At 45.0% G+C, this 57,542-nt stretch carries 57 protein-coding genes (1 of these 57 running past the window's edge); 46 read left to right on the top strand and 11 right to left on the bottom strand.

The genetic code is table 11. The features are described from left to right. The 22 genes from EIZ48_RS19295 to EIZ48_RS19185 all read left to right on the top strand — a co-directional run. On the top strand, window positions 1-909 hold the final stretch of the coding sequence (locus EIZ48_RS19295) for a terminase gpA endonuclease subunit (RefSeq protein WP_160654915.1). 1,008 nt of this gene lie to the left of the window's left edge; the window shows 909 of its 1,917 coding nt (coding positions 1,009-1,917); its start codon lies off the left edge, out of view; the stop codon is at window positions 907-909. Then, complete coding sequence (gene gpW / locus EIZ48_RS19290; protein ID WP_240153029.1) at window positions 909-1,142, top strand: gpW family head-tail joining protein; 234 nt, start codon at window positions 909-911, stop codon at window positions 1,140-1,142. Before EIZ48_RS19295 ends, gpW begins: the two co-directional genes overlap by 1 nt. Continuing rightward, complete coding sequence (locus EIZ48_RS19285) at window positions 1,139-2,503, top strand: phage portal protein (protein WP_160654909.1); 1,365 nt, start codon at window positions 1,139-1,141, stop codon at window positions 2,501-2,503. The genes gpW and EIZ48_RS19285 overlap by 4 nt, the downstream gene beginning before the upstream one ends. After that, on the top strand, window positions 2,451-3,560 hold the full coding sequence (locus EIZ48_RS19280) for a S49 family peptidase (protein ID WP_160654906.1): 1,110 nt from the start codon (window positions 2,451-2,453) through the stop codon (window positions 3,558-3,560). The genes EIZ48_RS19285 and EIZ48_RS19280 overlap by 53 nt, the downstream gene beginning before the upstream one ends. Next, window positions 3,560-3,892: a hypothetical protein gene (locus tag EIZ48_RS19275; RefSeq protein ID WP_160654903.1), complete on the top strand. Its 333-nt coding sequence runs from the start codon at window positions 3,560-3,562 to the stop codon at window positions 3,890-3,892. The genes EIZ48_RS19280 and EIZ48_RS19275 overlap by 1 nt, the downstream gene beginning before the upstream one ends. Window positions 3,893-3,899: 7 nt before the next feature. Then, the gene (locus tag EIZ48_RS19270) at window positions 3,900-4,886 is read left to right on the top strand and encodes a major capsid protein (protein WP_160654900.1); all 987 of its coding nucleotides are present in this window, start codon (window positions 3,900-3,902) and stop codon (window positions 4,884-4,886) included. Window positions 4,887-4,966: 80 nt separating this feature from the next. Beyond that, a complete protein-coding gene (locus EIZ48_RS19265; RefSeq protein WP_160654897.1) occupies window positions 4,967-5,335 on the top strand; it encodes a head-tail joining protein in 369 nt (122 codons plus the stop codon). Continuing rightward, entirely contained in the window at window positions 5,283-5,921 is a 639-nt protein-coding gene (locus EIZ48_RS19260; RefSeq protein ID WP_160654894.1) for a phage tail protein, read from the top strand. The genes EIZ48_RS19265 and EIZ48_RS19260 overlap by 53 nt, the downstream gene beginning before the upstream one ends. Before the next feature lie 9 nt (window positions 5,922-5,930). Continuing rightward, a complete protein-coding gene (locus EIZ48_RS19255; protein WP_160654891.1) occupies window positions 5,931-6,461 on the top strand; it encodes a hypothetical protein in 531 nt (176 codons plus the stop codon). Next, a complete protein-coding gene (locus EIZ48_RS19250) occupies window positions 6,454-7,113 on the top strand; it encodes a phage baseplate assembly protein V (protein ID WP_160654888.1) in 660 nt (219 codons plus the stop codon). The genes EIZ48_RS19255 and EIZ48_RS19250 overlap by 8 nt, the downstream gene beginning before the upstream one ends. An 8-nt stretch (window positions 7,114-7,121) precedes the next feature. Next, entirely contained in the window at window positions 7,122-7,460 is a 339-nt protein-coding gene (locus EIZ48_RS19245) for a GPW/gp25 family protein (RefSeq protein WP_160654885.1), read from the top strand. After that, complete coding sequence (locus EIZ48_RS19240; RefSeq protein ID WP_160654882.1) at window positions 7,460-8,353, top strand: baseplate assembly protein; 894 nt, start codon at window positions 7,460-7,462, stop codon at window positions 8,351-8,353. The genes EIZ48_RS19245 and EIZ48_RS19240 overlap by 1 nt, the downstream gene beginning before the upstream one ends. Beyond that, window positions 8,350-8,982, top strand: a complete 633-nt coding sequence (locus EIZ48_RS19235) for a phage tail protein I (protein WP_160654879.1) — start codon at window positions 8,350-8,352, stop codon at window positions 8,980-8,982. The genes EIZ48_RS19240 and EIZ48_RS19235 overlap by 4 nt, the downstream gene beginning before the upstream one ends. A gap of 4 nt (window positions 8,983-8,986) precedes the next feature. Then, complete coding sequence (locus tag EIZ48_RS19230) at window positions 8,987-11,131, top strand: phage tail-collar fiber domain-containing protein (protein ID WP_160654877.1); 2,145 nt, start codon at window positions 8,987-8,989, stop codon at window positions 11,129-11,131. Further along, complete coding sequence (locus EIZ48_RS19225; RefSeq protein ID WP_160654874.1) at window positions 11,128-11,355, top strand: hypothetical protein; 228 nt, start codon at window positions 11,128-11,130, stop codon at window positions 11,353-11,355. Before EIZ48_RS19230 ends, EIZ48_RS19225 begins: the two co-directional genes overlap by 4 nt. A gap of 112 nt (window positions 11,356-11,467) precedes the next feature. Beyond that, window positions 11,468-12,934, top strand: coding sequence for a phage tail sheath C-terminal domain-containing protein (locus tag EIZ48_RS19220; RefSeq protein ID WP_160654871.1), 1,467 nt, complete (start codon window positions 11,468-11,470; stop codon window positions 12,932-12,934). Beyond that, window positions 12,934-13,449, top strand: coding sequence for a phage major tail tube protein (locus EIZ48_RS19215; protein ID WP_160654868.1), 516 nt, complete (start codon window positions 12,934-12,936; stop codon window positions 13,447-13,449). Before EIZ48_RS19220 ends, EIZ48_RS19215 begins: the two co-directional genes overlap by 1 nt. Before the next feature lie 71 nt (window positions 13,450-13,520). After that, complete coding sequence (locus EIZ48_RS19210) at window positions 13,521-13,811, top strand: phage tail assembly protein (RefSeq protein WP_160654865.1); 291 nt, start codon at window positions 13,521-13,523, stop codon at window positions 13,809-13,811. Between the two features lie 105 nt (window positions 13,812-13,916). Next, a complete protein-coding gene (locus EIZ48_RS19200) occupies window positions 13,917-16,121 on the top strand; it encodes a phage tail tape measure protein (RefSeq protein ID WP_192928645.1) in 2,205 nt (734 codons plus the stop codon). Then, window positions 16,121-16,525, top strand: a complete 405-nt coding sequence (locus EIZ48_RS19195; protein WP_160654862.1) for a phage tail protein — start codon at window positions 16,121-16,123, stop codon at window positions 16,523-16,525. Before EIZ48_RS19200 ends, EIZ48_RS19195 begins: the two co-directional genes overlap by 1 nt. Beyond that, window positions 16,500-16,706 (top strand): tail protein X, encoded by a 207-nt coding sequence (locus tag EIZ48_RS19190; protein WP_160654859.1) that lies wholly within the window; start codon window positions 16,500-16,502, stop codon window positions 16,704-16,706. The genes EIZ48_RS19195 and EIZ48_RS19190 overlap by 26 nt, the downstream gene beginning before the upstream one ends. After that, window positions 16,697-17,707: a contractile injection system protein, VgrG/Pvc8 family gene (locus tag EIZ48_RS19185; protein WP_160654856.1), complete on the top strand. Its 1,011-nt coding sequence runs from the start codon at window positions 16,697-16,699 to the stop codon at window positions 17,705-17,707. Before EIZ48_RS19190 ends, EIZ48_RS19185 begins: the two co-directional genes overlap by 10 nt. Window positions 17,708-17,996: 289 nt before the next feature. Here EIZ48_RS19185 and EIZ48_RS19180 read toward each other — a convergent pair whose 3' ends face one another. After that, window positions 17,997-19,229, bottom strand: coding sequence for a hypothetical protein (locus tag EIZ48_RS19180; RefSeq protein WP_160654853.1), 1,233 nt, complete (start codon window positions 19,227-19,229; stop codon window positions 17,997-17,999). A gap of 527 nt (window positions 19,230-19,756) precedes the next feature. Further along, window positions 19,757-20,350 (bottom strand): phage antirepressor N-terminal domain-containing protein, encoded by a 594-nt coding sequence (locus tag EIZ48_RS19175; RefSeq protein ID WP_160654850.1) that lies wholly within the window; start codon window positions 20,348-20,350, stop codon window positions 19,757-19,759. A gap of 555 nt (window positions 20,351-20,905) precedes the next feature. Between EIZ48_RS19175 and EIZ48_RS19170 the strand changes: the two genes are divergently transcribed. The 6 genes from EIZ48_RS19170 to drt3b all read left to right on the top strand — a co-directional run bounded on the left by EIZ48_RS19170 (window position 20,906) and on the right by drt3b (window position 28,436). Then, window positions 20,906-21,712, top strand: coding sequence for a restriction endonuclease (locus tag EIZ48_RS19170; protein WP_160654847.1), 807 nt, complete (start codon window positions 20,906-20,908; stop codon window positions 21,710-21,712). A gap of 143 nt (window positions 21,713-21,855) precedes the next feature. After that, window positions 21,856-22,611 carry an HNH endonuclease gene (locus tag EIZ48_RS19165; protein ID WP_160654845.1) on the top strand — a complete coding sequence of 252 codons (756 nt, stop codon included), beginning with the start codon at window positions 21,856-21,858 and terminating at the stop codon, window positions 22,609-22,611. A gap of 509 nt (window positions 22,612-23,120) precedes the next feature. After that, window positions 23,121-24,134, top strand: a complete 1,014-nt coding sequence (locus tag EIZ48_RS19160) for a PD-(D/E)XK nuclease family protein (RefSeq protein ID WP_160654842.1) — start codon at window positions 23,121-23,123, stop codon at window positions 24,132-24,134. An 885-nt stretch (window positions 24,135-25,019) separates the two neighbouring features. After that, window positions 25,020-25,169, top strand: coding sequence for a hypothetical protein (locus EIZ48_RS30105; protein WP_240153027.1), 150 nt, complete (start codon window positions 25,020-25,022; stop codon window positions 25,167-25,169). A gap of 59 nt (window positions 25,170-25,228) precedes the next feature. Continuing rightward, entirely contained in the window at window positions 25,229-26,479 is a 1,251-nt protein-coding gene (gene drt3a, locus EIZ48_RS19150; protein WP_160654839.1) for an antiviral reverse transcriptase Drt3a, read from the top strand. Next, window positions 26,472-28,436, top strand: a complete 1,965-nt coding sequence (drt3b, locus tag EIZ48_RS19145) for an antiviral reverse transcriptase Drt3b (protein ID WP_160654836.1) — start codon at window positions 26,472-26,474, stop codon at window positions 28,434-28,436. Before drt3a ends, drt3b begins: the two co-directional genes overlap by 8 nt. 306 nt (window positions 28,437-28,742) lie before the next feature. Here drt3b and EIZ48_RS19140 read toward each other — a convergent pair whose 3' ends face one another. After that, complete coding sequence (locus EIZ48_RS19140; RefSeq protein WP_160654833.1) at window positions 28,743-29,072, bottom strand: helix-turn-helix transcriptional regulator; 330 nt, start codon at window positions 29,070-29,072, stop codon at window positions 28,743-28,745. 285 nt (window positions 29,073-29,357) lie between these two features. Here EIZ48_RS19140 and EIZ48_RS19135 point away from each other — a divergent pair, with 285 nt between their 5' ends. From EIZ48_RS19135 to EIZ48_RS19125, 3 genes are all read left to right on the top strand, one after another. Next, window positions 29,358-30,140: a hypothetical protein gene (locus EIZ48_RS19135; protein ID WP_160654830.1), complete on the top strand. Its 783-nt coding sequence runs from the start codon at window positions 29,358-29,360 to the stop codon at window positions 30,138-30,140. A 69-nt stretch (window positions 30,141-30,209) separates the two neighbouring features. Further along, window positions 30,210-30,545 (top strand): zinc ribbon domain-containing protein YjdM, encoded by a 336-nt coding sequence (locus tag EIZ48_RS19130; protein WP_160654827.1) that lies wholly within the window; start codon window positions 30,210-30,212, stop codon window positions 30,543-30,545. A 550-nt stretch (window positions 30,546-31,095) separates the two neighbouring features. Next, window positions 31,096-31,992 carry a hypothetical protein gene (locus tag EIZ48_RS19125; protein WP_160654824.1) on the top strand — a complete coding sequence of 299 codons (897 nt, stop codon included), beginning with the start codon at window positions 31,096-31,098 and terminating at the stop codon, window positions 31,990-31,992. Between the two features lie 53 nt (window positions 31,993-32,045). Here the strand turns inward: EIZ48_RS19125 and EIZ48_RS19120 are convergent, their stop codons facing one another. Then, window positions 32,046-33,239, bottom strand: coding sequence for an alpha/beta hydrolase (locus tag EIZ48_RS19120; protein WP_160654821.1), 1,194 nt, complete (start codon window positions 33,237-33,239; stop codon window positions 32,046-32,048). 213 nt (window positions 33,240-33,452) lie between these two features. On the opposite strand from EIZ48_RS19120, the gene EIZ48_RS19115 reads away from it, so the two are divergent. Further along, the gene (locus EIZ48_RS19115; RefSeq protein WP_192928644.1) at window positions 33,453-33,923 is read left to right on the top strand and encodes a hypothetical protein; all 471 of its coding nucleotides are present in this window, start codon (window positions 33,453-33,455) and stop codon (window positions 33,921-33,923) included. Window positions 33,924-34,249: 326 nt separating this feature from the next. Beyond that, complete coding sequence (locus EIZ48_RS19110; protein WP_160654818.1) at window positions 34,250-35,794, top strand: methyl-accepting chemotaxis protein; 1,545 nt, start codon at window positions 34,250-34,252, stop codon at window positions 35,792-35,794. 41 nt (window positions 35,795-35,835) lie between these two features. Here the strand turns inward: EIZ48_RS19110 and EIZ48_RS19105 are convergent, their stop codons facing one another. Next, window positions 35,836-37,401 carry an arylsulfatase gene (locus EIZ48_RS19105; RefSeq protein WP_160654815.1) on the bottom strand — a complete coding sequence of 522 codons (1,566 nt, stop codon included), beginning with the start codon at window positions 37,399-37,401 and terminating at the stop codon, window positions 35,836-35,838. Window positions 37,402-37,586: 185 nt separating this feature from the next. Between EIZ48_RS19105 and EIZ48_RS19100 the strand changes: the two genes are divergently transcribed. From EIZ48_RS19100 to EIZ48_RS19070, 7 genes are all read left to right on the top strand, one after another. Beyond that, complete coding sequence (locus EIZ48_RS19100; protein WP_160654811.1) at window positions 37,587-38,582, top strand: AAA family ATPase; 996 nt, start codon at window positions 37,587-37,589, stop codon at window positions 38,580-38,582. Between the two features lie 29 nt (window positions 38,583-38,611). Then, a complete protein-coding gene (locus tag EIZ48_RS19095) occupies window positions 38,612-39,592 on the top strand; it encodes a DUF58 domain-containing protein (protein ID WP_160655096.1) in 981 nt (326 codons plus the stop codon). Further along, complete coding sequence (locus EIZ48_RS19090; protein WP_160654808.1) at window positions 39,592-40,128, top strand: DUF4381 domain-containing protein; 537 nt, start codon at window positions 39,592-39,594, stop codon at window positions 40,126-40,128. The genes EIZ48_RS19095 and EIZ48_RS19090 overlap by 1 nt, the downstream gene beginning before the upstream one ends. After that, window positions 40,121-41,173, top strand: a complete 1,053-nt coding sequence (locus tag EIZ48_RS19085; protein ID WP_160654805.1) for a vWA domain-containing protein — start codon at window positions 40,121-40,123, stop codon at window positions 41,171-41,173. The genes EIZ48_RS19090 and EIZ48_RS19085 overlap by 8 nt, the downstream gene beginning before the upstream one ends. Beyond that, window positions 41,166-42,884, top strand: coding sequence for a vWA domain-containing protein (locus tag EIZ48_RS19080; RefSeq protein ID WP_160654802.1), 1,719 nt, complete (start codon window positions 41,166-41,168; stop codon window positions 42,882-42,884). The genes EIZ48_RS19085 and EIZ48_RS19080 overlap by 8 nt, the downstream gene beginning before the upstream one ends. Then, window positions 42,881-44,284 carry a BatD family protein gene (locus EIZ48_RS19075; RefSeq protein ID WP_160654799.1) on the top strand — a complete coding sequence of 468 codons (1,404 nt, stop codon included), beginning with the start codon at window positions 42,881-42,883 and terminating at the stop codon, window positions 44,282-44,284. Before EIZ48_RS19080 ends, EIZ48_RS19075 begins: the two co-directional genes overlap by 4 nt. Before the next feature lie 88 nt (window positions 44,285-44,372). Further along, window positions 44,373-45,278, top strand: a complete 906-nt coding sequence (locus tag EIZ48_RS19070; RefSeq protein WP_160654796.1) for a LysR family transcriptional regulator — start codon at window positions 44,373-44,375, stop codon at window positions 45,276-45,278. A 79-nt stretch (window positions 45,279-45,357) separates the two neighbouring features. Here the strand turns inward: EIZ48_RS19070 and EIZ48_RS19065 are convergent, their stop codons facing one another. Next, a complete protein-coding gene (locus EIZ48_RS19065; RefSeq protein ID WP_240153028.1) occupies window positions 45,358-47,010 on the bottom strand; it encodes an alkaline phosphatase family protein in 1,653 nt (550 codons plus the stop codon). 148 nt (window positions 47,011-47,158) lie between these two features. Further along, window positions 47,159-47,983: a formylglycine-generating enzyme family protein gene (locus tag EIZ48_RS19060; RefSeq protein ID WP_500690610.1), complete on the bottom strand. Its 825-nt coding sequence runs from the start codon at window positions 47,981-47,983 to the stop codon at window positions 47,159-47,161. 141 nt (window positions 47,984-48,124) lie between these two features. Between EIZ48_RS19060 and EIZ48_RS19055 the strand changes: the two genes are divergently transcribed. The 5 genes from EIZ48_RS19055 (at window position 48,125) to EIZ48_RS19035 (ending at window position 53,890) form a co-directional block, all read left to right on the top strand. Continuing rightward, the gene (locus EIZ48_RS19055) at window positions 48,125-49,444 is read left to right on the top strand and encodes an anaerobic sulfatase maturase (protein WP_160654790.1); all 1,320 of its coding nucleotides are present in this window, start codon (window positions 48,125-48,127) and stop codon (window positions 49,442-49,444) included. Window positions 49,445-49,459: 15 nt separating this feature from the next. Then, on the top strand, window positions 49,460-50,539 hold the full coding sequence (locus tag EIZ48_RS19050) for a tetratricopeptide repeat protein (protein WP_160654787.1): 1,080 nt from the start codon (window positions 49,460-49,462) through the stop codon (window positions 50,537-50,539). A 48-nt stretch (window positions 50,540-50,587) separates the two neighbouring features. Then, the gene (locus tag EIZ48_RS19045) at window positions 50,588-51,751 is read left to right on the top strand and encodes an OmpP1/FadL family transporter (protein ID WP_160654784.1); all 1,164 of its coding nucleotides are present in this window, start codon (window positions 50,588-50,590) and stop codon (window positions 51,749-51,751) included. A gap of 184 nt (window positions 51,752-51,935) precedes the next feature. Continuing rightward, window positions 51,936-52,727, top strand: a complete 792-nt coding sequence (locus tag EIZ48_RS19040) for a protein-tyrosine phosphatase family protein (RefSeq protein ID WP_160654781.1) — start codon at window positions 51,936-51,938, stop codon at window positions 52,725-52,727. Between the two features lie 131 nt (window positions 52,728-52,858). Beyond that, window positions 52,859-53,890, top strand: a complete 1,032-nt coding sequence (locus tag EIZ48_RS19035) for a lipase family protein (protein ID WP_160654778.1) — start codon at window positions 52,859-52,861, stop codon at window positions 53,888-53,890. Window positions 53,891-54,138: 248 nt separating this feature from the next. On the opposite strand, the gene EIZ48_RS19030 is transcribed toward EIZ48_RS19035, so the two are convergent. The 3 genes from EIZ48_RS19030 to cspE (EIZ48_RS19020) all read right to left on the bottom strand — a co-directional run bounded on the left by EIZ48_RS19030 (window position 54,139) and on the right by cspE (EIZ48_RS19020) (window position 56,023). Next, window positions 54,139-54,873, bottom strand: coding sequence for a DNA/RNA non-specific endonuclease (locus EIZ48_RS19030; RefSeq protein WP_160654775.1), 735 nt, complete (start codon window positions 54,871-54,873; stop codon window positions 54,139-54,141). A 319-nt stretch (window positions 54,874-55,192) separates the two neighbouring features. Next, window positions 55,193-55,402: a transcription antiterminator/RNA stability regulator CspE gene (gene cspE / locus EIZ48_RS19025; protein WP_036830632.1), complete on the bottom strand. Its 210-nt coding sequence runs from the start codon at window positions 55,400-55,402 to the stop codon at window positions 55,193-55,195. A gap of 411 nt (window positions 55,403-55,813) precedes the next feature. Beyond that, window positions 55,814-56,023, bottom strand: a complete 210-nt coding sequence (gene cspE, locus EIZ48_RS19020) for a transcription antiterminator/RNA stability regulator CspE (RefSeq protein ID WP_047874816.1) — start codon at window positions 56,021-56,023, stop codon at window positions 55,814-55,816. 480 nt (window positions 56,024-56,503) lie between these two features. Here cspE (EIZ48_RS19020) and EIZ48_RS19015 point away from each other — a divergent pair, with 480 nt between their 5' ends. Continuing rightward, on the top strand, window positions 56,504-56,812 hold the full coding sequence (locus tag EIZ48_RS19015) for a DUF496 family protein (protein ID WP_075767944.1): 309 nt from the start codon (window positions 56,504-56,506) through the stop codon (window positions 56,810-56,812). A gap of 310 nt (window positions 56,813-57,122) precedes the next feature. Here EIZ48_RS19015 and EIZ48_RS19010 read toward each other — a convergent pair. Continuing rightward, a partial coding sequence (locus EIZ48_RS19010) for a hypothetical protein (protein ID WP_205298602.1) occupies window positions 57,123-57,542 on the bottom strand: 420 nt, incomplete at its 5' end.

Genomic DNA, 57,542 nt, shown 5'->3' with positions numbered 1-57,542 from the left:
TACGAAAAGGCGAAGAAAGAGCCTCAGAAAATGCAAACCTTCATGAATACGAAGGTGGGTGTTGAGTACTCAGACGTAAGAAGTACCCATAAGCTCAGTAGCTTTGAAACGATATATACACGCCGTGATCATTATTCTCCGCTGGACTACTTGCCTGAGGAAACGCTTTGCGTTTTGGCTTCGGTGGATACTCAAACTTATCGCTTGGAATATCACTTCTGGGCCGTAGGTGCTCAGGGGGAGATTTGGGCCATTGATTATGGAACGGTGCAAGGTGATCCAGAAGATGAGCTGACTCAGAAGACACTGGTCGAACGGTTGAGTCGGCCGTTTATGTTGAAAGATGGTCGCCAGATATCGAGTCTGGCTGTGGTGATGGACTGTAATGGCCATGCGTGGAAATCGATGTTGGAGTTTTGCGCACCCTACAAGGGGTGGATTTACGCGATACGAGGTGAGGTAAACAGTAAGTCGAAATTCAAACCCGAACTGACACTCACATTTAAAGTTCACCCCGAGGTGAAATGTGAGTATCGAAGCCTGAATGTTCACCAGTTAAAGAACCGCGCTGCAGAACGATTGAATATCGAAAAGCCCGGGAAGAACTATATCCATTTCCCCGTTAGTGATGTCTTTGATTTGACCTACTTCCAAATGCTCACCTCTGAGCAGCTCGTTGGCAGTGGTGTTAAAGCAGCGTGGAAAAAGAAACCTGGTCAAAAGCGAAATGAGCCATGGGATCTATTGGTGTATGTCCTTTGGCTGTATGACTTCCTGCGCCCGGTGATTAGGGAAGCGACTCAAAACACTCCCCTTGGATTACTGGAAGGCAGCACTCAGACCATGAGTGCTGAAGACGAACAGGCTTATTCCGATTGTTATGAATTATCAGATTATGAGGCTTATTGATGCAGATTTACGCCAACGCGGAGAACTTGCAAATAGTCCAGAACGCTATTACCGAGTTAGTTCAGGGGAAAAGGCAGGTAAAGGCGGAGTACGTTACGGCAGATGGTTACAAGAATAGTGTTGAGTATACCAGCGTTAGTTTAAACGAACTCCGGCAGTTAGAAGCCGATCTGCAGCAGCAATTGCAGCCTGCTGTGATCATGGAATCGATTGATGTGGAGATAGAGTTTTGAGTTATTCAGCAGTAGCCAAGTCGGCGCTGTTCTCTGATGCTCAACTGCACGATAACGAAAAGAGTGAACAGGCGCTCAACAATGAGATAAAAGCCAGTCACCACCTGATGCGAAACAATCCCATTGTTCGTATTGGGGCCACTCGATTTCGCGCTAGCTGCATTGGTGGCGGAGCAAAGCCGGTCTTTTCACCCGATATATTTAGCCCCGAGTTTCTTACCCGTTTTGATCACTGGATGCATTACTGCGATTTCAGCGGGCATTCCAACTTTGCAGGTGTGCAGGCCTTGGCGGTGATGACGGCCATTATCGAAGGGCGGGCATTCATTGTCAGGCGTCGAACGCTTGATTTCATTCCGCTGCAGTTGGAGGTTGTCTCTCCGCTTAGCCTGGCTTCGGAGCTAGATAGGCCGGGAAGGGGTAGCTACATACGCGGCGGAATTCTTTATTCGAAGAACGGTAAACCCAAAAAGTACGCTTTCTACAAGCTACCCAGAGACCATCCTGAATTTAACGAAGAGTCGGTGAACTGGTTACCCGCCAGTGATGTTATCGATATTCGGGATGTTGTTCATCCGGGCCAGTCCAGTGCTCAGCCGTGGATTTCGGCAGGTGCCGACTTCGCCAAGCAGTACAAAGATAACCAGACGGTTGAGATTAAGTCGCGCATGAAGCGACAAGGCCAGCAAGTGTTTGCCTTGAAAGAAGGCGATGTGAGTCAGACCGGACAAGCGCCCAAAGCCGGGCAAACCAATCAGCCTCAAAAACTGGTTCATCGTGTTGGTGGGCTGACGGTTCTGCATGGCATCAAAGATATCAAAACCGCATCACCGCCTGAAATCGCCGGGAACTACCAGGAACATAACAACCAGGTGCTGCGAATGGTCGCAGGCCTGTTTGGTATTACCTACGAGATGCTGACTGGGGATTTAACGCAGGTTAACTACTCATCGATCAGGGCGGGGATGATCAATCACCGTCGTTTCATCAGCCAGCTTCGGGGCATTTACTTAGAACCCAGTTTTAACCGCATTATTGGTTGGTTCTGCGATGCCTACCACCTAACCGATGGACCTGATCTGCCGGACTATTTTGTTAACCCTTACGCGTACATCGCTCCGGTTTGGATTTGGCCAGAGTGGGAAGAGATTGACCCACTGAAAGCTGCCAAAGCGCTGGTGTTGGAATTGCAAGAAGACATCACCTCACTAGAAAAAATCGCCAATCAGCGAGGCAATACGCTCGATCAGCATCTCGACAGTGTGAAGCGAAGTAAAGATGCCGCTGAACAAAGAGGAATCGTAACCAATGAGACATCTGCTCCAGTTGATGACCAGCAAACCGATGATGATGACGATTGATGCCCATCAAACGTATCACAACGCGCTAATCGATTTTTACAAGAACCCCAAATTATATGCCGGCGGAAACGAACGTTCAGAGCGTTCTGATACGACTTGCCACCTGTCTGTATTCGGACCGACGACTCATCGTTTTAGTGGCCTCGACAGTAACTGCGAGCGTGTTCTGAGTTACCGCGATATTCGAAGCCAGATGGCAGGCCTGCGTAATGATGCTGATGTAGCGAAAATCTATATCGAGTTTGATGGCCCGGGTGGTGAAGCCGCAGGCTGCTTTGATTTGGCCGATTACATTGCGGAGATTGCCCAGGTTAAGCCAGTTATTGGTTTCATCAATGGTGCTTCGTATTCAGCCAACTATGCGCTGGCCAGTGCCTGCTCAGAACTCTATGCCAGTCCACATAGTATGGGCGGTTCAATCGGTGTTATCCGCGGGCGCCTGGAGGTGGAAAACGACAAGCGGAAGATGACGTATTTCACTTCGGGTGAGGCTAAAGCAGATGGAGCTCCGGAAACCAAGCTTGATGATGCTGAGTCGGAAAGGCACCAGGCCATGGTCGATGAGTTAGCCGGTAATTTCTTTGAGTTGGTTGGCAAGAACCGCCAGCTCCAACCCGATCACGTTGAGTCGCTAGAAGCCAATATATTCACCGCTCAAAAGCTGTTGGATCTGGGGCTTATCGACGGGATTAAAACAGAAGAGGAAATCAAATCCATGATGACCAATGCAACGCATCAGCGAATTGTTGATGAGCTGAACCTGAAACACGCTGAAGAAACGGCATCGCTGACTGCTCAGCTTGAGAAGCTGCAGGCTGATGCAAAAAGCAATGGCGAGAAGCACACAGAGCTGCTGGTTCAGGTTGATAAGTTGGCGAAGTCGGCTGGGGTGGGTGACATTGCTGCTCAGCTTGTTGCTGAAGGCGAAGATCTTGAAGGCGCCAAAGCCAAAATCAAGGCGGAAGCCGCAAAGCGTGATGAAGAAATTTCACTTGTCGGCAGCCTTGATGGTGATGACGACAGCTATGACATGTTGAAACTGATTGAGGAAGCGTAATGATTTCAACAATCACTAAACCAGTGTCTCAGGCACTGATCCTACTGTGGACTCATCCTTGCGGCGAGATGAGTAATAAAACCATTCCTAATGCCGTTACCGCGTCACTCTATTCTGTTGTCGATAAGGATGGCAACGAGATTGACCCAACCGCTCAGGGGTTTGATGGGACCACGGCCTACGGCGTTCATGTGGGGAACGGCCAAGTCTATTGGGCTCACTCTGTGTTCAACGATCTCTATATCAAATGGCCTGCGGGCATCACTGAAGCTCAAAAAGCCAAGGTGATTGAGCAGTTGGAAACAACTTTCCTAATCATTAAACAGGACTAACACCACGATGGATAAAATTTTTGACCATGAAGCGTTTTCCTTGGTGGCGCTTACAACCGGCTATAACTCATCAACGCCGATTGAGTCTGATGTGCTCAATATGTTCAAGGTTGAGAACGTTGAAAACCGCCAGGTGATGATTGTTAAATCAGGTAACGAGCTGCAAGTCTTGATGCCGGGTGAAATCGGCCAGCATCCAAACATCGACAAGCACGATCCTGAATCAGCGGTACCTGTTAGCCTGATCCGTTATCCGTTCGATAGCCAGATCGTTGCAAGCGAGCTAAACCGCATTTCGTCGTTGCGCGATAAAAAGTTGCAGGCCCAGGAGTTAGCCGGTTTAGTTAAAACCAAGATGGGTAAGCACCGCGATAACCACCGTTATACATCAGCCTTTACTGCGTACTCGGCCCTAAAAGGGCGGGTTAAGAACCGTAAAGGTGTTGTGATGGTTGATTTGTTCCAGGTGTTGGGGGTTGAAGAGCGTAGAATTGACCTTAAGCTGGGGACCGAAGGGACTGATGTGCCTAAGCTGCTGAAGTCTATATCGAAAGAAACCAAGAAGATTGCCAAAGAGCATGGCCACATGATGATTAAAGGTGTGGCAATCCGTGTCGGTCAGGATCTGATTGAACGGATTATTAGCCATAAGAGCATCAAAGAGTTTTATGGCCCGGAAGCACATCCCAAGCTGCAGGTTAAGTTTGCCGATGATCCAAGTGGGATCAGTCTTTGTGGTTTGACGTTTATCACCGATGAAGCGGATGAAGTAGCTGAAGACGGTGCATCATACCCACTGGGTGTGAATGGCGTATTTGGCATGCTGCGTGCGCCAGCCGATGTGCTTAGTTCCAGCAGCGCATCGAAGCGTGAGTGCCACATTACTACTGAACCGATGCCGCACGATGAAGGCTTGGAAATTCGCTCGCGTTCTATCTACCTGCCAATCACTCGAGACCCGGCACTGTTGTGTGCGGTTCATTCATCAAACTAATCTGCTTTTAAACAGGCAGGGAACAGCGGCCCGGTTCAATAGGACTGGGCTTTGTTTTAATGAGTGGAAGGCGGTGCTAGATGTCAGTTGATAATGTTGCCCGGCAGGCCAATGAAGCAATCATTGATGCATTCAGCAATGTGGATGTTATCGCTGATGGTCATGAGCCTGTGCGGGGCATTTTTACCAGTCCCAGTGAAATCGCAAAGCTGGATGGTGGCGGTTTTGTCGATGCGCAGCGGGGCACTTTGATTGTGAAGTCTGCCGAAGCTGGGCATTTAGAGCGGCGAACGGCCATTACTCTGCAGTTTGAAAACGGAACACGTCAGAGTCATTTGGTTGTGCTGCCGGAGAACGATGGCTCAGGCCGTTTGAAGTTAGCGCTAGGGCAGGAAAATGTCGGAGATACTTCTTCCAACCAACCTGAATCGTCTTCCATTTCATATTGATGTTGAAGAACTGGAAGCGCTGAAAGACATTCATGGCGCCACTGAAATGCAGATGAGGGCGGCATACAACCGAGCGTTGGGGCGAACAGCAATAACCCTTCGATCACTCACTAATAAAAAACTGCGTGATGAAATGGGGATTAAATCGCTAAAGGCGATCAGGAAACGGTTTCAGCATTTCAGGCTAAGAAGTCCCAGCAAACAGAAGAAGTTTGATGAGCTGAAATTGTGGTACGGGATGAACGATGTCTCGGTGGGGTATTTGAAAGGAAGCATACGTCGAAGAGGAACTAAAAAGTCACCAAACGGCGCTGTGTTTAAGCCCAGGGGCAAGATGCCTAATCAGACTTATGACGATGGTTTTATTACTCGGTTGTATAACCGGCGCTCTATCTTTACCCGCAAAACAGCTAATCGATTTCCGGTTGTAGAAGCCCGGGTTCCTGTTGCTGATGAGCTTAACGCCATGATTGAAGATGACATCTATGAACGTTTGCCGGAGATCTTCCTCAAGCACTTTGAAACTGACTTAAAAGGTCGGGTGAAAATGGGTTTGCACAAGAATAGCTGGAAGAAATATGGCTAAGGAGCTGACGTGAGTGATGGTATCCATTTAACGACGTACCATAATGCGGTAAAGACTTGGTTGGATGAGCAGCTGCCTTGGTTGAAGGTGGTTGATTGCTATCCGGAAGTGAAAAAGACACTTCAGACACCATGTGCTTTCTTTGCGGTATCGGATTGGGACCGTGCTGACAGCCAGCCGATGAACGGACAGTTATGCGTAACGCTGAATTGTGAAATTCTGGCTGTTCTCGGCATGGCCGATGCGCAGTATCAGCTTGAAGTACGTAATGCCGCAATGGCTATCGGGCTGAAAATTGAAGGTTCTCGTTTTGGCATGCCAATCAAGCCAGCAGTGTTTGTTAGCGCCGAGCCTGATGCATTTCAGCCTGAGCTGGATGAGTATGCCGTGTGGTCTATTCGCTTCAATCAAGACATTGAAGTGGGCGAAGATGCCTTTAAGCCGGAGGGCTTAACGCCGACTCAGGTTGTTGTGGGGTATTCGCCCGATATCGGCAAACAGAACCACGACAAGTATGAACAGGTGATCCCGGATGTCTGATAATCCAGAGATGAACTACATCGTCCGTGATATGCAGCGCCGCATGGCAAATATGATCAAACGCGGGCGTGTTCATAGCGTGGATTTCAAGCAGAAGCCGCCCCGGGTGAGAGTGGAATACGCCAAAGGGGCGGTAACCGGCTGGTTGCCTTGGGTATCTGGTAGGGCATCGAGCAAGCACCGAGTTGACTGGGAGCCGCTGGCAGTTGGCGAACAGGTGATCATTTTGTCGGAGTCCGGAGAGCTCTCGGCAGGCGTGGTTATTCCTGCTTTGTCCGATGCAAAAAGTCCCGTTCCCAGCACCTCAACTGATGAGCATGTCAGTCGCTATGAAGACGGTACCGAGATCAGCTATAACCGCGCCAGTCACAAGCTCACCATTACGATTGGTAGTGGCGGGGATGCCGAGTTGACCTGCAAAACCTTCCATATCAATGCCGATATCGAACATTCCGGAAACCAGAATACCTCTGGTGATATGACGGTGAAGAAGAGTGTCACCGTTACCGAGAATGTGTCTGCAGGTATGGCCGTGAGTGGTAAATCTGTTGCCGATTCAGTTCGAACGATGTCGGCAGACAGGGAGATCTTCAACGGTCATGATCATCAGCATGGTGATCCGAAAACCAGCCAGCCAAATCAGCAACAGTAAGGCACGTTATGAAGGGAATGAATGCATCCACAGGTAAGCCGCTGGAGGGGATTGCGCACCTGAAACAATCAGTGCGGGATATCCTCACCACGCCTGTTGGCTCCCGCGTTATGCGCCGCGAATACGGTAGCCGGTTGTTTGAGTTGATTGATAACCCGACGAACCCTGAAAGCATCGCCGATATTGTGGCTGAAACGGCTCAGGCTTTGAAAAAGTGGGAAAAGCGGCTTGGTGTTACCCGGGTGTTTGTTGCTTCCGCTAAACCAGGGGCAGTGATGTTAACGATAGAAGGGCGATACAAGCCCAACGGCCAGCCAATCACCCTGGAAGGGATTGAGGTGAAGTGATGGCAAATGTGAATGTAGACATGAGCCAGCTGCCGAAACCTGCAGTGATAGAAGAGCTGGACTACGAGCAAATCCTGCAGGAATGGGTGGCTCGATATAAAGAGCTGGATCCGGATTATCAGGATGTGAATGAGTCGGATCCGGTTTACAAGCTGATGGAAGTGGCAGCATTCCGCGAGATGGTCCTTCGCCAGCGGGTGAATGATGGCGCCCATGCCACAATGCTGGCTTACGCGATTGATGATGACTTGGATGTGCTCGGGGCCAATTTCGATGTTAAGCGCCTGGTGATTGATGAAGGGGATCCGGATGCGGTGCCGCCAAGGCCTCGTGTCATGGAATCAAACGAGGCATACCGTTATCGGATCCAGCTGTCTAACCGGGCCAAGAATACGGCAGGTAGCGAAGATGATTATGAGTTCTTCGCGCTGTCTGCTGACGGTCGGGTGAAGAGCGTTAGGAGCTTTTCTCCCAAGGGGACGCTGACGGTGATTGTGTCGGTGCTTTCCCATGAGGGAAACGGCACGGCCAGTGTTGAGCTTCTGAAGATCGTTGAGAGTAACCTGAGCCCGAAAGGTACCAGACCGCTGAGTGATGAAGTGGTGGTGCAGGGCGCCACGATTAACGAGTTTGCCGTAGTGGCAGAGCTTGAGTTATTCCCCGGACCCGATGAAGCCGAGGTGCTTAAAGCTTCACGCAGGCAGTTAGATAAATGGTTGGCTGACTCGCACCGGCAAGGATTGGATTTAACCCTTGATGGTTTCTATGCCGCTTTACGCGTTCCCGGTGTTTATAAGGCGCATTTAACCTCTCCAGCGGCTGACATTATCAATGATCAGTTCAGTGCCGGTTATGCCTCAAGCATCACGCTGACGGCGAGGGTGACGACATGACAAAGCAATCACTGCTGCCACCCAATGCCAGCAAACATGAACGAGACGTAGAGGCGGTGATTTTACCGCCTCTCTCGTTTCCAAACCGCGACATTTGGAACCCGGATAAATGCCCGGAGCACTTATTGCCGCACTTGGCGTGGGCGCTGTCGGTCGATAACTGGGATTCAAATTGGCCTGTCGAACGAAGGCGGCAGGTGATCAAAGACAGCATCTACATTCACCGCAAGAAGGGAACCCGAGACGCTGTCGAGCGGGTAGTCAGCGCTATCCGAGGTGACGGTACCAAGGTTACCGAATGGTTTGAGGATAAAACCAACCTGCAACCGGGTGATTTTCGGGTGGACTATGTCTCTACAGGCACCCCGGTTGATGGCGCCGAACTGGGCAAGCTTGTCCCTGTCATCAATTCTGCCAAGAACGTCCGCAGTTCGTTAAAAGAAATCACCATAACCAGCCGGGTGGAAGCGCCCGAAAAGCACATCGCTATGAGCCGACAGGCGATAGCCATGAAAGCTGGGCCATGGATTATCACTTCAATGGTCAGTTCATCAAATAACGGGATGGCTTGCATTTCACGTCAGGCTATCCAAGTGCGCTCAGGGCCACTGCCTTTAGTGTTGGAGTAAATCAATGACATTACCTGTACCAGAGAGCCAGCAGCAATATGGCTCTGTCCTCACCGTGCTTGGCGAAAATGCCGAGCAGAACGGTAAGTTGCTAAACAAGCAACTGGAAATCACCCATATGGCGATTGGGGATGCCAACGACCTGTATGTGCAGCCAGATCGCAAGCAAACAGCGCTGGTGAATGAATTAGCTCGTATTGAGGTGAATTCGGTGGATGTTCTTCAGCCCACGCCAGATAGCGTTCCCATGCTGAAGGTAGAAGCGATTCTGCCGGATGAAGTAAACGACATCGTTATCCGTGAATTTGCCGCTGTAGCCACATTCAATGGCCAGACATATTTCCACGCTATCGGTAACTGTGCCCGGGTTTATGTGCCGCCGCCAGTGAATAACGGTAATGTGAATACGCCAGTTACCTTGGAAATGATCTTCGTCATTACCAGCGCCGAGCCGATTGTCGAGATTGACCCGCATGTGGTGACGGCAAGTCGGGAGTGGGTAAATAAAAATATAGAATTTGCATCATCTGATTTGCTTGGTGGGAACATATGGCCCACGAATAGCAAGTATTCAATTAAGGTGAATGACGTAGTAGATGACGATTGTGATTACTTCAGAATTTCAGGTAAAACTTGTCATCTTGTTCCATCACCGAGTATTGGTAATGTTGTAAAAGAAATAAACCCTGATAAACAAGAAGTTGTGTTCACAAACCCAGATTTGGTATCTATTTATTATCCAGTATCAGCAGAGAATACTGTCAAGCTGTCATCATTTGGGGCGGTTAAGTCACAAACACCTGATTTACTTATCAAATCAATTAATGAAGCTGCACTAAAGAAAGCCGTAGAAGCATTAAAGATATATCGCGGTGATATTGTGGAGGCTGCTGGAGAAATTATTCTTGATGGGATTTACTCCATCAGGCAATTCTCCACAGATGTGACGTTGCGGAACGTTAAGTTGAGAGGACGTTCTGAGTGGTTGGATGGATTGATATTGGATGATGACTCACAGGGAATAGATGCACTGTTTAATTTTGAGAGTTGTTTTATCTTCTCAGATTCAGCTTACAAGAGCTTTTTTGTGAAGGGTGTTATACCTGCAGCAGGTGAAACTGGTCAGGCGCTCTTCATGGCGGGTACTCAGGACTGGAAGAACATTAACGTATGCGGTTTTAATGAAAATATAAAGGCGTACAAAGGCACCGGGCAATTACTGAATTCATCATTTAAGAAAATCCGAACATGGTGTTCTAAAACATCGTGTATTGACTTTACTAGTACAGGGAAACATACGACCTGTACGTTTGAAGATTGGTATATAACCAATTGTAGTGGTCAAGGGCATATTATCAGCGATATAAGTCATTCGAAGTGGAACAATATCATTCATGAGTTATGCGGGGTCGCTCTTCGCGTAAGGGGGAATGATATTGGCAATGTCTATGAGCGTTTTTATTTTGAACGAAATGTAAACCCATACGAGTTAACACAATGTTTCGGTCAGCGCATTAGTTGGACAACCATAAATAACACTAACTCAGGTTCTGAAACGATAAATAAGCAGGTTTTTGGTTATTTAAATCGGCCTATTGTTTTCGGGCAAGACCAAAGCATTCGTGCTGAGTCGTTTAAAATTCCGTATCTAAATCCAGACGACCCGGATATAGCAAAAGGCGTGGAGTCGATAGATATTGTAAAAACAATGTCCGTGTCACAACCGCAAGGGTTAGCAGTTAAAGGTATTCCAAAAACAAAAGGGTTAACAAGTGAGGCTGGGCTCATTCTTTCAAATGAGCAAAAAATAATGCACACCTTCAGTGTTGCTTTTCTCGAAGATGGAACGGCTGCTGCACCTGATAGTGTAATTAGTGTCTCAAAGGTTGATGTGGGTAGCTATAAATTGACGGCTTCGACAGGGCTTCAAATCGCCGATATTCGGCCTTCTGCGATACAACCACCGAATGGTGTCCCGGTACATTGCCAACTGGTTGGTGAAAATGCGGCGGCAATTAATGCGTTAGTAAGTTTTGGTGGCGTCACCACGTTCAGAATATACACGTACAACATCTTGACGGGAGAGAGAGTTGATACCTCAGTAATGCTGAATATCATGGGCCGACTAAATGGAGAAGTAGCACAATGAATAATGAATACTTGTTTATAACTCAGCCTCAGAAACTTGTTATTAATGAAGTTAATTTTGATACTGCAAAATCTCAAGTTGATTCTGATGCAGTTCTTAAGTCAGTAAATGGAGTAGGAGTTGTTGGCATTTGTGCTAAGTCAGGAGAGCCCATAACCGTGGATGATGATTACTTACAGTCAATGTCAGGCACAATGTACTTGTCAAAATACTTAAATATCTAAACGCAGTTTAAGTAAGCTAAAGTAATTCCTTGTATCTGCGGTTTATTTTCAAAATCTACCATCCTCCAGCCTTAGTGCTGGTTTTTTTATACCCGACAAACAGGAATTCGCTATGACGCAATTTCTCCATGGCGTGGAAGTCATCGAAATTGATGACGGCTCGCGCCCGATCCAAACCGTTAAATCCGCCGTTATCGGCCTGGTTGGGACGGCGCCTGGTGCCGCTTCCGCTATTGCCGCGACGCTTACGCTCGGCAGTGCCATATTAAATGATGGCCTGGTGTTCATCGCCAAACAGGCGGGTACCGAGGGCAATGCCATCAGCGTTGAAATTATCTATCTGCCATCGGCCAGTGTGGAACTCGCGGTTGATGTCGATGGCAACAAGATAGAAATCTTGTTGGCCACTGATGCCCAGTCTGAAGTCACATCAACCTCAACAGATATCAAAGCAGCCGTTGAAGCTAAACCAGAAGCGGCAGCTTTGGTAAGTACGGCAGTACTTGGTGACGGCAGTGGTGATGTGGCGCCAGCTCCCCGAACTTACCTTGCAGGCGGTGAGAACGAGCCGTTCCCATTGAATAAGCCGGTTGCCGTAGCTGGCAGCCGCAAGCGTGCGAAAGGTTTGGGAACAGGCGGTACTCTGCCTGCGGCGATTGACGACATCTTTGACCAGACTGGTGCTTTGGTCATCGTCGTCAGAACTGAAAAAGGTGCGGATGATGCCACAACTCAGGCAAATATCATCAAGGCCATGCAGGGGTGGCTCGATAGCCAGACGGAAACAGGTTACACCCCGCGTATTCTGATCGCGCCGGAATTTAGTCAGGTGGATGCCGTTGCTTCAGAAATGGAAGCCAAAGCAGCCCGTTTACGGGCGATCACCTATGCAGACTGTAAACGTACTGCCAGCTACACTGATGCGATCAAGCGAGCGCGTCAGTTTGGGATGCGTGTTGAAATGCAGTGGCCTTGGGTACGAGTGTTCGACACCGAACAGGCCAAAGAAATCGACCGGCCTTCCTCTGCTCGAGCTGCAGGCCTTCGTGCCCGTATTGATGCCGAGAAAGGGTTCTGGTGGTCAAAATCCAATAACCAAATCTACGGCATTGTGGGTACCTCCCAGCCAGTGGACTGGGCGCTGGGCGATCCGAACACCACAGCCAATATGCTGAACGAAAACAAGGTCAGCACCATCATCCGCGAGGGTGGGTTTCGGCACTGGGGTAATCGTACCTGCAGTGTTGATCCCAAGTGGACATTCGAGCAAACCCGCCGGACGGCAGACATCATCAACGACAGCGTGCAGCGTTCCCATATGTGGGCGGTTGACCGCAACATCACCAAAACGTATGTCGATGATGTCGTCGGAGGTGTGAATGCCTACCTGCGTGAATTAAAAGCCCTCGGCGCGATTCTGGGCGGCGAATGCTGGGCAGATCCGGAACTGAACTCCCCGGCAACCATTCAGAAAGGCCTGGTGTATTTTGACTTTGACTTCTGCCCACCGTATCCGGCTGAACACATCGTGTTCCGCTCCCGCATTAACAATGATTATCTTGAAGAGGTATTTGGCTAATGGCAGCAGACAATATCCTGAAGCGCTGGTCCATCTGGGTAGATGGAATCGGCAAGGCTGGTAACGCCAAGGAATACACACCACCGGCACTCGAAGTGATCACCAAGGATTTTCAGGCGGGTGATATGGATATGCCAATCCCAATCGATGTTGGCATGGCTGGAATGGAAACCAGTTACTCGATTTATGGTGTCGATGTCACCGTTCTGCCTCTGTTTGGCTTGCGTCAGGGTAGCCGGACAGCGGTATCAGTGCGTTCGACGTATCAGGATCTGAAAGGTAACAGTTACGACCTGGTTGAAGAGCTGGGCGGCATGATCACCAAAATTGAGCGTGATACGCAGGACGGCGGTGATCAGAGTGATAAAGCAATGAAAGTCACCCAAAAGCTGGACTATTACAAAGTGGTTCGCTCCGGTGTTGAGCTGATTGAAATCGACCCGGTTAACCATGTTCGTAAGTTGGGTGGTATCGATGCGCTTGAAGGTATCCGGGCATTGATGCAACTGAGCTAATGAGAGCGGCCAAGGTCGCAATGAATGTGTTAACAGGCCGCTGATGCGGCCTTTTTTATAGGTAATTGTTTATGCCATACCCCAATGAAACAAAATCGGTAACGCTGGATTTCCCGTTTGAATATAAGGGACAAAAAGTTGAAACGCTGGACATCCGTCGGCCAAAGGTTCGCGATCAGTTGATCGCCGATAAGCAGAATAAAGAGTCTGCAGATAAAGAAGTTCACCTGATGTCATTGCTTGCAGGTGTTGAGCCTGAGCTCATTCAGGAGCTTGATTTTAATGACTATGAGCAGGTGCAAGAAGTCATCGTGGGTTTTCGGAAGAAGCACTCAGAGAACGAGACATCCAGCGAGGATTAATTGTATTGGCCAGCCACACAGGCTGGTCGCTCTCTGAGTTGTTGGAGCTGCCGTTTAAAGCGTTTATCGATTTTTTAGAACTGTTGCCGAAGGAGGCTGAAGGCAGTGGTAAATCAAAATCTTAAAACTGTCGTCACTTTAGGCGGCACAGTAGACAGTAGCTTCACCAAAATTGGTTCAGTGTTTAAAGAGTCGATGGGCTTAGCCACTAAATCTGTCAAGGAGCTGGAGCGTGAACAGAAGTCGCTTGTTAAGACTATCAACCTGTCGAAGAAGGCGGCGAATGATTTGTCGCTTGTCGAGAAAAACCAGAGTGAGTCTGTTCAGGCTTTGGCTGAATTGGAAGAAAGCAGGAGAGGCGTTAATCGAGAGATACAAAAACAGCGTCGATTGCTTAAACAGCTTGATGAAGAACGTGAATCACAAACCGATGGCGAGAGTGCCGCATTAAATGCGATTAATCGCAAGTATGCTCAGCTTGAATCATCAATCAATGATCAGGTTGCGATTCGTGACAAGCTGACGGATGAAATTAGGAAAAATACGAAGGAACAAGCGAAGTTAAACAAAAAATCTAGCCAAATCCGAAAGAGTATCAAGGATGTAAATGAACTTGAGCAGAGTTATGACCGGCTGGAGGTTGGTATTCGAAAGGCGGCTAATGAAGCAGAAGGATTTCAGAAAGCATCCAATATAGGGCAAAGTTTTCGAGGTATAGCTTCTGCCGGAACGGTTGCCGTTGGCTCTATCTGGGCAACCACCACTGCCATGACAGGCCTGATGACAGTTACCAACCAGCAAACAGCCACTATGGTTGGTCTGGCCCAATCTTACGATATGAGTATCGAGCGCTTTAAGGCATGGAACGGCGTGGCCAATCAGGCTGGGCTGGACGGTGAACACATCGGGGACTTGATTGAAGAACTGAGTAATAAATTTGGTGAGTTCAAGGCACTTGGTGCCCAGTCTTCAGTTTCGGATGTCTTTGGTGCTCTCGGCATTGATGCCGCCATGATGGAAGGTATGGCAGCCGCCGACCAGTTTGAATTTATCATGAAACGGCTTGAGAAGGTGAGCGACAAGCAGCAGGCCGCATCGTTGGCAGACATGCTGTTTGGTGGTGAAGGCAACAAGGTTATCACCTATATCCGCAATACAGGCAAATCTCTCAACGAGTTGCTGGATACGCAGCGCAAGTTCAATATGCTGACCGAGCAGGGGGCCAATGGCGCGAAGGCTTATGGCAGCTCGTTCAAAAGCCTGACTAGTGTAGCTACTTCTGCATGGCAGGAAATCTCTGGGATCGTCGGTGGAGAAATGGCTGGTGATATTCAACGCTTGGGCGTTACTGTCAGCAGTTTTGTTCGGAACAACAAGCAAGAGATCGTCAGTACCGTAAAAAGCCTGGTGTATGGTGTGAAAGACTTCACTGTCACCCTGTGGAATGCCGGGGCTATGGTGAACCGGGTGGTGCAGTTTTTCGGTGGCTGGAAAACCGTCGGAATAGCAGTGGCGTCCTTGCTTACCGGGAAGCTGCTTGTTGGCTTGGGGGGAATGATTTTTACCGGAGCTCAGGCGGTTAAGACACTGGGAATGATGAAAGTCGGTATGGCGGGGTTTAATGCGGTTTTGGCTGCGAATCCCATCGGGTTAGCTGTTGCAGCAGTCAGCGGTCTCGTTTTTGCTGGGATCCAGTTATACCGGAATTGGGATAGTGTTACCGCTTGGTTCAGCGAGAAACTCACTTGGTTTAAGACCGAATTTCCGGCCACCTTCAACGTCATTAAAAAAGTCTTTGATTGGTCTCCACTTGGTTTGATCGTGAACCATTGGCAGCCGGTTCTGAAATTCTTTTCTGGGATGTGGGATTTGATTACCGGGGATTTTGATGCCGGTATTGCCAAGCTGTCCAGTGTCTGGGAAGGATTCTCGTCATCGTTTAAGGCGCTGAAGTTCTGGGATAGTGACGATGAGCCGAAACAGACACAATCAGCTCGGCCCACGCTTTCCAACACGTTCTTTCAGCGCAACCAGGTAGCTAGAGAGCGACAGCAGAAGCCCCCGCAATATGGCCGCTACCCATCAAGCTACGCGGCTGCCGCTCAGCAGGTTGCCAAGCCCAGCAGAGCGAAGTCTGCCATTTATGGCAGTTATCCAGCCCACAGAGGTAATACCGTTCATCAAAAGGTGGGCGAGATAAAGGTTTATGCGGCGCCCGGCCAATCACCGGCTGAAGTTTCCAAAGCGGTACACACCAAGCTTGGAGGCTATCAAAGTAGTGCGCTTTATGATTTACCGGAGGCCGGGTAATGGCTCAAGTTATGCTCTCCCTTGGCGGTTTCAAGTTCAACATTGATTCCGCCGCATATAGTGAACTGGTCAGAACGTGGCAGTGGCGGTGGAATTCGCAGTCTCGAATTGGTCAGTCCGATCTACTTCAATACACAGGTAAAGCGCCTGTCAAAATCTCATTGAACGGTGAGGTGGCGACGACTTTCCGCAATGCTGGAGTTCACCAAATAGAGAAGCTGGCAGATATTGGAAATGAGTACAAACCTCAGATGCTTGTGAGTGGGCTTGGCGATGTGATGGGTTACTGGGTGATGACCGATTTGGCTGAAACCAATACCAAATTCATCAGAGGCGGCTTGCCGCGACTTCAATCTTTTACCTTGGAGCTCTCTTTCTATGGCGACGACTTACAGAACCCGTGAGGGGGATATGATTGATGCAATCTGTTGGCGTCACTATGGTCGCGAGAGTGCGGTAATTGAAGTGTTGAAAGCCAATCCGGGCTTGGCTGATCGTGGTGCTGTATTGCCAAGCGGGATTCAAATCACCTTGCCAGATTTGCCTGCACCCGTCGTTAGGGAGTCAGCCAGTTTATGGGATTAGATTACCGGCCCGACTTTTCATTATCTGCTGATGGAAAGGATATTACGGCAGTTATGCAGCGTAACCTTATCAGCCTGACGTTAACGGATAACGCAGGCAGTGAATCAGACAGGCTGGCAATTTCTGTGAGCCTGCCTGATACCGTACCAACACCGAAGAAAGGTGCATTGTTGCGCCTCGGTTTGGGGTTCAATGGCGAGCTGACAGACAAGGGCCTGTATGTAGTTGATGAAGTAACATCGAGCGGCCCACCGCGAGTCGTGCAAATTGTAGCGAATGCCGCGCCGATGGATAATCGCAAACAGCCCGGAAGCCTGCAGACCCAGAAAACCCGAAGTTGGGATAACGTGACACTGGGTGACATCGTCAAAACAGTCGCCTCTGAACATGGCCTGGTACCTCGTATCAGCAGTGAACTGGATAGCACTCAGCTATCGCATGTTGATCAGGTCAGCGAAAGTGATATGAACCTGCTGACCCGCTTGGCTAAATGCTATGGCGCGGTGAGCAAGCCAGCCAATGGTTATTGGTTGTTTTTGAAAGAAGGCGAGGGGAAGTCGGCTTCTGGCAAACCGCTGACTAATATCACTATCGAGCCACATCAAGTCACTACCTGGCAGTGCCGTTTTAGCAGCCGTAATGATGTTCGCCGTGTGGTGGCTACCTATCACGATGTTGAATCCGGTGACATCAAAGAGGTATCAACAGGCACCGGAGAGCCAGAGTTTAAGATCGTCTTTAAATATCCGAACTATGAAGAAGCAAAGGCCGCTGTCGTCGCTCGAGCAAAAAGCGTGAAGTCGGGGAGTGATACGCTGGATATTACGATGCCGGCTCGATCATCTTTGATAACTTTGGTTGCCGAGGGGCATCTTAACCTGGAAGGTTTCGGTGATGTGGAAGATGGCAAGTGGCGCCTGAAAACGGTGGAATGGTCACTCAGCGAGTCAGGCTTGCAGCTGCGACTGTCTGGTGACCATGGGGTGGTTACAACAGGTTAAATTGTTGTCGAAACTGGCTATTACCTGTTTCGATTTCTAAGGCAATCAGTCACTAAGGCTTGTCACAAGTGGATCCCTAGGTGCTCTGATCCTTAACTCGACTTGGAATATGCTAATTGCGGTATTATTCCGATTTAAGGCTCCCTTGTACTTCTACCTAGCTTTGCATACAAAAAGAAACAAGTATAACTGTATCACTAAAGTCCCGAGATATTGTGACTGACACCTTCAGGTGGACCTAGCATGGAGCCAGATCTTTCTTACTGAACGTATATTTTCCTTAGCTATACTAATTATTTTTTTTGCAATGTTTCGTACTTTCATTGTTTGATATTTTTTCACAGTAGCACCTAAAATTACTTTTACAAGTATAATTCAAGTTGGATAAAATAAAATGCGCAAGATAAATATCCAATGTTTTTGTATCATCTATCAATTGACTTAATGCATTTGTATATTGTTCCGGTGAATTGTAGCTAATAAAGTATGGCCTAGGCATGTATTTTTGTGCAACCACTTGATTATAAGATTTAAAGATTTTGCTAGGTTCATGAAATTCATACGGAATGTAATCATGACCATCATCAATTAAAAATTTAACTTTTGTTATCTTTTCCCCGTAGTTATTTTCCTCACAGTTAAAGTGTTTGGTGATTCTTATATCTCTTTCGATATTAGTTTTAGTGTCTTTTATCGTGGCAACTCTAAATAAGTAAGAGCTATTTGTCGTATCAACTGTGATTTCTAAAGACTTGGTGCTATTTTTGTTTGTCTCGTATGATCCACTTAAACCCAACGAGAGCTTGATTATCTCGAAAAACTTTCCAATTCCATCTGGTGTTTTTATTGATGCCTCTCCATCTATACCAAGTTTATAACTTTCCTTTATCTCTTTGACGGATATTTCTTTTGCTCCACAAGGTAAAATTAATGGTTTGGTTTTATAAAAAATTGTGAATCTAGGAATTTCTTTATTTAATATTGTTATATGACCACTATCTTCCAATGATTCCAATTTTTTGAATTTAATATCAAACTTAACTTGTTTTATGGTTAACCCAAGCGATTTAAGTTCGTCAGAAGTTTTTAAGTCGAGATTTAAATATAATTCGCGCCATTTGTCTCCCTTATCACTTTCTCTGAATTGATATACCCAACCTTTACCAATAGGTCTTTTATTCACCCCGTCATCTTCACATTCAACACTACCAATTGCTAAAAAGTTTTCTTGCCAAGGGCAAAATATCGGTAAATTCATTATGATATAATTCGATGGCGGTTTTAAAATGATATTATCAAACTTCGTATATATTAAGTTCCCACCTTTATCGCGTTCTTTAATTAATACTTTGTATCCGTATTGAGTCTCAATGCTTATATATCCGTATCTTTTCAATTTTTCAGGAGCTTCCCCTTTAGAGAATATTACTGTTCCATAAGGCAGGTATGTAATAACGGGATACTGGTTTATAAATGGATCTGGTTCAGGACTGAGCCCCCATGCTCCTGTATTGTTTAACATATACAGTTCATTAGCTTTAACGGAATGAAGCACGGTCAATAAGGCAATGATAGTTAAAACATAATAGCGAGTGTTCAGGAATACCATGTAAACCTCTACGATGTCATAGGATGATCGTATGCATAAATATGTACAACATTGTAGAGCAAGATAGGCATTGCTTTGTTTCATTTTTAAGAACCAACTCCTAAATATAGGTAGTGCTAAACAAGATAAATAGCTTATGAATGAGTAAAAAAGCTCTAACAAACTTACGGGTAAGAACGAGTTAGAGTAATCTGTCTGACCTGGTCGAGCTATAGTAGAGCAAAGTGCCAGGTTGTATCTAACCTAATCCAGATTAGATAAAACAACGTAAGGTTCTTCTGAGAGCCTAAATCCTGCAAACGAGGGCAACCCTCGCGCAAAAAAATTTTCCGGCCACCTAAGTCACCACCACCATTTATTTGGTACCGCCGTTGCTTGGCGGCACCTTCTTGAATGCGTTATGCGTAACGCTTCTATGATTCTCACCTACCACTAAGAATTCAACGATGCCCGATAGCCTGAATATTGCTTTGTGCTGCTTCGGTTATTTTGGCCATGGCTAAGTCAGCAATGCGCTTTAGATCTTGGATTGAGAAAAAGCCTGGCTCTTTGATGAGTTCTGGAATTTCTGAGCGACCGAATACCATGCAGTCGTTAGGAACAACTTGCGTGCTAACTACCTGGCCTTGTTCCATGACCATTAATAAGCGCATACTTTTGGGCGGCATAACTTGGGGTGTGGGCTTCGAATGTTGTTGGTTCCAGTATTGCCAGAGAACGTCGTCACATTCGTTTTGGTATTGGATTACGAGGTTGCGGATTTCAGGTTTAACTTTGTTGGGGGAGAGGGTTTGAAGCCAGCCAAATAGCTTACGGAGGGGGAGGCAAATCATTGCATTGTGTTTGTCTATTGAGGGTATCAAGATTTCCTTTATACCCCATCTCTGAGGGTTATTTTTTAGCTTTTGATGTTGTCCCTGCCAAGAGACGCCCATGCCTTCGACAATAGGCTTCATAGGAGTAAATGGCTGACTTTCGTGCTCAACTATGACGAGATTTGAACCGTGGAAAGGAACGGTGATTTGATTAGACATAATCGTCTCCTGTGCAATGAGATGTTATCACCACGCAAAGGGACCAATCTTTGGGTGGTGAACTGACCGGGGTTGGTCCTACCGTTGCACAGGGAACGGCCAGCCGAAGCTGCCCCGATCAGCCCACCATAATAGGGGTGTGCTGATTCGCACGCATAAAAAAACCAGCAGGAAGCTGGCGTCTATGCGCCTGTACATTAAAACGGGGGACCAATCCCGCCATTGGATTTTGCCAATGAATCTTCATCATATTACTTCTTATAAAACAATTCAAATTTTCTAACGGGTTAGCAGGGTTGGCGATCAATCCAGGACTATGCGGCAAAGTTGACAGGATTGTTAGGCAGTGATGACGGATAAGTTGTTTACACCTTAAGTTTCATATGGTTATATGGTTAACCATTCGGTAGATGGATGTGTGTCGAGCTAGGCGGTGGCTGGTGAGTTATGCGAATTTTGTGCGTTAATCTTCTTCGTATATCGCGGATATCTGGAAGATATATGAACTGAGTTCGTGGAATATGAAGTTAGTTTTAAAATGAGGTTAATCAAAATATGTGGATTTTTGATGGGATAATTGATGCTTCTTGTGATGAATGTGATTCAGTTTACAAGATTCCTGTTAAAGATTTTGAAGTCGATTGCTACGACAGCAGTTATAGTGAAAATGGCATGGGGCAGAAAAATGAGTATCAATTGTTGTATCAGTTTGATTGTACTAGGTGCGGTAACGATATTTCATTGAATTTTGATGTTACGGAGTACCCTGTTGATGTCCTTAATTCTGTAATCAACAATTCTAGCGGCGCTAGCTGTAACAGTAAACCATATTTTACATATCTAGACGACTCACCGATTTACACTTTACCGCAGCCAAAAATCTGGTTGCCAGGTGATGATAGAATCATCACTGATATAAATTTAATTCGTTCTAATATCCCGAACCTTACCAGATTCTTGAGAGACAATCCTCAGCACCTTCATCAAATCGAGCCACGAGAATTTGAACAAGTTATTGCCGAAATCTTTAAAAATAGTGGCTTTGAAGTAACTCTCACAAAAAGCACGAGAGACGGTGGAAAGGACATCATTGCGATACAGAGACATGCGTTGGGTATTGACACAAAGTACTTTATTGAATGTAAAAGGTATGCACCAGACAATAAAGTCGGTGTAGAGGTTGTTCGAGCTCTTCATGGTGTAAAAAATACAATTGGGGGACCCAATAAAGTAATACTGGTTACTACTTCTGCTTTCACCCAAGGTGCGATTGACTTTGCTCAAAGCCAAGCGAGCAGTTGCTGGGATATATCTCTCAAAGATTATCAAGACATTCTAAGTTGGCTTAACGCATATCGCTAATTTAAAACTAACAAACTGTTTAAGAGTGATTCGCAACGCGTGGCATTTTTGCTATGCGTTGTGATTGGTGTTTAAATGGTGTGCGGGAGCTTAAGCATAGCGTTGCTCACACCTTAACAGGGCGTTAGATGATAGAGGTATTCATGGTTACATTTTCAGAACTGAATAGTCGGATTGTACATGATTATGTTGCTAAAATTAAAAACGAAATTTATGAAGAGGAATATTACAACCCTTTTTCAGAAACATTTTACCTTGATGAAAAACGCTTCTTACTGGCTCTTAAGCCACAGAAGTGGACATTACTTCATGAGTGTATTGAGGATAGTATCTTAGATGGTTTGAATTACGCACTGAAGAAGAATGGTTATGACTTTTATGAGAGGATCTACAGGGACTTTGACATCTATGGTGTAAAATATGTACAAGTTGTTGATGAGTTACGTGGAACAAGCCACTGCGATTATTTAATCTCAAAATATAAAGAAGAAGTTTGTCCTCGATTAGTACCCAGTATATTCAACATACTATTTAGCGATAGAAGTACAATGAGGCAGTTTAACCGGATAGTTGCTGATCATATATCGAAGTTATCAGAAAAGGAATATCCTGAATATTTGAAGAAAGATGGGGTTATGAAGCGCAACAATTATTGGCCAAAATGGCTTCGTGAGGCTCTAAATAGGAGGGAGCAAGGACATTGTGCTGCACCAGGTTGCCAAAAAAACCTTACAGGAATGTTAGCTAATGGGAACGAGCAAGCTATTGATCATATCGTGCCTTTGAACCAAGGTGGTGTGAATGATCCAACCAACCTTCAAATGTTGTGCACTGATTGTAACCAGGATAAAGGGGGAAATAATGATTATACATCGGATATGTACTCCCTCTACTGGTAATCATCTAACAAAACATTTATGAGTGATTCCCAACGCTTGGTATTCACAGTTCAAGGTTGGGTTTCGTGTTTAAGGTACAATGGTTTAGCTTTGGTGGCAACATTGACCATATTTTGATGCGGTGTTATCAATTACTGAAGATGCTCTAATTCCGAAGGTCTTTATATGAGAACTGTAGTGGCTGTAATAGTTAGGAATGGTGGGTCTGTTGATCATGAGTAGAGTTGGTTTTTAAATTCAGAAGGGGAAAAGTTCACCTCAAGGTAACGTTTCAACAGGTAGCAAAGGAAGGTTCAGTCTTCATTTTTTAGGTTCTTCTGATGGTAGAGAGTCTAAATAGGATGTCACATTACGTAGAAAATTTTCGGGTTCCTTAGTCGTCACCACTAGAGGATGAAATTTCACAAGAACAAGTCCGTTTATTGATTTATGTTTGTGCGAAAAGTCGCAATTTAATGTTACAACTTCTTGCATAATAGATAGTTATTTTCTTAATGGACTTAAAGATAATGAATAATATTTTTGCGATAGCAACAAAAGAGTTGGTGACAGATGCCTTTTTTGCTTGGTTATTTGAAGAGTTTAAAACTGATAATGAACTCAGAAAGTATCAGAAAGAGTTTCTTTCAAGATTAAAAATAAATGGCGTAACTGATGAGGTTTGTGTTGAGAGGGCTGAGAAGCAAAATAAAAAAACAGATCTTATTGTAACCTTGAAAGATGGAGAAGAGTATAAAAAAATATTATTTGAAAATAAAGTTCATAGTACAATTCATTCAAAGCAACTAAAAAGATATAAGGAAGCATTTCCTGATTGCCATAAATACATCTATATGAAGTTGGGCTTCATATATCATTCTGAGCGCAAAGAAGCTATGAAGTTTGGATATGATATTGTGAGTGCTCGAGATATAGAATCTGCTCTGCACTCGTTCAAAAATTATAATCAAATAATATCCCAGTATTATCAATATATTAAGTGCTGTCATATTGATAGATGTGATTACTTGTTCGAAAGAATGAAAGTCAATGATTCGAGCGCCTATTCTGATATATACTCGCAGAGGAAATTTCTAAGTGATTTGCATGAAAGTATTTATAATTTAGTTGAATATACGAGTTTTAAGTCTAAGGCTAATAATGGTGGTACTCCATGGACTCATTTATGTGTTGCTAAAAAAGAAGCAAAGTATGGGGACAAAAGTGAGTACATATTTTGGCGAATTGATAAAAAGTCTGGCCGATACTACCTCAGACTTAATCAATATTCTTATATTGGCAAGTCTTTTAAAAATAAGAAAATGGCGGAGTTGGCAGTTTTACGTGAATTGTTTAATAAGCTCGTTAAAGGCACTAATTTAGTTACTTCATCTCCTTCAAACCAAGGCTTGAAAGAGAGTGAAATTGGTTTGCTATACTTTGATGAAAACTCATATTCTGAGCTTGTAGATAATATCGAACAGATAACTTTGGATTTTGTTAAGTCATATGAAAAAATGAGTGAAGTATGTTCGTCTGTTTAGACTGATTCAATTGCTATTGAATGGTGGCACTGCTTTAGAGTTACAAGCTATCTACATTATGTGGTTATTGTGTGTCCACCTTGTGTCCTCCCACTTGAGATGACAAGACTTAATTGTTTTAAATCAATGGTTTATTTTCTTGCTTTCATAATCTAGCCAAAACAAAGTTGGCTCATTTGTATTGTTCATAGTGTTTTCCAGAAACCATTGCATTCGTATTAAGTGCTTGTTCTAACAATGGCTTTTCAATGCTTGCTCTGTGCAGAACAACAATCGGCTAATTCAATCGTTACTGTTGTCGTTTTAGTGCAAAGAGTCTCAAAATTCATGTTGTTAAGTATCCCGCAATTAGCCGCAAAGAGGCAAGGCTCAAACATAGAATCATGATGGAATTGAAGGAATGAGGCCGAAATCCCGAAATTGCCAATGGGGTTGGTGGTAGTTGTGAGCAAGATTTCGTCACTTTAGACGACTGTGTGAACTACTGGCTGAAACACTTTGTCTCCACCTTAAAGAAGGGGACACAAGCGCCTTACCGTTGCTTCACCAACAACTACTTCCTTGGCACCTGCCCCCGACAGAAACCTCGAAACCATCTCCAGTCGAGAATAGATGCCACATTCCTCCCTGGTCTGAATTAGCGCAAATCTGGCTAGCAATAGAACGCAGCCGAGCCAGTACCGCCAACAAACCCCTTCACCAACTCACCACCCTAAAACACGTTACGACGACGTGTTATTCCCAGGGCAAGACCTTAACACCCCAATCAGCATTGCAGCAGCAAACCGTTATATACGCCGCATACGCGAGAGCCTGCCGCTAGAGCACTGGTGAACACACGATTTTAGGCGCTCGCTGTCTACAGGCGCCTCTGAGTTGGGTGTGATGCCGCATGTAGTAGAGAAGATGCTGGGGCATGAGCTAGGTGGCGTACTGGCCGTGTACAACAAGCATGATTGGTTAGACGACCAACTCAAGGCTTATGAGTTATATGCTGATAAGTTGACAGCATTTCTAGACAAGGATGACGGATAAACTGTTTACTCCATCAATTCCATATGGTTACATACAACGTATCTGTTTAAGGAATGTTTATGTACGATCAGTCTTTTAATCGTGTGAGTTTATTACGTTGTCTTTTAAAAAAGGACTTCAAAAACAATGCTCTCTTATATAATGATGCTTACAAATTAGAGCAGATTGATAAGGCATTAGACTTGGTAAAATATGGTTTTTTTCATGAAGACAATATTGAAATCAAGAAAATAAAGAAGAAACCTGTATATGCCTTTAAAAATCTACATGACAATCTTGTATTAAGAAAAGCGAATAAAAATCTTAAGAAGGCATATAGAGTCAAACAAAATAACAGGGACTCAATTGTTAAATGTTTGAAAGTAATACTTAGTGAAGGTATAAATTACAAATTATTCAAACTGGATATTAACCAGTTTTATGAATCAATTTCACATGACGAAGTTATTGGGTTAATTGATGATAATTTAAGAATAAATCATGATACTAAAAGAGTGGTTAAGTTAATGCTTAGCGCATTTCATCAATGTGGAGGCAAGGGCTTACCCAGAGGTATATCACTTAGTGCAACTTTATCTGAAATAATGATGATGGAATTTGATGCATACGTGAATTCAAAGGACTATGTTTACCATTATTTTCGATATGTAGATGATATAATAATTATCACTAATCAGAGAGATCCATCTAATTTTTTGTCGGATATTGCTAATAAATTACCTGAAAATCTTTTTTTTAGTAAGAAAAAGAAAAAGAAGCTAACATTAAATACAATTAAACCAGCAAAAGCTAATTCTGATAGAAGGTCAGAAGAGTTAAACTATCTTGGCTACAACTATAAAATTTATGCTCCTTTCAAAAATGGTGAACAGCCAAACAGTTTATTTCGAGATGTATATCTTGATATCGCCCCAAATAAAGTAAAAAAAATCAAAACAAAGATCATTAGAAGTTTTAGCTCATATGTAAAAAGTGGAGACTTCAAACTTCTTGATGATAGAATTAAACTATTAACATCTAACTTCAGTATTTTAGATACATCAAAAGATATAAGCATTATGTCAGGTATTTATTATAATTATAAGAGAGTTGATTATGAAACTTCAGTAGCTTTGAATGAACTAGACCGATTTCTAAGATTTGCCATACTATCTAAGAAAGGTAGGGTTTTCTCCTCCATAAGTTTAAAAGAAAGGGATAAAAGGATTTTACTAAGATACTCATTTAGACGTGGTTTTAGTAGACATACATTTGTTAAATTTTCTCCGACAAGACAATCTGAAATTCAAAGGGCGTGGATTAATGCGTAAAAGAACATCAAAAATACACGCGGATAATTACCTTAGAGCTTTAGTTACTGATACTGTCCCGTTTGAAACTCCGTTAATTTTTTCGAATGATGGTTTGTACTTAAATAGCCTGAAGTTTGAACAATCATGTATTAATGAACTATACTCATATCTAATATTAAATAATAAGAAACCCACGTTGCCTTTTAATTATATGATTAGAAGGAATAATGAATCTCTTCGGAAGTTGTCACTTGTTCATCCAAGTTCTCAGCACCGAATGGCATTATTTTATAAGAACTTTTCAGATGTGATATGTTATTTTACGAATCAAAGTCATCAAACAATTAGAGCTCCTAAAAAAGTATCAAGTACATATTATAAAGAAAATAGTAACTTTGACTTTAATAAGTTTAAGAAAAATACAGTTGAGTCTTTAAAAACTGACTTTTCAGACAAGCATAATATATCTTACTACTCTTATCGGGGATATGATAGGATTTATAAATTTTATAATTCCTCTGAATTTTTACGTTTGGAAAAGAGATATAGTACGCTTTGGATGTTAGATATATCAAAATGTTTTGATAGTATTTATACTCACTCTATTGCTTGGGCAACTAAAGAGAAAATTCATGTAAAAGAAAATGTGAGTATTAAATCAACATTTGGACAGCAGTTTGATATGTTGATGCAACAAGCTAACGACAATCAAACAAATGGTATTGTCATTGGGCCTGAAATAAGTCGAATCTTTGCAGAGATAATTTTTCAGAGAATTGATCTTAATGTTGAAAGTAAAATCTATAAAAAATATGGTTATAAAAGTTCGATTGATTACAAAATAAGGCGATATGTTGATGATTCATTTATCTTTGCTAATAATGATTCGGTAGCTAGTGTGGTTTTTGATACATATAGTGATGAATTGAGAAAATATAATTTACACGTAAATGAAAGTAAAAGAGAAAAGTTTCATCATCCATTTCTAACAAAGAAATCAATAGTAATTAATGAAGTTAATGACGAGATAAACAAACTAACAAGCACTTTATATCAAAAACTATATAAATCAGATAGCAAGAAGCTAGTGTTTAGCAAGATTAATAGGCCTGATAAGCTTTATTTGAATTTCGTGTCAAAGATTAAGTCTATATGTTCTAAGAATAACTCGGGTTATGATGAAGTATCATCGTATATTATTTCTTCCTTAGATAGTAGAATACAAAAAATAATAAGGTTAACACCTGAAGCGATTAGTGATAAGGAATCGCAAGTTAATTGTAAGAATGTATTTGGTGTGTTTATAGATGTAATGTTCTATTTTTATACAGTTTCACCGTCTATAAGTGCGTCCTATAAATTGTGTCAAGGGAGTATACTTTCTTATAGGTTTTTTGAAGAATATAATGATGTTTTTCTTGATAGTGTTAAGGATAAGATTTTTAGAAACATCATAGATGTTGTAGAGAATAATAACACTTGTGTTGATTCACTTAGGGAGCATTTGATAAATTTAGAAGTGATTAATATTGTTTTACTTACCGCAGATATGGGTAATAATTATTTGTTACCACCTAGTGTGATTGAAAAGGTTTTCGATATTAAGAATGCTGATCTTACATATCATGAAATTATTAGTTGTCTGTTTTATTTTAAAAAACATAAAGGGTTTTCACATCTTAAATCTGACATTTTCAAAGTGGTGGATAAGTTATTTTCTAATATTTATAAGATTGAAAAATCTTCAGAATTAGCTCACTTGTTTCTTGATTGTTTATCATGTCCATATATAGAAAGAAAAGAAAAGAAAAAATGGCTTAGATCTTTTTATAAGTTAAAAACACAGCAATCTTTTGATGATGTTACTCTAAATAATCAAATTGACTATATGGAGAACAATTATTGGTTCGTAAACTGGAAAGAAATTAACCTTTTAAATCTTTTAGAGAAAAAAGAGTTGAAAACAGCTTACTAATAATGTATTTTTCACTTGTTTCTGAGGGCCCATCCATGCTCATAGTATAATTTAGCGTGCTTCTTTATACGGAGCATTAGGGTAAGGCTTACACATGATCGTACACCTTGTGTAGGACGAACCTTATACTTTAATTTATTCTCTGGATGCATCGCGTAAGCTGATAGAGACATATCTTAGAGAGCAGTTTATTTTGACTGCACACACTAGGCGGTTAAGGAAACACTGCTGAAAGAGTGATTATCTCACTCTTTCAGCAAACCATATTGTATGGCCGTCATTTCCCTGAGCCTTGTGGTAATTTTTTTATTTCCCACAGCCCCCAATACCTTCTTTCCATTCTTCAACTGCAGAACGTAACCAACGCAAAGGCATCAGCGTTACCGGATCTGGGAAGCCGCGGTTTTGGCGCCACTTGTAGATAGTGGCTTTGCTGGAGATTTGGAACATCTCCAACACTTCTTTATGGCTGATAAGTTGCGGTGATGACTGTTCATCTAAGATTGTAACTGGTTGAGATGACTCGGGTAATGAGCTTTCATTATCTCCAGAATTTAACTGTGACGGTGTCACGTTAATGTCTGATTTAACACTATAAGAGACATCAACGTTAGGGTAGTTAGTGTAATTGTACATTTTGCTGCTCCTCATCGGCTTCGAACCAGGCATCTACGCCGTCTGTTTCAATTTCACCTGTGGCGCATAGTGTTTAAGTAAGTTGCATTAGTCGAATTGCCAGAGCAAATTTGAAAGAAAGCTTATTGATATGAGCTAAGTAGAACTAGTGAGGTGATGAGAAAATTCTGTCAGTTTAGACAACCGCGTAAACTGCCTGTTAACGCAAGTATATTAGGATTAGAAATTCATTATATTAGCTAGTTACGCTATTATAGCCGCAAATAACAACATAGATTGGCAAACATGGAAATTCTGAAAGCGCATACTTTTCATAACGACAGTGTAATAGAAACTCATCAATTTAGAGCCTATTTTAACCAGGAGGTGAATCAAAACGAGCTCTTCAAGCTCCCTAACGGTGGTAGTTTCAATTACACCTGGGAAGTAAGTGCCGATTCTATCGGCAGTGCGATGCAGCAGTTGGCTGACTACTGTTATAGTTATCAGCTTGAAGTTAAAGCTATCTTGCCAGTCTCAGGTGCGCAGGCCAACTCAACTTGGGCTCATGATGAAATGGTACAGGAATTTAGTAACTTCATTGGTTCTGATCTATCTGGCTATGCATCTGCATGGGGCTATGGGTATGGGTGGGGTATTAGTACTCTGGACGGGTTTGTTGCTATCTTGCAGAGAAAAGTATCGAATGAGCCGCCGTATAAGAACTTTAGCGCTGAACAGGCCATGCTTAAGCGATTGGAGAAAGAAAAAGAGTGGTTTGAGCTAAGAGAGCTATGTGAACAGAAATTTTTACGTTATAAAGAGCAATTTGAAGAGTGCCGTGCACACTTGGATAAGCTTATAAGTAAGATTCAGCAAGATGAGCAAAATAATGAACAACTCTCTAAAGCATATATTGGCTGGTACAACTCTGCAGAGAAAGCCTATCAATTAGCGCGATGCAAGTATTCAGATGCTTGGGAGTTAACCCGTATGCTAGATGAAGTAGGCTTATACCGACTTGAGTCATTTAATCAGCTTGATGTGAAGTACAATCCTGAAAAAGTTTTATCCGCGCAACCGACTTAAACAGGATTGGAAACATGAAAAATGCGAAGTATCATGTTCAACAAAATTAATCGAAGAAGTGCTTAAGTTATGTCGTATCCGTCTTGTCCAAATTGTGAATCTGAATTTGTGTATCCAGATCAAAACCACTTAGTATGCCCGGAGTGTGCTCATGAATGGAATCCCTCAGAAGCCGATGCTGAAGATACCGTAACGGTTAAAGATGCTAACGGAACACTGCTTTCTGAAGGTGATAAGGTCACGCTAGCCAAGGATCTCAAAGTAAAGGGCAGCTCGCTTGTACTCAAAATTGGCACAAAAGCGCTTGTTCGACGTATTGTTGATGGCAAGGACCACCAACTAGATTGTAAAGTTGATGGTGCGGGCGAAATGATGGTGACAGCTCAGTTTGTTAAAAAAGCCTAAATAAGCCTTCCACCCCCATCAAAGTACAAATGTTATTCGAGTGCGCCACCGTAATCTGCTGTGACGCGCTATTTTCCCGTTAAGATTTCCGTTATTAAGATGCTGATAACACACTTCATTCGTCTCTGAGTTTAATTGTGACCGTGTCACGGGATGTATTATGAAAACTCGTCTTAAAGGTTTTGAGATCCTACGATAGTTGTCGAAGCGTAACCTTTGTCAAAAATAGAAATAGAGTATCGAGACAATCTGCTATTCAAAACCATATGGCTAACAAGTTATCAAGTAGGGTGTTAGACTAAAATAATGCTGTCTATTAATTTTCATAATCAGTGGCTATAGCACAACTGTGATTGCAGAATACTCAAAAGGAAAGGTTCAATGATATACATATCGCCAAATAATTTATTGGAGATACCTATCAAGGAGAGAACCCAAGTCTTTAATTTTTGCTATTTGCTATTTGCTATTTGCTATTTGCTATTTGCTGTTTGGAGAAATTCTTGTACATCATGACGTGAATGAATTGACGTGGTCGGGCTATGATAAAATGATCGGAACAAGTAGGTTTGATGTTCCGGCTAAGCATTATACTAGTATTGAAAATGATGAGTTGGATTATGATAAGAATATTATCAGGAACAGTTTGTTAAAATCATTATTTCATCACAGTCCAGTAATTCATAAACGACTTAGAAAGCATGTCCTATATATTAATTCACATTTTAGTCACGATAGTTATTTTAAATACTTAGCTGAAGAGCTCAATAAGAGCAATCGACCAATATTGCCTTTAGAAGCATTTTTGTACGATGAGTTCAAAGCTCAAGGTGGGAACTTTGATATAATAAATGATCGTCTCTTCTTCAAGGAGATGATTTTTTCCTTCCTTTTCTCATCTTACTTGAATAAAAAATATTCAGTTCCAACTCTTTTTACTGCTCATGAACTATATTTTATTAAACAAATATTGAGCAGTGATAACTTTACGTTATTTGAACAAGATAATTATTTAAGTCAAAGGCTTGAAACTAACAATTCACATGAATTAATCAAAGGGGCGTTAGATTTGTCTAATCAACCGGAGAAAATAGCACAAATAACGTTGCCTGATTTATCAAAATTTATCTATAAAGAGAAAGCGAAGCCCATTTATAACAGGCTTTTATCATTATTTGATAAGCATGATAACTTGACAGAAGCTGATCTGCTATATGAACTTATGTCGATATATAAGGATACCGCTTTTAAACTTTGTCCTGGTATTAAAGACATAGTGGTGTCGGTTTTGTCTAATGTGCCTAGTTCTTTGCTTTTTAACCCTATCGGGCTTTATGGTTCAGGTCAGCTGATTAAAAACCACTTTCAAACAAATGATGATACTTCATTTCTAATATCGATGAAAAAACTAAGCAAACTCAATTACAAAGGACGTACGTTGTTCTAGGGTCCCTGCATAACCACTAAATTCTTAACTGTTATGCAGGGCTAAAGTGTTAATTACTTAACTATATAATACTCACTTTCTGCGGGAGGCCAGCTATTTGTTTTTTTGAGCTCCGCATCGAAGTATGCCTTTATGCTGGTATTGATAGCGTGTCCGAGCGATTGCTTTTTAGGCGCCTTTTCTGAATCTGAGATGTAAGTGTTATCGGTGAAATCAAAGTGATTTGAGCCGGGAAACACAACCGAGCAAACAGAAGATGCGTCGGCAAATAATGCATCGTTAATACGAGGATATAGTTCACCTTCTCTAACTGGTTTCAATCTGTCTGTTTTATCGGCGTAGAAGAAACATGCCGAGGCTTGAAGTGGCTTTTCACTTAGCCAGTGGTATTGATTTCCATCGAGGTTAACGCCCGCTTTAATGACAGGGCTTTGCTCAGTCATGACGATAGATACATTACCACCAAATGAATGTCCGAAAGCGCCCACAGCATCTAAGTCCATATGTCCTTTAAGAAGTGTCGGAATATTACCTGATTCAATTGAATGTAATGCGTCAATTAACATCAAGTTATTCTTATACATAGGATTGAAATTGTTCAGCATGCTCTGTTGGAAAAGTTCATTGGCTACTACTAACTTTCGGGCTTTAAGCCATTCATCTAGTTTGACTGCGTTCTCCATACGGACAATATCAACCATGAGGGCCGCATCTTCTTCCTCTGTGAATTTTACTGGGGTGTAGTTCGCAGGTACGAGTACTCCAGATTTACGTTCTATGAGTCGGGTTCTACCTGGGTGACTTATTGCCAGCACGATATAGCCATGACTGGCTAGGTATTCTAACTGCGTCATACTGAACCGAGGAAAGGTGAGGAAGCCATGGTTATAAATCAAAACAGGGTGTTTGCCATTTGCGATGGGGAGATCGAAAAAAGTCCAAGAAGGCGGAATGGTCGAAAACATCGACTTTGAATTACCGTCTTTAACGTACGTATCTATTAAGGCAGGTGTCAAATAGCCAACTCGTTTTTCTGTCGTTTTCGCAGTGCTAGGATACCAAGATGAAACCTGAATCCAGTTTTCATCATTGTAAACTTCAAACTGATGGAAGCCGATACGGTATGGGCCATCTGGGTTTGGAAAGTTGTAATGATGCGGTTCACTGGCGTTTGCAGAAGAAGCTAGAAACACTAATGTAGTGATAATGGCGAATAAGAATCGCATATGTCTCAATTTCTTAGTCATTTAAGCTTTCCTATTATTAAGTTTTCATCAATTATGGATAGGCTGTGTCTTGCAGTATTGCTTAATTGCAATGTGCTGCATATTGTTGGTTTGATATTTTGAATGAGAGCCTCAACAAATAATAGGGTTACTATTGAATACATATTGAAGTGTGACTGCTGTTCTAGATACAGGCGACTAACATATAAGAACTAGAAGAGGAAAGGTGGCGGTATGGGAATAAACATTGTAGCTTTATTGATTGGGATAATTGTCGCTGCATCTGTAATATATAAATTTAAGCAGTCGCGTTTGATGGATATACTCTGGTTTTATCCTCTTTTTTTAGCGTCATTCCCAATTTATTACTGGATTTTTTCACTGTATGCCCTCGATTTTTTTTCGCTATTTCGAGAAGTGTTGATCGGACTGATATTTATGTTTATCGCGTGGTTGGCCTATAAGAACTCAGGGAGAGTTGCTCTTTATATTTTAGCGTTCGGCTTTGTGGGGCATGGGGCTTATGATGTCTTGCATGTTATTTTAAATGAAACACCTGTCGCTCCCAATTGGTGGCCCGAGTTTTGTGGGGCTGTTGATGTCATTGTTGGCCTATATATGCTGCAATTAATCAGGAACAGAAATGAGAAATTAGAAACCATTAATAGCTGTTCAACGAGTTCAGCCAGTCAAAAGGTTAACTAGGCCTTTCAATAAAGAGGACGGCTTGCAGGGTTACCGCAGAATGTCTGAAAAATAGTACAGCTGATGCGTTTTTCGAGGGCTGAGAGCGCGGGGTTTTATTCTGCCCTTGTCAGCAAAGCTGCTGCTTCGTCTTGCAGAAATTAGTGCTAACAAGCACCCTGCTTAAGTTGTTCTGAACTCAATGTGATCTAACAACTTAATGATTTTTATCAATAACGTGTCATTTTTGTCTGATATTGTTACGCCTCGCCATGCAGACAATAGCTCTTATAATCAGAAAGCTCGGCATTTGTGATTACGAATAGGAAAACAATAAAGAGGGGAATATGGCAGACGAAAGAGTAAAGTTTTCAGACAGCGACAGCCTTATATCAACAACGACATCTGACAGTCATATCACATATTGTAATGAGGACTTCTGCCAGGTAGCAGGCTACAGGGAAGAAGAACTACTAGGTAAACCGCACAATGTTATTCGCCATGGTGACATGCCAAAGCCGGCATTCGGTCAGTTATGGGAATATATCCAGTCTGGTAAAAGCTGGATGGGATTGGTCAAGAACAAATGTAAAACCTCCGGTCATTATTGGGTATCAGCTTTAGTCACTCCCATTATGGACAAAGACGGGAAGGTGTATGAATACCAATCAGTCAGAACGCAACCGACTGACGAGCAGATTTCACGGGCATACTCACTCTATTCGAAGCTAAGAAAAGGAGCGGTTTCCGTAAGGCGTATAGAATGGATGAACCTGTCTTTCGGTTTGACGTTTGCACAGCTAGCCGTTCTTATTGCTTTTGCTTTAGGGGCATTTTCAACTCCCGTCATGCTAGCAATACTCACTCCGCTAATTATTGCCCAGGTCTCGTTTTCATTCTTACTTAAAAAACGAATAACTTCTCTGAATGCTGTTGCCAAGACCCACTACGACAACCCTCTAATGGAGCAGCCTTATACCGGGCATTGTGATGATGTATCCCGTATTGAGCTGGCCATGATGATGAAGCGTGCCGAACTAAGAGCGGTGACGGCGCGGGCAAACGAAACATCTACCCACCTGCTCCAGGCTGCGAATGAAGAAGTTCTTAATAGCCAGGCGATTGATAATGAGTTGGGTGAGCAGGATGTGGCAACCGATGCAATGGCCGTTTCCGCTGAGGAAATGCTTGCCTCTATCGCAGAAGTGTCAAATCAAGCCAAACAAAGCTCTGAGTTTGCTAACGATGCGCAGAATAAAGCGAAAGAAGGGACACAGACCATTGATGAGGCGGTAGAGACGGTGCGTGAGCTGAGTCAGCACCTGGGCAGCTCGAAAACAGCGCTTGATCAACTATACGCTGATGTTGATGGCATCGAGACTATTCTGGAAATGATCCAGGGCATTGCGGAGCAAACCAATCTTTTGGCACTTAACGCGGCGATTGAGGCGGCAAGGGCTGGTGAACATGGTCGAGGCTTTGCTGTAGTGGCTGATGAGGTTCGGGCGCTGTCGGCGAAAACCAGTGCTTCGGTTGATGATATCCGATCGAAAATAGAAGTGCTTCAGGCCACCGTAAATAAGACAGGTAGCTTGATGGAGGAGGGGATCAAGTCCTCTGAACAGAGTGTATCCAAGTCGCAAAAGAGTAAAGAATCATTCGAGGCGATAGTGAATGACTTAATCTCGATTGGGGAACAAAGTACCCAAACCGCTCAGGCTATTACAGAGCAGGTGCAGGTGACCCAGGGTATGAATGATCATGTTGTTCGGATGAACGGCGCTATTCAGTCTACCAAACAACTCTCATCATCTTCTGTTGAGCGTACCCATGCGCTTGTAGGTAGTTTAGAGAGTTTGCAGCGTTTGGTTCGCCAGTTTAGCGAGTCATAAGCAAAGAAAAACGCCCATCAGAGGCTGATGGGCGTTTGTGATTATTTCATGCCTTCAACTTGTTTTTGCAAGCTATCAAGTTGTTGTATTTTCGCTTTCAGGCCAAGGGACTGAGCGCTGATACTTGCCGGATTCATTTGAGTACCCGTCTGCATTGGGTAGTCCGGCAGTGTTTTGAAGAAATCGCCCAGTACATCCTGAATTGGAACAAACAACCACATGTTGTCGGCCATCCAGCGCAGGTACATGCCTGACTCATGCGGTGCTTTTTCGAATGGGTCTGCCCGTAGGTGGATGATCTGCGGCCAGTTTGGCGAGAAGCGTACCGCGTCGGCAATATTACCTTCCATCACTGCGAAGTTCAGTTTCCAATCGTTCCAGCGTACGGCGTTTAGCTCGGCGTTAGAGCTAAAGTAAAGCATGGATTCACGCGGGCCTTTGTCTTCCTTGCCTTCAAAGTAAGGCTTGAAGTTATGGCCGTCGATGTGAACCTTCCACTCCTTGCCATTGGCCTGATACCCTTTGGCTAGCTTCTCTTTCACATCATCGACACCGGCAGCTGCCAGCAGGGTTGGCAACCAGTCTTGGTGCGCCATCATTTCGTTGACTTTGGTGCCTGGCTTGATCACGCTTGGCCAGCGAACAAGCTGAGGTACACGCATACCGCCTTCCCAGGTGGTTCCTTTTTCCCCATAGAACGGTGTGGCACCGCCATCAGGCCAGGTCACGGTTTCGGCACCATTGTCGGTTGAATAAATAACAATGGTGTTGTCAGCAATGCCGAGCTCATCCAGCTTATCAAGCAGTACACCTACCTGATCATCGTGCTCAAGCATGCCGTCGGCATAGATACTGACACCGGATTTACCTTGGTATTTTTCCTGCAGGCGAGTCCAGACGTGCATCCGGGTGGTATTGTGCCAGATGAAGAACGGCTTATCGGCTTTGACGGCTTTTTCCATAAAGGCCAGTGAGGAGTCGAGGAACTCTTCGTCAGCATGTTCCATACGTTTACGGGTCATCGGGCCGGTATCTTCAATCTTGCCGTCGGCATAGGACTTGATAACTCCGCGAGGGCCGTAGTTTTTACGAAACTCGGGATCTTTCGGGTAGTAATACGTTTCTGGCTCTTCCTCGGCATTGAGGTGGTAAAGGTTACCGAAGAATTCGTCAAAACCATGGTTGGTTGGCAGGTGCTTGTCCTGATCACCAAGGTGGTTCTTACCGAACTGTGCAGTCATGTATCCCTGATCTTTAAGCAGATCGGCAATGGTTGGCGCCCAGTCAGGAATACCGTGTTCAGAGCCCGGCATACCGATAGTCAGAAGGCCTGTACGGAAAGGCTCCTGGCCGGTGATGAAGGAAGCACGGCCAGCGGTACATGATTGTTGGCCGTAGTGATCGGTAAACAATGCCCCTTCGTTGGCAATACGGTCAATATTCGGAGTTTGGTAACCCATCATGCCCTGGTTATAGGCACTGATGTTCCAGTAACCAACGTCATCACCGAAAATCGCCAGAATGTTTGGCTGGTCGGCAGCAGCTGCCGTTCCAGCGGTAGCCGCAAGGCCCACACTGAGTGCCACTTTGTTTAAATGATTTGCCATATCAGATCCCGTTATGCTCGTGTCTGGTTCAGAAATATGAAAGGTAACGATCTGAATACCCTCTGAGTATTCGTTGGGATTACTCTAAAATGGCAACGGCAGCACTGTCGCTTTATAGAGCATATAACCAAAGGTAATACCCAACTGGATTAAACTGGCCTCAGAGTGATTTGGGAGCACAGCTTATGAACCAGTTACAGCAGCAAGTATCGTTACTTATTGAGCAAGTCAATCAAAGCGTGATAGGGCAACAGCATGTTACTCGGGCTTTAGTGATTGGATTGCTGACCAATGGACATGTCTTGCTTGAAGGCTTGCCGGGCACCGCCAAAACGCGATCCGTTAAAGCCTTGGCTGCCACACTTAATGCCAGCTTTGGCCGTGTGCAGTTTACGCCTGACTTATTGCCTTCTGATGTAACGGGGGCCGAGATGTATCAGGAAACTGCCAACGGACATGAACTGCGCTTCCAGCACGGCCCAATATTTAACAGCATCTTGCTAGCTGATGAGGTAAACCGTGCACCGGCAAAGGTTCAGGCAGCCCTGCTTGAAGCGATGGCAGAGAGTACCGTGACAGTGGGCGAGCAATCACACGCCCTGCCTGAATTGTTCATGGTGCTGGCAACTCAAAACCCGGTTGAGCAGGAAGGGACTTATCCGCTGCCGGAGGCCCAGATGGATCGATTCATCATGAAGGTTAATGTTGATTATCCGGATGATGAAGCTGAGCTGGGAATTATCCGTTTGTTACGTCAGGAAGAAGCGGAGGCAAACCGTGACCATTCTGATGATAACCAGGTATCTTCGACAATTACGCTGGATCCTGAGTTGATCCTCGCGGCTCGCCGTGAACTGGCGCAGCTTGAAGTGTCCGATATGGTGGAGCGTTATATTGTTGCGCTTGTGATGGCAACACGCAGACCGGAACGCTACCCGGCATCCGGGCTGGCACGTTGGATTGCTGTTGGTGCAAGCCCGAGGGCCTCTATTGCATTGGATAAGTGTGCCCGAGCCTATGCGTGGTTACAGGGGCGCGAGCATGTGCTGCCAGATGATGTCAGGGCGATGGCGCCCGCTGTATTGGGGCACCGTATAACCCTTAGCTATGATGCGCTGGCAGAAGGGGTAGCTCATCCTCAGGTGGTGATGGAGTTACTTGATCATGTAGCCATCGGTTAGGAGGCGTTATGGTCAGAACAAACCCGTACATGCCACCGCCGACTGGCACAACCAAGGATTGTCGGTTGTATTGTGACTATGCCCGGTTGGTAAAACTACAGTCTCAAACTACCGGCTTTACCTTACTGCCACAGCTAAAATCGGGAACTGCGCTATCAGGTCGCCATACATCGCTATTTCGCGGCCGGGGGCTGAATTTCGAAGAGTTACGCCACTATCACCAAGGCGATGATATCCGCAATCTTGACTGGAAGGTGACATTACGAACCGGCAAACCGCATGTTCGGTGCTATACCGAAGAAAAAGATCGTCATGTGATTGTCTGTGTCGATCAGCGCAGCAATATGTTTTTCTCTTCTGTCGAAACGATGAAGTCGGTGGTGGCGGCAGAGTTGGCGGCGCTGATTGGCTGGCGGATACTCAGAGACAATGACCGGATCGGGCTGGTACTTATGCAGGGGGATCAGCTCGACTGGCGGGAGGCGCAACGCTCGCAAAATCATTGGCTCCAGCGCCTGCAAATGCTGGCTGAGGCTAACCAGTCACTTAATGTGCGGAGTAATGATAATTCGTTGTCAGGTTTTAGCGCCTTATTACACTTGCTTGGACGAATGAAATTACGAAATACCACTCTGATAGTGCTAAGTGACTGGACCGGGATCACCGAAGCGGATTTGAGCCGTTTTAAGTTGCTGCAGCAACACAATGATGTGTTGGGGGTAATGATATCGGATCCCCTTGAGCATGCATTACAGCCCACTATTATTGAACATCAGCGCACTGGAAAGTTACCGCGCTCATTTAACTGGACAGTCGGCAACGGAAATAAACAGCTTCACCTGTCCCAGGCTCAATTGGTGTCAGCCAGTGAAGGGTTGAGTGCCAGCCAGCAGTTAAAGAAAGACCAGCTCGTAAATCTGATGGCGGCAAAACACTTACCCTTGATTGAACTTGAGACCCGTGGTGAGCATCTCAGCCAGTTTATTCGTGCTACCGGGGGGATGGCATAATGGATCATCAAGTTCCGGGAACCTATATATTACGCCACCTGTCGGATGTCGCTATTCCTGAACCGGTTAGCTGGTGGCCACAGACAGTTGGCTGGAAGGTATTGCTGGCAGTAGCCGTTCTGTTTGCGTTGTATTTGTTGTACCGCCAGTGCCGACAGTGGTGGTTAAACCGCTACCGGCGCGAAGCTCTCGACAGTCTGCGTCTTGTTGCGATGAGCTCGTCTCAAGCGGGCCAGGATATTCTGGCCATCATCAAAATCGTGTTGGTATATCTTGATCCCAGGTGTGCCAACCAGTTCGGACAATCGCTGCTTGCTGCGCTGGATGCGGCATTACCGGGATCAGATGCAATCTGGCTTATGCCTTTGGGTGAGCGTTGGCTGGAGTCTGTGATCAGCCAGAAAACATCGCTAACGGCAGATCAAGTTAAGCAGTTGGAGCTTCATTGCCGCGATTGGCTAGCAGAACATGATGCCCGTTATCTGAAGGCTCATATGGCTGCGGAAATAGCAAAAGGAGAGGGTGATTATGTTTGACTCCCAGCTCACGTTTTCTTATCCGCTGTGGTTATTGGTTCTGCCATTGCCTGTCGCCGTGTATTGGCTGATCCCGGCATATAAAACCAGGAAAACGGCTGTCAAAGTTCCCTTCTTCGATACCTTGATCTCGGTATTGGGCGAGACTCCTTCACAAGGAGCAAGTCAGCTAAAGCCCAGTTGGTGGCAACGAATGGCGTTAGCATTCAGCTGGTTATGTATTGTTCTCGCACTGACCAAGCCTATGGTGCTGGGTGAGCCGCAAACCCGTGAACGTTATGGCCGAGATGTGATGGTGATACTGGATCTTTCAGGCTCCATGGCAGAGCCGGATTTTGAAGACAGCAGTGGCAAGATGATTACACGTTTGGCTGCGGCCAAGCAGGTGCTATCAGAATTTGCATCGAAGCGTGAGGGTGATCGGCTAGGACTGATATTGTTTGGAGATGCTGCTTTTGTGCAAACACCTTTTACCGCCGATTTAGCCGCATGGCAGGCATTGCTGGATCAGACTGATGTGGCAATGGCCGGGCAAAGTACCCACCTTGGGGATGCCATTGGATTAGCCATCAAGGTGTTTGAGCAGAGCTACAGCGATGATCCTGAACGAGAAAAAGTGGCCATTGTGCTGACAGACGGTAACGACACCGGCAGTTTTGTTGAGCCTATTGATGCCGGTAAGGTCGCCGCAGTAAAAGGTGTGAGGATCCATGCCATTGCGATGGGGGATCCTGCGACGGTCGGCGAGCAGGCTCTGGATATGGATACGTTGAGAAAAGCGGCTGATGCGACGGGGGGAGAGACGTTTGAGGCACTCAATCGTGAGGCGCTCGAACAGGCTTATCAGAAAGTGGGAGAGCTAGAGCCTCAGCAGTATCAGAGTACGACATTTCAGTCTAAGCGCAGCCTGCACCATTATTTTATGATTGCGGCAGTACTTCTCTATCTCACCGTTTTTTCACTGATCACGCTACGCAGGCGGTATTTGCATAGACATGTTGTCGACGCCGACCACCAGCAAAATCAGGAGGCGGGCCATGTTTGATTCTCAGCTATGGCAACAGATTTGGCAGCAGTTCCATTTCATCCGGCCTTTATGGCTGCTGGCTTTTATACCTTTATCAGCCGTGGTGTATATCCGCTGGAATCAGGATAGCATTAGCCAGTGGCAGCAGTTGTTCCCGCTTCATTTACGAAAAGCGCTGACATTGGGCGAAACGGGGTGGAAGAAACAGTTACCGTTAAAAGTGCTGACGCTGGTGATGGTGCTGGCCATTGTCGTTTGTGCCGGGCCGACCTGGCAGCGTGAGGCGTCTCCATTTGGTGAAGATAAGGCATCGTTGCTGGTCGTGCTAGATAACAGTGACTCAATGCTATTCAAAGACATTGCCCCGAATCGGTTAGAGCGGAGCAAACAGAAAATCCGCGATTTAATGGTGTTGCGAAATGGCGGCAATACCGGGTTAGTTGTTTTTGCCGGAACAGCGCATGTTGCAATGCCTTTGACACGTGACAGCGAGGTTTTTGCGCCGTTTCTGGCGGCGATAGAGCCAGATATTATGCCGGAGAAAGGAAAATCAACGCAGGCGGTCATACCGCTCATCGAGCAGCAATTGAGTGACCGGAAAGCCGCGACGGTGTTATTGGTAACAGACGGTATTTCGCCATCGGCACTGACTGATCTCAGCAACTATTTCCAGTCTACTTCCCATCAGTTATTGGTGTTGGTCGCCGGTAAACCTGGCGCCTCATCCGTGAACCCGCCTGATGTTGATTCCCTGAAGGCGTTAGCTCGATCTGCTGGCGGACAAGTGGTTGTAATGACGGTTGATGATTCGGACGTAAAAGGCATCAGCCGTCAGGTTGAACGTTATATGCAGCTTAATAATGACTCTGAGATGCCATGGCAGGACATGGGATATTACCTGTTACTTCCTATCGCTATGATCATGCTGCTGTGGTTTCGCAAAGGGTGGCTGGTGCAGTGGTGTGTGCTGGCGGCGGTTTGCCTGCCGCTTGCGTATTCTCCTTCAACTCTTGCTAAAACCGTGGAAGCCAAAGCCACTGTAGTGATGTCGGTAGAAAATGGCTGGCAAGATCGTTTTAGTCAGTTTTGGTTCGATCTTTGGCTGACACCGGATCAGCAGGGACAGTGGTTCCTGAATCGGGGCGATTACCTCAAGGCCGCAGCTCATTTCCATGACCCATTTTATAAAGGCGTTGCCTATTACTATGCGACGCAATATTCGCTGGCACAGTCTGCCTTTTTGCAAGATGGTAGCGAGGCTGCGATTTTGTATGCCGGTAATGCCCTGGCGCGGCAGAGGGAGTACCTGGCCGCAAGAGATTTGTTTTCTGAGTTGAGTAAGAAAGCGTCTTTACCGGATATCCGTAAAAGGGCTGAACATAACCTTGAGGTAATGCAAGGCATAGTTGAGGAGATAAACCGGACCAGTGAGAGCCAGATGGGCACAACAGACGGCCCGGAGGAGTCATTTGAACTGGCGGATGATCAGCCTCGCACAGCGGATGGTGCAGACGAGAAGGTTGATGCCAGTATGATGGTTCGACAGACCTTAAATGCCAACGAAATTTTGGGAAGTGACGAGCTGGCGGATAAATGGTTACGCCGGGTAGAAGCGGATCCTAAATATTTCTTGCGAGCCAAGTTTCAAATACAGCGTCAAAAACAGAATCAAACAAACGGACAGGTAGGGGAGCTGCAAACCCAAAAACGAAAAGGAGATGCATCATGACAGCTGCGATACATCATCAGTGCCTGGTGAGACCGTTTTTTCAAATGGCCTCTCGTTACATGTTTTCTCTTTGCTTCGCTCTCTGGTTTGTCGTCTGTCTGGCCGGGTTACCGGCTTATGCCTCTGGACTTTCTGTTGACAACGCAGAGCCCCCCGCTGTTGAAGTAAAAGCTTGGCTGGATGATAAAAAACAGCTGGATGATGGCCGTTATGCGGTGAATCAGCAGGTGATTCTGTACATCGATGTGGCAACGCCACGTTGGTTTACCGGTGGTACCCGGATCGCGTCGATTGAGATCCCGGGCGTGATCGTGAAACAGCGAAATTCGCTGGCGACAAACTATAGCCAGCGCAAGGAAGGCGTTACCTGGTCACATCAACGGTGGGAGATAACGCTCTATCCGCAGCAATCAGGACGTTTTGTTGTTCCTTCTATTGATGTTGATGTGCAGGTTTCTGTTCCAGATGGCCGTTCCGTGAAAGGGCGAATAGCAACACTGCCTTTGACTTTTGATGTGAGCTTGCCTTCGCCGTTACTGATACAAAATGGACATTGGCTGAGTGCCAGCGAGCTGAAGATTGAAGAGCAGTGGGAGCTGTCACGGGATGCTGGTGAGCTGAAAGTCGGAGATGCGATAACCCGGACTGTCACTGTTCATGGTGAGGACACGTTGTCAGTGTTGATCCCGCCAATATTGCCGTCTTATGTTCAGCAAGAACAGCAGCAAACAGTGACTAATCCTTTTCAGGTATATGTACAGCCACCGAAGCTGTCAGACAGTCAGGAAAGGGGAAATTACCGTTCAAGCCGCCTTGATCAGGCGGTCTATATTGTGCAGTCGGGCGGTGATATTGTTTTCCCGGCACTGGAGCTTCAGTGGTGGAATACAAGCTCTCAGCAGCTTGAAACATTGAGTTTGCCAGAGAAACATATCAGAGCGCATCATACCTGGCGTTCATGGCTACGTACTTACTGGTTGGATCTTGCCCTGTTTGGCGTTTCCATGGCCGTATTGAGTCTTAGTGGCCTATTGGCATCGCACTATTATAACACTCGGCCGACACCGGCCTGGTGGCAATTCTGCAGAGCACTATGCAGGGGAGACTTGCCGCAGGCAAGGTTGATGATTTATCGTCGTTTGCATCAGCGGACGGGGCTGGTGGAGCTGGCAAAAGCGGATCAATTCTGTCGCTGCGCTGCTTTGCCATCACAGCAGGCCAAATGGGACAAGCTTCAGCAACGCTTTCAGGCAGGCAAGGGGAGTTTGCTATCATTTGTCCGCTTATGGCGGGGTTTGGGGCGATGTCTACGACCAGGCTTAAGCAGGCGTTCACGCTTTTTAATCATGCCTAAAGCATTGCCACAATTACAAGAATTGCCTCACAAGACGAAGAAATAGCATTCGCTGTTCTTGTCTCAATTTTCTATGCTAATACAACTAGCCAGTTATCTATACTGGCTTTCGTTTATCTCTATCCCGGGTGCCAATGAAGAGTACTGAACTAAATTTAATTCCGATATTTGTCGCTATTTTCGAAGAACGCAGCCTGTCAAAGGCGGCGGTCAGGATGGACATTAGTCAGCCTGCAGTGAGTAAGGCGCTTAAGCGACTGCGTGAAATCTATGACGATCCGCTGTTTCACCGAAATACCTCTGGGGTTGAGCCGACTACCTTTGCTGTTGATATTTATCCGGCCATGTCAGCGGCACTGAAGAACTTCAGCTCTACACTATCGGCATCACGGGAATTTGATCCTAAAACCTCTAAACGGATTTTCTCTATTGCATGTGTCTCTGTTGCCAGCTATACCCTGATCCCGGCTTTAATTCTGCAAATGCGCAAAGAGGCCCCGAAGATTGCACTCGAGATTCATCCTTTGTTTACCGAGGATATGGAAGCGGATTTGCGCTTGCAGCGATATGACTTAATTATCGATATGCGACCGCGTGGTCGGACTGTGCTCAAAACAGAGGTACTGTATTCCGAAGAGCTTAAGGTCGTCTGTTCAGCAAATCATCCACGATTGAGTGACAGTGTTACGGTGGGTGAGTTTCTCAGTGAAGATCATGTTGTTGTCGCAAGGTGGCAGGCGAGGCGCAGTTTGCTGAATGCAGAAGATTTTCCCGAGCTCGACAAGCGCAATATCATTGTTCGCGCGCCGGGAGCAGTAGAAATGCTGCCAATTATCGCCGGATCAGACATGATAGGGATCCTGCCGGCATCAACCATCAATGACTTCTCTGAAAAATATGATGTTAAGGCATTGCCAATGCCATTTGGCGGCAGCGTACAAGATTTATGTGCTATCTGGCATCCCAGCCGCACATCGGAAAACGCTCATCGCTGGCTTCGAAATCAGTTGTTCAAAGTAGTTAAAGATGTCGAACTGTAACGGTTAGAGTTTTTGATAGAGCGGTTCGACTAAGCCCGTGCCATGGTGGTACGGGCTTTGTGCTTTGAGAGACTGCGTTTTATTTGCTGCTGCCTGCTACCTCTTTTAATACGGTTCCCGTTGTGCCGCTTGGCTGGGTGATCCCCAGTTTGTTGGACAGTGTTGGCGCGATGTCGTACGGCGTTATTTCTCGGGCCACTTTATTTGGTTCAATGTTGTAGCCAGCAAAAATGACCGGGACATGGGTGTCATAGCGCCAAGGCGAGCCATGAGTTGAGGCAATAGTCAGCCCGTCCATGTCATTGATGTAGGTGCGAGGGGCGAAAACCAAATAGACATCACCTGAACGTTGTGGATGGTAGTTGTTTTTTACCAGGGTCATAAGGTGGCTATCCGGAATACGGTTCGTTTCGATATCGCGACTTGTTACCGCATAAGCGATCCCTTTGATTTTTGTCATCTCTTCAGCGACAGCAGCTTGAACATCAGCTAGCTCAATGCCCTTATCTTTGATGAGTTGATGATCGAGATAGATATAAGGCTGGGCGTAAAGGCGGACAACATTTTCGGGCAATCCAAATTCTTCTTGCAACCTTTTCTTTAAGTCATTATTTACAATGGTTGATTTATCGAAGTACCCGGCATTGCGATAGCCCAGTGCATTGACCGTAGGGGCGGCTTCCGGAACACCGTGATCGGCTGAAAGTACGATCAGCGTATTCTCCAGGCCAATGTGTGAGTCTACGTGTTTAAACAGTCTGGCAAGGGTTTTATCTAGCCGGATCAAGTTATCTTCTGCTTCCAGGCTGGCAGGTCCGTACATGTGGATGACGTAATCGTTAGCCGAGAAACTCACAGCCAGATAGTCAGTAAACTTGCCCTTGCCGAGCTGTTCTTTATCGATTAGCGCGGATGCAAAGTCAGCCGTTAGCTCATCACCGGCAGGGCTTAGCGTTAGCATAGTGCTGAAGTATTTGTAGGATGCAGGGCCATAAGGGTGCGGAAAACTGCGCCTGAAGCCAGCCAGATCGACCTTGTAGGAAGGATCGCCTTCCTTGAGGGTGTAATTCTCGGCAGGTAGGGATAGCTGCCACTGTTGTTTGCTGTATCGAGCCGGATGATTTTGAGCATTCCACTGGTTTACCCATGCCGGATACTGGTCGTAGTAATAATTACTGGTGACAAACTCGGATTGGGCCTTGGAGAACCAAAACGCTTTACCGCTATGGCCGGCTAGCGAGATAGCACCGCGGTCTTTGACTGATACCGAGAAGAGTTTAGACTCGCCATTGCTGGCGACGGCCAGTTCGTCACTGAAGGTTGTCGACAGGATCGGTGCCGGGGAGCGACCATCTTGTTTTGCTGCTTTTTGTGTCGGGTCGATTTCAGTGGACTGGTTGACTCCGGCATTGGCTGTCAGCATGGCATAGTCGGCATCTTCCACGTTGTAGACCAGTCGCTCTAGCTGACGGTCATACCAAACATTTCCTACCATGCCGTGTACGCTCGGAGGTGCTCCTGTTGCCAGGGAGACATGGCCGACAATTGTTTCGGTATTACCGTGCTGATAGTGCGCATTGGTATAATAAGCGCCTTGTTCCATCAGGTATCGAAAGCCACTGTCACCAAAGTTTTTCTTGTATCGTTCAATTAAATCTGCGCGAAGTCCGTCGACGGTGATTTGAAGCACCAGTTTGGGAGCTGAACCTGTAGCTTTGCAAGCTTCAGTCATATTTTTCGTGGCGGGAACTGTCGCATAGCAGGGCACAGCAAGTAACCCGGCGAGAACCAGCATCGGGATGCGTGGTATGTTCATAGTTAGTCCTTATTCTTTTAAACGTAAGAAGGCGATGAAATAAGAATGTGTTTTGCAGGTAGCCTTAGTCGGCATCACGGACCAGACGCAGTCCCATGTCAGACATAATTACCGACTGGCTGGCAAAGTCCCGACGGAAATTTTCCGACTCATCGGCATCGTAAGAAAAGCTGCCACCGCGGACAGACTTGTGAGCAAGCCCGATGTCAGTCTCTTTGGCGTTGTTGGGGTTGTCAGCAGGGCCGTAGCGGTAGAAGTTCTCATCAAAGGCATCAATAACGAATTCACCGACATTGCCCGTCATATCGTACAAGCCAAGCTCGTTGGGCTTTTTCATGCCTACAGGCTGAGCACGGTTTCGGGCATTACCGGCATACCAGGCAACCTCATTGATGTCATTTGACCCGCTGTAGAGATAGCCCTGACTTTTGTTACCACCACGAGCAGCGTATTCCCACTCGGCTTCTGTCGGCAGGCGGTAATGGCTACCCGTCTGGGCGTTGAGCTGTTCAATGAAATAGTTGGCCTGTTGCCAGCTAAGGTTGTTCACCGGTACATTTTTACCCTTGAAGTAACTCATGGATGAACCCATGACACTTTCGAATAGCTCTTGAGTCACTTCAAACTTCGAAATATAAAAGCTATTAAGGCTAACGGTACGTGCCGGGCTTTCAGCCTTTTTTACCTCAGGTAGGGAGGTGCCCATCGTAAAGCTACCACCTTCTACTAATACCATATTGGCTTCTATCTGCTGGGCAACAGGATGCGTTGTGACCTGGCTTGAGTGGGCAACTACCCAATAGACAGCAGGAATACAGACGGCAAGACCAAGAGTGGAAAGAGTCAAGGTACGCATAGGTAGAGAACGTATAGAACGGGGGGCTTTCATAACGGAGCTCCGCTTAATAATTAGGCGTTTCTAGTTTATGGAAAAACGCCATTCCAATTGGTTATAAGGGGTATAACAAGCGCCGGGCTGCGCGGGGATTTACACTGCGAGCATCATTTTGAGTCTATCTGGTGGTGCAATATGCTGATTACCCAAGGTCCACAATTTAACGGCAAGGCGTCGAAACGAATGCATGTGATGGCAAAACCGATTGGTGCTGCATGTAATATCGATTGTACTTACTGTTATTACCTCAGTAAGCAGGATTTGCTGGAATATAAGCAAGGCTGCTCTCCCAAGCTTGATGAGCAAGCCTTAGAGACTTATATCCGTCAGTACATTGAAGGCCAGAACACACCAGAAATCATCTTCTCGTGGCAGGGTGGCGAACCGACGATGCTGGGGCTGGACTATTTTCGCAAGATAGTTGAGTTACAAAGAAAGTATCAGCTTCCGGGCATTGTGATCGCGAATGATCTGCAGACAAACGGCACGTTACTTAACGATGAGTGGTGCGAATTTCTGGCCGCAAATAACTTTCTTGTCGGACTAAGCATCGATGGTCCGGAAATGCTGCATAACGCCTACCGGACAAACCGAGCCGGGCGAGGCACATTTCGCCAGGTAATGGCTGCCGTCGAGTTACTACATAAGCATAAGGTGAAGTTTGCGACCTTAACCTGTGTAAATAATCTAACTAGCAAGAACCCTCTTGAAGTGTACCGCTTTCTTCGCGATGAGGTGCGCTCGCCTCAAATGCAATTTATTCCGATTGTCGAGCAAAAAACTTTCCGTACTACGGCACCGCAAACCTGGCAACCGCAAGAACAGCTACGTCAGGGGGATAACCGATTGAAGCCCTGGCATAAAAAGTCAGTGGTCGAGCCTTGGTGTGTGTCTGACGAGGGGTGGGGAGATTTCCTGATTGCTGTTTTTGACGAATGGGTAAAACACGATCTGGGTAAGGTGTTTGTGCAGTATTTTGAGGCCAGCGTCGAGACTTGGATGGGGCGTAAAAATCCGTTATGTACTTTAGGCGAAATGTGCGGAAAGGGACTGGCTATGGAGCCAAACGGTGATGTGTTCACCTGTGACCATTATGTGTACCCCGAGTACAAGATAGGCAACATTCATCATCAAAAACTGGATGAAATGGCATATTCGGAGCAGCAGCAGACGTTTGGTTTTGCCAAGTCTCGCACCTTGACCAGCCAGTGTCAGCAGTGTGATTACCAGTTTGCCTGTTTTGGCGAGTGCCCTAAAAACCGTTTTATTCGTACCACAGATGGAGAGCCGGGGCTGAATTACCTATGTGCTGGTTGGAAAAAATTCTTTAGCCATGCGGATAAGTCGTTGGCTTACATTTTGAGAGCGACGGGCCACCCTGTTGCCCATGGCAAATACCGGGATGAGTTGCTTAAGCCATCAATGAATCGTTTTCCCTATCCGCCGCAGTTCTGATCAGTGAGGTTTTCGATGAACAAATTATCTTTCAGCCTCAGAAGTATTGCGAAGCCTGCGGTATCTGCTGCCTTAACGCTATCTTTGTTGGCGCCTTTGCAGGTAAATGCACAGTCCTCTGAAGCAGCAGATGCTCAGGCAGAGTCTGACACAGGACTATTAGTCACTCGGGGCTCTACCGTAACCGAGGACACGCAGTCGGCTCAACTTCAGAAGTGGGTCTATATCGCGCAAGATCAGCGTCAAAGTGATGAGGATAGGGCTGAGGCGTTACGCCAACTCGCTCGTTATCCAAGCCAGAACAGCCTGGTGGCTGTTGTTCGTGGATTACGTGATGACAGTGCTGTTGTAAGAGAGGCGGCTGTGATTGGTGCGGAGCCCTATCAGTTCGAGCACCGTTGGCGAATGGTATCGCCATTGCTTAATGATCCGGTGCTCCAGGTGAAAATGGCCGCAACCACCAGTCTGATCCGTGATTTTGGCAACATGTCTCCCGAACAACAGGCAATGATGGAAAACCCAACCTCGGCATTAATTCGACACTTGTCTGAGCAAGAAGACGAAGGCATGCAGCTTTTGCTGGCAGATATCTATCGCTGGCATCAGGAGTTCGGGCGTGCAAGTCGCCATTATCAGAGGCTATTGGCTGACAATAAAATCAATCCGCAAATCTGGCTAAGCATGGCTGATAACCAGCGAGCACAGGGGCTGGACAGTGATGCGTTGGTTACGTTAGAGCAGGCGATAGAACGATTGCCAAATGAGGCCAACTTACATTACTCCAAAGCATTGACATTAGTCCGGCTGGAACAGAAAGCTGCCGCAGCAAAAGCGATGCAGCATGCTGCAAAGCTTGCGAAGACTAACAGCTACTTTTGGTATCTCAGTGGTGTACTGCAAGAGTCAGTTAACCTTGATGCGGCCATATCGGCTTTTGAACAGGCTTATCTGATCTCTGGTGCCCCGGAACAGCTCTACGCCGTTTGCGATATCTATATTCGCAACGGGCATCAGAAAACTGACGCTTGCCTGCAAGAGCTCGGCAAAATTGCGCCTGAGTATGTTATCAACGAACTCCAATCTAAGCGTGGCTGAGTGTTTTAGCCCGAAATCTACCCGAAAATAACAATGATGAGTGACGTAATGCGAATAACAACGCCGACCCTATTGGCTGCGGTATCTGTACTGTCTTTACCGGTACAGGCAAGTGGCATTTTTCTTCAGGAGGCCGTGACGGCCAATGCCGGTACAGCAACCGCTGGTGATGGCGTTTATAGTGGCTCGGCTGCTTCAATGTGGGCGAACCCGGCCACCATGAGTGATATGGGAGATCAGCTCACGACATTCAATGCGCTGGGCTTCGATCTGGAAATGAAGTATCGGGACAACACCGGTCAGGGGGATGGAAAAGCAAGCTCTTTTCTTCCATCATTTGGTGCTTTTCATGCTCACCAGATCAGCGATGATGTACACCTTGGGCTCGCTTTAGGTGCCGTTGGTGGTTCGAGTCTGGCTTATGGCGAACAGTGGGCCGGTGCGGCGGCACTTGATGAAATTACCCTAACCGCCATGCAGTTCAATCCCTCGTTGAGTTATAGCCTTAATGAACAATGGGCTGTCGGGCTCGGGTTACAGCTCAGCTGGGCAGCACTTCAGCAATCGACGAGTTTGATTGAAGCCAAGCAGGATACTGACTGGGCATTTGGTGCAAATATTGGGGTGATATATACCCATGATGAACGGTTTAAGGTCGGGGCAAGTTTCCGGAGTAAACTTGAGCATGAGTTTGACACGAGGGTTACCGGTCCTACCGAGTTGGGGGTGATTAACCGACTAAAGACTGATATCAGTCTTCCGGCGTTAATGGATGTTAGCGCCAGCTATGCAGTCACGCCACAGTTGAACGTGCTGACATCGGTGCAATGGCACCGCTGGAGTGAGTGGGATACAACGGTACTTGATTTTGGCTTGGGTAATAATGGCGTTGTGATTGACCGTGACTGGGATGATGTCTGGAAGGTGGCTTTGGGGGCGGACTACCAACTAAACCACAGGTGGCGATTAAAAGCCGGTTTCTCTTATGAATCGTCGCCACAGGATGATGCATCCAAGCAATGGGTTGACGTACCGGTTGGTGAGCAATATCGTTATTCGGTCGGTGCATCGACTTATTGGGATGATATTAAGATTGATACCTTCTATGAGTACGCAGATCTTGGTGGGGTCGATATCAGACGTAACTTGCCAAGTTTGGATGGAACATTTGACGGCCGCATACATTTTGTTGGTGTGAGCTTTACGTATTAACCATTCAGCGTGAAGTCATGTGTTATGTTAACGCCTTGCATGAGCAGGGCGTTGCTATATTGAGCAGTTATTTTTCATCGTGAGCGTTTTATTGGAATTTAAGTCATAAATCTATCAATAAGAGGCGGCTTTGCTAGCTGGAGAGTATAGGATTGGCCTTGGAAACAACAAAGGGGATAACTGAATGATTGAAGAAAGCGGTTTGGATACATATCAAGCAACAGCGCATCGGTTAATGATGATTAAAGGAGGAGCAAGGTGCTTTGCCTTTGATCCAAACCGTGACAGGTTTAACCTGTTGCATTGTGCAGATACCAGTGTGCGCAATGAACTTAATGCTAATCGTATCAAGATTAATGACCGCTATATTGCAATTGCGTCGCAGTTCCCGTATCAACATCAGTTGGAAAGTCATTTTCAGATGCTGGTGGAAAACCGAACGCCTGTTTTGGTTGTACTGGCAAGTGACACTGATATCCAGGGCAATGATCTTCCAGATTATTTCTCGAACTCTTCGACATACGGCAACATTAGGACACAATCGGTATTTTCGAGCACAGAAGGCCTTGGCAGTGGAATTGAGGCAAGAGTCTATCAATTAAACGTAGCCGGGTACGATGCCTCTATCGATATACCTGTGGTTCACGTACACAACTGGCCTGATCATCAGACGGTCAGCACGGAAGCGACAATTAATTTAGTTGCCTTGATCGAACGTATTACAGCCAATAAACGTGCTTTCTATGAGAAGAGACGAAGCCGTGCAGTGCTTGATTCAGCAAAGTTGCTACCAGTAATTCATTGCCGGGCAGGCGTAGGCCGTACGGGGCAGACAATAGCTACCATGGCAATGAACACATATCCAAATATGTCTTTAGAAGCGATCACCCGAGACCTGAGAGCTTCACGAAACGACTATATGATCCAGACTTCTGTTCAGATGGAAACCTTAGTACGTCTAATGGAAGAGAAATAAACTCGCGTTGTAGGTAAAGGCATAAACGTTAGTTTGAAGAATAGCTGCTTGGTGTGATCATAGTCACCATGATTCATATATGATTTACTATTATTCCCTGAAGTATTCAAAATGACGTTCAGGGAATGAGTATGTCTTATACAAAACAACAAATTATGCTGACATTCAGCTATATGTCCTATTTTGGGTTTACTTTGGATGGGACGGATAAGAAAAATGCTGAAATAATTCTGACAAAATTCAATGAAGCGCTTCGATCATGGAAGCCTATTAAGAATCAGTGGGAAGTCGTTTGGGGGCCTGCTGTTTTTGCTCTTCCAGGTACAAAGTTTGACGATAGCCTGATGTATGCTGTCCGTAATATTGAAGACCCTTCCAAGTACGTTATTGCTATTCGAGGTACAAATCCTGTCTCAATTCCCAATTGGGTGATATGGGATTTTCAGGCAAAATATTTGAAAGACTGGCCTTTCGGTAATCCTCCGCAGTACCTGGTACCCAAAATCTCAGAAAGCACCAATTTTGGCCTTATTATGCTGCAAGCTCTGCGGCCTGAGTCTGGTATGCCTGGCGCGAAGAAAACTATACTGGAATTCCTAAATAGCGAGCTGGGAGAAGAGGGAAAAGGTGATATCTGCATAACCGGGCACAGTTTGGGAGGGGCTTTGTCTCCTACGATGGCATTATGGTTAAAAGATATTCAAGGGAAGGGGCTGTCAGAGAATATTAATATCTCTACGGTAGCCTTTGCTGGGCCATCTGCAGGAAATGAGGACTTTGCCGAGTATTCTGATCAGCAACTAGGCGATCAATGTGTCCGCATTGCCAACTCTCTTGATATCGTACCGCACGCCTGGAATACGAAAACATTAAAGAAACTGTATGGCTTGTATTTTCCGCTCTTGCCTAGCCTTCCTTTAGCGATGGTTTTCCACAAAATGATCCGTGATTCCAAAGGGAAGAAATACAGACAAATCAATGCCGATGAACCGGCATTGGAAGGGAAATATAAAATCCTGATAGCCCCTTACATCATTCAGGCTATTTACCAGCACGTACAGGGGTATCCCGAGCTGATGGGGATGGAAGACGATATCCCACTAGAAGACTTACTGCCGCTACCTAAGATGATACGTGAGATATTAGGGCCGATAGTGAATTGAGGTAAAGCAAGGACTAGTCAGGGAAATAAAGTAGCTACTGGTACAGGATTTGTACTGGTAGCTAACCGATCAGTTTGAGAAGTTCATTGATGAATTCTAACCAGAGGTTAATGGTTTCCATTGTGACTGCTTATTTGGTGATTAAGGTGATAGGTTATCAACATGATGTATGAGGTGCACCAAAAAACACGTCATAAAACAGAAAGTAAAGCCCGCCAAACGACGAGCTTTACTTTACCTGTGAGTTATTACCACATTTCCCACTCGACAGTTTCAATTTCATCTTCAATGCCATCTGGAAGTGCACTAAAGAAATCAAGTTGAGTTAGTTGCTCAACCTCATCTACCGTTGTAATGAAGCTTGCAATCTCTGACGATGATATTTTGCGATGTGGCACAATGAATGCGATTGCATCATTGTAGGCCGGATCTAGAATGACTTTGTAAAAGTTGTTTGGGATGTACACACCGTTACCAATATAGGTTTCGTTGCCGTCCCAGATTGGACCTGAGATAACATATAGTTCGTTATAGGTGTTCGCCCACTCGCGTACTTTCTCCTCAAGAGCCTTCCAGCCGCCACGGTTAAAGCCAGGAAGCTGCGGCGCCATATTAGACATCAAAAAACTTTGTTGCATAGATTCTTGTGAAAAGTCCATCGTCCCGGAAGGAGCTAGGTGGCCACGGTCGTAGCCTGTTTTGGTGTAATCGCTACTTGTCGCACGGTATGGCGAGGGTATTTCAGTATCAGTTCGGAAGCTATTTGAACGCTCATAAAAGGCGTTCACGCTGTCTGCAGTGATATGGTAGGCCACCCAGTTGGAGACTTTGTTTTGGTAATTGTAACCCGCAGCATAGCCATCTCTACACAGGATCTGATCGCTCTGGTTTGGTGTACCGACATCAAGGTGCTGGTTACAGGTAGCAGCCGTGGCCGTGGCCGAGATGGCAAGGCTTAATATAGCCAGTAGGATATGTTTCATTATTCTATCGTCCTTATTATCAATTGTGCTTATAGGACGAAAGATATTATTGCTTTGCTGAATTATTATGTATTGATAAATAGGTAAATTGTGACTGGTGTATTTATCAATATAATGGTGTGGGATATAAAGCACTTTATCAACAATATTAATCACTTATGGGCGAAATACACACATGAGTAACGTGAAATGTTGAAACCGAGAGGTCTGTTAGTAAATGGCGATATGATGTTGGGGAAGGAGAGGCTTGATGAATTATGGAAATAAAAAAGGGTATCCTAAGATACCCTTTTCTCAAAGCTTAACGCTTGGTATCAAATTAGATACGCTCAACGTTAGCAGCTTGAGGACCTTTCTGACCTTGTTCGATGTCGAAAGATACTTTCTGGCCTTCAGCTAGAGATTTGAAGCCTTCACCAGCGATTGCACGGAAGTGAACGAATACGTCAGCGCCGCCATTGTCCTGAGTGATGAAACCAAAACCTTTCTCGTCGTTAAACCACTTAACAATACCAGTTGCTTTAGACATGACATGTCTCCTGAATAAAAATTAATCTTACGCTTGTCGCGTACTTAAGCCATCATAATGTATTACTTATGGACAAAAGAATAATGAAGCTCTTCAGGACAACTGCACTTTTTGCAAAGCGGTGGAACGAAGTTTTCTATTTCAATTTGTTGCATAAATAGGTCTGCATTACAGGCCGGGGACTATTAAGCCATAAGGGGTCGGGTAGGGCAAGCAATTACTTTAAAATTTAAGTGCTTATGGAAGAAAATGTGATATTGGTATCACTACAATGAAGGATAATCTCTGGTTTTTACAACGAGTTAGTGACAAATGACTTGAGATGAAGGAAAAAATAAAATTTTATAGCTCGGAAGAGCAGAGATTAAAAAAGGGCCAAATGGCCCTTTTACTGCTAAGTAGAAAGATAGACTAGATCTTTTCTACGTTAGCGGCCTGTAGGCCTTTTGGACCTTGCTCTGTTTCGTAAGAAACTTTTTGACCTTCCGCAAGTGTTTTGAATCCGTCGCCAGTGATAGCACGGAAATGAACGAATACGTCAGCACCGCCGTTATCTTGAGTGATAAAACCGAAACCCTTTTCTTCATTGAACCACTTAACGGTACCTGTTGCTTTAGACATGTTGTCTCCTGAATTTCTACATCAACAAAAAGCGCCAATAACTATTTAACTTTGGTGACAATTGAAACAGATAGCTTCAGTACAACAGTCTTAAACAAGAACTTATACATGAAGTGTTTTCGTTCACATTGTTGCATCATTGCCAAACACTACTGGTCTAATGAAAGAGTAGGCACTGATATGCTAATTGCAAATAGTTAAGTGATAAATTTGTGGTCAAATTCACAGGATTTAGCTGAAAAATAGACCTTATTCTCATTACATAGACAGATGAAATAAAAGCGGTTTCTTGCATTTGAGACTTGGCGCATATTGCAGTCAAAACTGGGAGAGAGTTGGACTTTATACCGAGCAGTTTGCTGTATCAAATCAAAGAATCAGCGATAAAAATTTCTTGTTGATAATGTGACTTGTGTAACAACATATTTTTCTGTTATAACAAAGTCAGTTAGGCTTTGTAGATTCATAAAAGGACAAATAATGAACACTATCCTAGAGCTTGTTCGCCAAACACGCCGCAAAAACAAACTTAAACGTGAAATCCTGGATAACGATCGTAAGGTCCGTGATAACCGTAAGCGTGTTGAGCTGCTAGAAAACTTGCTTGATTACATCAAGGCTGACATGACTCACGATCAAATCGTTGAAATTGTTGAGAACATGAAGGGCGATTACGAAGATCGTGTCGATGACCACATCATCATCAGCGCCGAGCTATCAAAAGAGCGCCGTGAAGTAAGCAAGAACGTAAAAGATTTGAAGAAAGCAGAGATTGCTCATAAGCAGTAATGCCTACGAATGAATTTGAAAGCTCGACTTCGGTCGAGCTTTTTTGTTTGAGCTGTTTTAATAATGTGCCGAGATCAGAGAACTTGTTGATATGGCGTGCTTTGCTGGCTACTAAGCCTGCTGCACCGATACCGTCAATTGTTGACGATAATAAGGCAGTGAGAACTATTTCATAATGCAATATAATTCGATTCCAGTTCATACTGAGCACTGGTGAAATCACGGGCGAAGTTGTCTGACAACGGCTACCGCCCAGCCCATGGTTATTTGGTAGTACGGCAATTCAAAACACGTTTAGCTTTAATGTTTATTACAGAGCGAAATACGACTTCACTTCTCTTTCCGCATCGTCAGGAGTCAGCCAGCTGTCTGGTCTAACACCATTAAAAATCAAATCGTCTACGATGTAATATAAGTTTTGTGCTCCCTTGATATCAGCCAGTGAATTTTCAGCGTAAATAACACTCTCAAAATGAGGCATGCATGTTCTGAGAGGAAGGATTATTTTGTTTTCTGATATTAACTTTTTTAATTGTTTAATGTCTTCACAAAATTTCAGTTCGTTAGGTATCAGTTTTCTTGGAGAACGGCTTAACTGAAATAGCAAGGCATCAATGCATGAGGGAATAAATTTCAAATACTCACTTTTTATTAGTAAGCGTCCGTGTTTGGCTAAACTTAAGAGGCGATCCATAGGCATTTCCATTTCCCAGTATACGCACTCACTATC

Source organism: Photobacterium alginatilyticum, assembly GCF_009910675.1.
Classification (GTDB): domain Bacteria; phylum Pseudomonadota; class Gammaproteobacteria; order Enterobacterales; family Vibrionaceae; genus Photobacterium; species Photobacterium alginatilyticum.
This window is presented reverse-complemented; position numbering and strand designations above follow the sequence as displayed.

Excerpts from the sequence above, each read along its gene's own strand:
- EIZ48_RS19130 (WP_160654827.1), top strand. The coding sequence starts at position 30,210 with ATGTCGTATCCGTCTTGTCCAAATTGTGAATCTGAATTTGTGTATCCA.
- EIZ48_RS19070 (WP_160654796.1), top strand. The coding sequence starts at position 44,373 with ATGAAGAGTACTGAACTAAATTTAATTCCGATATTTGTCGCTATTTTC.
- EIZ48_RS19190 (WP_160654859.1), top strand. The coding sequence starts at position 16,500 with ATGGCGACGACTTACAGAACCCGTGAGGGGGATATGATTGATGCAATC.
- cspE (WP_047874816.1), bottom strand. The coding sequence starts at position 56,023 with ATGTCTAAAGCAACAGGTACCGTTAAGTGGTTCAATGAAGAAAAGGGT.
- EIZ48_RS19035 (WP_160654778.1), top strand. The coding sequence starts at position 52,859 with ATGTCTTATACAAAACAACAAATTATGCTGACATTCAGCTATATGTCC.
- EIZ48_RS19235 (WP_160654879.1), top strand. The coding sequence starts at position 8,350 with ATGACAAAGCAATCACTGCTGCCACCCAATGCCAGCAAACATGAACGA.
- EIZ48_RS19090 (WP_160654808.1), top strand. The coding sequence starts at position 39,592 with ATGGATCATCAAGTTCCGGGAACCTATATATTACGCCACCTGTCGGAT.
- EIZ48_RS19215 (WP_160654868.1), top strand. The coding sequence starts at position 12,934 with ATGGCAGCAGACAATATCCTGAAGCGCTGGTCCATCTGGGTAGATGGA.
- EIZ48_RS19135 (WP_160654830.1), top strand. The coding sequence starts at position 29,358 with ATGGAAATTCTGAAAGCGCATACTTTTCATAACGACAGTGTAATAGAA.
- EIZ48_RS19175 (WP_160654850.1), bottom strand. The coding sequence starts at position 20,350 with ATGTCTAATCAAATCACCGTTCCTTTCCACGGTTCAAATCTCGTCATA.
- EIZ48_RS19185 (WP_160654856.1), top strand. The coding sequence starts at position 16,697 with ATGGGATTAGATTACCGGCCCGACTTTTCATTATCTGCTGATGGAAAG.
- EIZ48_RS19015 (WP_075767944.1), top strand. The coding sequence starts at position 56,504 with ATGAACACTATCCTAGAGCTTGTTCGCCAAACACGCCGCAAAAACAAA.
- EIZ48_RS19195 (WP_160654862.1), top strand. The coding sequence starts at position 16,121 with ATGGCTCAAGTTATGCTCTCCCTTGGCGGTTTCAAGTTCAACATTGAT.
- EIZ48_RS19055 (WP_160654790.1), top strand. The coding sequence starts at position 48,125 with ATGCTGATTACCCAAGGTCCACAATTTAACGGCAAGGCGTCGAAACGA.
- EIZ48_RS19265 (WP_160654897.1), top strand. The coding sequence starts at position 4,967 with ATGTCAGTTGATAATGTTGCCCGGCAGGCCAATGAAGCAATCATTGAT.
- gpW (WP_240153029.1), top strand. The coding sequence starts at position 909 with ATGCAGATTTACGCCAACGCGGAGAACTTGCAAATAGTCCAGAACGCT.
- EIZ48_RS19140 (WP_160654833.1), bottom strand. The coding sequence starts at position 29,072 with ATGTACAATTACACTAACTACCCTAACGTTGATGTCTCTTATAGTGTT.
- EIZ48_RS19280 (WP_160654906.1), top strand. The coding sequence starts at position 2,451 with ATGAGACATCTGCTCCAGTTGATGACCAGCAAACCGATGATGATGACG.
- EIZ48_RS19095 (WP_160655096.1), top strand. The coding sequence starts at position 38,612 with ATGCCACCGCCGACTGGCACAACCAAGGATTGTCGGTTGTATTGTGAC.
- EIZ48_RS19085 (WP_160654805.1), top strand. The coding sequence starts at position 40,121 with ATGTTTGACTCCCAGCTCACGTTTTCTTATCCGCTGTGGTTATTGGTT.
- EIZ48_RS19110 (WP_160654818.1), top strand. The coding sequence starts at position 34,250 with ATGGCAGACGAAAGAGTAAAGTTTTCAGACAGCGACAGCCTTATATCA.
- EIZ48_RS19125 (WP_160654824.1), top strand. The coding sequence starts at position 31,096 with ATGATCGGAACAAGTAGGTTTGATGTTCCGGCTAAGCATTATACTAGT.
- EIZ48_RS19220 (WP_160654871.1), top strand. The coding sequence starts at position 11,468 with ATGACGCAATTTCTCCATGGCGTGGAAGTCATCGAAATTGATGACGGC.
- EIZ48_RS19105 (WP_160654815.1), bottom strand. The coding sequence starts at position 37,401 with ATGGCAAATCATTTAAACAAAGTGGCACTCAGTGTGGGCCTTGCGGCT.
- EIZ48_RS19165 (WP_160654845.1), top strand. The coding sequence starts at position 21,856 with ATGGTTACATTTTCAGAACTGAATAGTCGGATTGTACATGATTATGTT.
- EIZ48_RS19240 (WP_160654882.1), top strand. The coding sequence starts at position 7,460 with ATGGCAAATGTGAATGTAGACATGAGCCAGCTGCCGAAACCTGCAGTG.
- EIZ48_RS19100 (WP_160654811.1), top strand. The coding sequence starts at position 37,587 with ATGAACCAGTTACAGCAGCAAGTATCGTTACTTATTGAGCAAGTCAAT.
- EIZ48_RS19030 (WP_160654775.1), bottom strand. The coding sequence starts at position 54,873 with ATGAAACATATCCTACTGGCTATATTAAGCCTTGCCATCTCGGCCACG.
- EIZ48_RS19115 (WP_192928644.1), top strand. The coding sequence starts at position 33,453 with ATGGGAATAAACATTGTAGCTTTATTGATTGGGATAATTGTCGCTGCA.
- EIZ48_RS19060 (WP_500690610.1), bottom strand. The coding sequence starts at position 47,983 with ATGAAAGCCCCCCGTTCTATACGTTCTCTACCTATGCGTACCTTGACT.
- drt3b (WP_160654836.1), top strand. The coding sequence starts at position 26,472 with ATGCGTAAAAGAACATCAAAAATACACGCGGATAATTACCTTAGAGCT.
- EIZ48_RS19045 (WP_160654784.1), top strand. The coding sequence starts at position 50,588 with ATGCGAATAACAACGCCGACCCTATTGGCTGCGGTATCTGTACTGTCT.
- EIZ48_RS19270 (WP_160654900.1), top strand. The coding sequence starts at position 3,900 with ATGGATAAAATTTTTGACCATGAAGCGTTTTCCTTGGTGGCGCTTACA.
- EIZ48_RS19050 (WP_160654787.1), top strand. The coding sequence starts at position 49,460 with ATGAACAAATTATCTTTCAGCCTCAGAAGTATTGCGAAGCCTGCGGTA.
- EIZ48_RS19180 (WP_160654853.1), bottom strand. The coding sequence starts at position 19,229 with ATGTTAAACAATACAGGAGCATGGGGGCTCAGTCCTGAACCAGATCCA.
- EIZ48_RS19245 (WP_160654885.1), top strand. The coding sequence starts at position 7,122 with ATGAAGGGAATGAATGCATCCACAGGTAAGCCGCTGGAGGGGATTGCG.
- EIZ48_RS19065 (WP_240153028.1), bottom strand. The coding sequence starts at position 47,010 with ATGACTGAAGCTTGCAAAGCTACAGGTTCAGCTCCCAAACTGGTGCTT.
- EIZ48_RS19225 (WP_160654874.1), top strand. The coding sequence starts at position 11,128 with ATGAATAATGAATACTTGTTTATAACTCAGCCTCAGAAACTTGTTATT.
- EIZ48_RS19210 (WP_160654865.1), top strand. The coding sequence starts at position 13,521 with ATGCCATACCCCAATGAAACAAAATCGGTAACGCTGGATTTCCCGTTT.
- EIZ48_RS19075 (WP_160654799.1), top strand. The coding sequence starts at position 42,881 with ATGACAGCTGCGATACATCATCAGTGCCTGGTGAGACCGTTTTTTCAA.
- EIZ48_RS19250 (WP_160654888.1), top strand. The coding sequence starts at position 6,454 with ATGTCTGATAATCCAGAGATGAACTACATCGTCCGTGATATGCAGCGC.
- EIZ48_RS19260 (WP_160654894.1), top strand. The coding sequence starts at position 5,283 with ATGTCGGAGATACTTCTTCCAACCAACCTGAATCGTCTTCCATTTCAT.
- EIZ48_RS30105 (WP_240153027.1), top strand. The coding sequence starts at position 25,020 with ATGCCGCATGTAGTAGAGAAGATGCTGGGGCATGAGCTAGGTGGCGTA.
- cspE (WP_036830632.1), bottom strand. The coding sequence starts at position 55,402 with ATGTCTAAAGCAACTGGTATTGTTAAGTGGTTTAACGACGAGAAAGGT.
- EIZ48_RS19230 (WP_160654877.1), top strand. The coding sequence starts at position 8,987 with ATGACATTACCTGTACCAGAGAGCCAGCAGCAATATGGCTCTGTCCTC.
- drt3a (WP_160654839.1), top strand. The coding sequence starts at position 25,229 with ATGTACGATCAGTCTTTTAATCGTGTGAGTTTATTACGTTGTCTTTTA.
- EIZ48_RS19040 (WP_160654781.1), top strand. The coding sequence starts at position 51,936 with ATGATTGAAGAAAGCGGTTTGGATACATATCAAGCAACAGCGCATCGG.
- EIZ48_RS19275 (WP_160654903.1), top strand. The coding sequence starts at position 3,560 with ATGATTTCAACAATCACTAAACCAGTGTCTCAGGCACTGATCCTACTG.
- EIZ48_RS19120 (WP_160654821.1), bottom strand. The coding sequence starts at position 33,239 with ATGACTAAGAAATTGAGACATATGCGATTCTTATTCGCCATTATCACT.
- EIZ48_RS19170 (WP_160654847.1), top strand. The coding sequence starts at position 20,906 with ATGTGGATTTTTGATGGGATAATTGATGCTTCTTGTGATGAATGTGAT.
- EIZ48_RS19160 (WP_160654842.1), top strand. The coding sequence starts at position 23,121 with ATGAATAATATTTTTGCGATAGCAACAAAAGAGTTGGTGACAGATGCC.
- EIZ48_RS19080 (WP_160654802.1), top strand. The coding sequence starts at position 41,166 with ATGTTTGATTCTCAGCTATGGCAACAGATTTGGCAGCAGTTCCATTTC.